Source organism: Shewanella baltica, from assembly GCF_900456975.1.
GTDB classification, from domain to species: domain Bacteria; phylum Pseudomonadota; class Gammaproteobacteria; order Enterobacterales; family Shewanellaceae; genus Shewanella; species Shewanella baltica.
In genome coordinates this window covers 2,651,923-2,709,593 of the sequence record NZ_UGYM01000002.1, presented here as the reverse complement: position 1 = coordinate 2,709,593, position 57,671 = coordinate 2,651,923, and the positions used below count along the sequence as shown (strand labels likewise).

The following is a 57,671-nucleotide window of genomic DNA, read 5'->3' as shown; positions in this document are numbered from 1 at the left end:
TAGTGCTTAATGTCACAGATAGTGAATCTGTTACACATTTATTCGCCTCGATCAAAGAAAAAGCCGGTGATGTTGATATTCTAGTCAACAACGCGGGTATAACCCGTGATAATCTGCTGATGCGGATGAAAGATGATGAATGGCAGGATATTATCGACACTAACCTGACATCGTTATTTAGACTATCAAAACCTGTGATGCGTACCATGATGAAAAAGCGCTTTGGCCGAATCATCAATATCGGTTCAGTGGTAGGCACCATGGGGAATGCAGGTCAAGTTAACTACTCGGCAGCAAAGGCGGGTTTGATTGGATTTACAAAATCTCTTGCAAGAGAGGTTGCATCTCGTCAAATTACAGTTAATGCTATCGCTCCTGGATTTATCCAGACCGATATGACAGATGAGCTGACCGAAGAGCAGCAAAAAGCTATCATGTCACAGGTTCCGATGGAACGATTAGGGCAAGCGCAAGAAATTGCGAACGCAGTGCTCTTCTTGGCCTCGGACTCAGCCGCTTACATCACAGGCGAAACTTTGCATGTGAATGGCGGCATGTACATGGTTTAAGGGCGAATGGCAGGGATTTCTGTCGCAACTGAGTAGTGATCTGTATCAATTGATAGTGAAATTTCGTGGTTAGACCACGAAAACTAAGCTTGCATTGTCAGCCAAATCTAATAAACTACTCGCAATCTTACGCAAGTGCGTAATTTGAATAGGAAAGAAAACTAATGAGCAACATCGAAGAACGTGTAAAGAAAATCATTGTAGAGCAACTGGGCGTTAAAGAAGAAGACGTTAAGCCAGCGGCATCTTTCGTTGACGATCTGGGTGCAGATTCTCTGGACACTGTTGAGTTGGTTATGGCTCTGGAAGAAGAGTTTGATACCGAGATCCCTGATGAAGAAGCTGAAAAGATCACTACTGTTCAAGCAGCGATCGACTACGTTTCTAAGAATCAGTAATTCTGAATTCTTGAAGACAGGCGGCATTTTTGCCGCCTGTTTTTGTTTTACCCCCGTCAAATTCTGCCCCCGTGCCATTCAATCGTCTCTGGATCGTGTTTTAATTGTTATCCACGAGATGCTCGCCGCAGATTGGCGAATTTTTCTAAATAAACGTTATTTAAGAAATTGTCTAATGATAGAAAACCTTGTTTTATCTATCAGAACTAACAAATTTAGCATTTAAAGGTGACTGCCGTGTCTAAACGTCGTGTAGTGGTAACCGGTTTGGGGTTAGTAACTCCAGTGGGCAATACTGTCGATACTACTTGGAAGGCTTTGCTTTCTGGTAAGAGTGGTATTGCACCGATAACCAAATTTGATGCCAGTGAATTTACCACTCGTTTCAGTGGTTCAGTAAAAGATTTCGATGTTGAGCAATACGTAACGAAAAAAGACGCCCGTAAGATGGACCTCTTTATTCAATACGGTATGGCGGCTGGCATCCAAGCTATCCAAGACTCAGGTCTGGACATGAGTAAAGAAAACCCAGGTCGTGTCGGTACTGCTATTGGTGCGGGTATGGGCGGTATGTGGTTGATTGAACAAGGTCACAGCGCATTGATGAATGGTGGCCCGCGTAAGGTTTCTCCTTTCTTCGTACCTAGTACCATTATCAATATGATTTCAGGCCACTTGTCGATCATGTTTGGCATGAAAGGGCCCAACTTTGCCGTGACGACCGCTTGTACTACGGGTGTGCACAATATCGGTTTTGCAGCGCGTACCATTGCCTATGGCGATGCAGACGTGATGGTTGCGGGCGGTGCTGAGGATGTCACTTCTCCTTTAGGTGTGGCAGGTTTTGGTGCAGCAAAAGCATTATCGACACGCAATGACGATCCGACTGCGGCAAGTCGCCCATGGGATAAAGACCGTGATGGTTTTGTGATCGGTGATGGTGCGGGCGTGATGGTGATGGAAGAGTACGAACACGCTAAAGCGCGCGGTGCGACCATTTACGGCGAGTTAGTCGGTTTTGGTATGAGCGGTGATGCTTTCCACATGACATCGCCTCCAAGCGACGGTGCTGGCGCTGCTGCGGCTATGGTCAATGCCATTAATGACGCTAAGTTATCACTGGAGCAAATTGGCTATATCAACGCCCACGGTACGTCGACGCCTGCGGGTGATAAAGCAGAAGCGGCAGCGGTTAAGTCTGTATTTGGCGATCACGCCTATAAAGTACTGGTTAGCTCGACTAAATCGATGACGGGTCACCTCTTAGGTGCTGCAGGTGCAGTTGAAGCGATTTTCACCTTACTAGCACTGCGCGACCAAGCTGTTCCGCCAACCATCAATTTGGATAATCCAGATGAAGGTTGTGATTTAGACTTTGTCGCCCACACTGCCCGTGACGTGAAGATGGATTACGCTCTATGTAATTCTTTCGGCTTTGGTGGAACTAACGGTTCATTACTGTTTAAGAAAGTGTAAAACACGCATTGATAGTGTAAAAAAAACAGTGAAAAAATGCGCCTGAGGGCGCATTTTTTATGGATAAAATCCATTGAGATTGTGAATTGAGTAGCATTATCTCACGCCTTTATTGTGATAAAAATCACTTTCTAACTACCTGATATCCATGACGTTAACCTTTGTTCATCAAGCTTGTTTAATTCTATTGGCCACAGATAATGACAGATATATTTAATCTTGATGGAGTGTGTCATGTTAAACCCTGCGGTGATCCCGCTTGTCCCCCTCATCGGCGCATTAACGGCCAATCTGACCGAATTGATCCGCGGTGAATTTAAAGTCTGGCACCCTAACATGGACATAGGGATCAAGACTTTTACCTTAGCAATAGCCGCTTACGTGGTCGTCTGGTTTGCCTTATTGGTGACGGCGATTAATGTCGGTGGCGACAGCAATATGTCCTCGGGACTTGAAGTGCTCGGTGTCTTCATGCTTGGCTTAGGTGTGTACACTTTTGCGAAGGGCACTCGCTTTGTCAGCAGCGAGCTACAGCTATGGCTTTACCGCTTAGCTCTACCGAGTTTAGTGCTTTGCTGTGTGCTTATTAGTCACTTTGGTTAAATCGAATTTTTTGGCGAGGCCAATCGTAATTATCTTTACGCTATTGGGGATTTCTATCGTAAACTCAGCTTATTGCGCGAAGACATTGAGCCACAGTGGCTGAATAAGTTGAGGTTATATGGCTGGTATCGATAGACAAAGCACCCTGAGATTTTTGTCAGAGCCTGCGGATGTAAATTTTGGTGGTAAAGTTCACGGCGGTGCTGTGATGAAGTGGATCGATCTCGCGGCCTATGCCTGTGCAGCGGGTTGGAGTGGTAAATATTGTATTACTGCCTATGCGGGCGGGATCCGTTTTGTGCAACCCATTTTAGTGGGCAACATAGTCGAAGTCAGCGCTAAGGTGATTTATACGGGTAAAACTTCTATGCATATCGGTATTGATGTGCGCGCAGGCGATCCTAAGGTTTCCGAGCGTCATTTGACTACCCACTGTATTGTGATCATGGTGGCTGTTGACGAAAACGGCCAGCCAACGCCAGTGCCTGAGTGGGTACCACAGACGGAACATGATATTCATTTGCGGGATTCTGCACTGCGCTTGATGGAAATGCGTAAAAAGATTGGCGCCGAAATGGAAGCCCATGTGGTGAAATAGCCCCATAAATTACATCAACAAAGGCGCTTATGGCGCCTTTGTTGTCTCTGTCGAAAAGTGCGTTTGCCTGTGGGGCCGATTTCAACCTGACGCTATGCGGGATGAATGCTACACTGCCGCCATTATTTTTACTGCCCATTCCCCTAAATAAGCATCCGTAATTGACCCTATAGATTGAAACACTTACTGGCACTTTTTTAGTATTTGTTGTTGAGGTTTTAGCGGTAACATATTGGACAGATGAAATAAAACTCGATTCAGCTATTTCTAATTGATTCACCTTGTTGACTTATTTGAGGAGCACTTCATGGCGAAAGTCGCATTTATTGGTTTGGGCGTAATGGGATATCCCATGGCGAGACATTTACTGAACAAAGGCCATGAGGTCACTGTTTATAATCGCACTTTTGCTAAAGCACAAACTTGGGTCGACACCTATGGCGGACGTTGCTGCCCAACGCCAAAGGAAGCGGCAGAGGGTCAAGATATTGTGTTTACTTGTGTGGGCAATGATAACGATCTGCGTGAAGTGGTATTAGGGAGTGATGGCGTTATTCATGGCATGGAAAAGGGCGCAGTGTTAGTTGACCATACTACGGCTTCGGCCGATGTTGCCCGTGAGCTTCATCAAGTGTTAGCAGAAAAGGGCGTTGATTTCCTCGATGCGCCAGTGTCTGGCGGTCAAGCGGGCGCCGAAAATGGCGTGTTGACTGTGATGGTTGGCGGCGATGAAGCTGTGTTTGCCCGTGTTAAACCTGTGATTGAAGCCTTTGCCCGCTGCGCCGAGCGTTTAGGTGAGGTTGGTGCAGGTCAGTTAACTAAGATGGTGAACCAAATCTGTATCGCGGGTGTGGTGCAAGGTTTAGCTGAAGCATTACAGTTTGCGCGCAAGGCAGGACTCGATGGCGAGAAAGTCATTGAAGTGATTAGCAAAGGCGCGGCGCAAAGCTGGCAAATGGAAAATCGCTACAAGACGATGTGGGGCCAAAGCTATGATTTTGGTTTTGCCGTCGATTGGATGCGTAAAGATTTAGGCATCACCTTAGAAGAAGCTCGCCGCAATGGTTCACACTTGCCATTAACCGCGTTAGTCGATCAATTTTATTCAGAAGTGCAGGGCATGGGCGGTAACCGTTGGGATACGTCTAGCCTGTTAGCGCGCTTAGAAAAATCGGCGAAATAAGTTTTACCTTAAGTTTTATCGTTATAAAAAATTAGGTCTCGGAGTGATAAACACTCAGGTTTTGCACTGATAAAAATGCCCTGTCCCGATTGCGTTGGCAAATCGGACTGGGCATTTTTGTTTGTATAGTTTTTTGACTAGGATTTAGAACTAGATATTAAGCTCTCGATTTTAAGCTCCAGATTTTAAGAAATAAGATATTAAATCGTTAGGGTCTGTTGATCTTTGCTGTACAAATGGTGTTCAGCAATACATCGGCAGCCACATTAACATAAACGCCAGTGACACCATACTGGCGTAATTTCTTGCTAGCTTGTCATACCTTGTTGATATTGCTCGATAATGTTTAATTCTTCCAAAAGCATTCTCCACTAAATGTCGATACCGATATAAGCACCAATCGACTCTTTCTTGAGGTGTATTCTTATAGCGGCGCCTTGGAATAACAGATTTCCCGCCTTTATTTGCGATAAGTTCACGAAATGCATCGCTGTCATAACCTTTATCTGCAATGACGGTATCAACCTGCTTCAGGTGTTCAATTAAGCTGGGGGCGTGTGTAATATCGTGTTTTTGGCCTTCTGATAATTCGAAATAAATCGGTAATCCTCCGCTGTCGACGGCTAAGTGAATTTTGGTTGAATTACCGCCTCGACTTTTACCAATACTCTCATTATTTAGCGTCGCTGCACCTGCACTGTGCTGGTGAGCCCGCACTATCGAGCCATCAATAAAGACCCATTCTATATCAGCAAGGTTGGCTAAGGCCTTGAATAAATGTGCTAGAACGCCTTTCTTAGACCATAAATGAAACCGTCTAAAGACCGTGCTCCAATGACCGAACTCTTTAGGTAAATCTCGCCAAGGGATACCTGTTCTAAGCCGGTAAAGAATACCTTCGAATGTTTGTCTATGTTCAGGTTTGTCATAAACACGGCCTGTGCTTTTCATTAAATGAAATAGCTTTTCCCAGCGTGCATCGGTTAGCATAAGTCTTGGCATGGCTTGAGGTTATGGTTACTTTTGGCGAAGCAAATTATAACGTCTTGCCATGCTGTCTAAAAATCACTCTCGAAAGATCAACAGACCCTAGTCTTTCCAGCGAATATGAGTCACTAAATTGTGGGTTTCACCTGGGGCAAGCACGACTTTATCTTCTAAAACATTGGCCGCTTCTAGACAGACCATGGTCAGATAATCTTCTGGATTAAACCGGCCAAGGCGTTGTGACTTTTCAATCCATGGATTCCATAATACCGCTGATTGGCTGTTTTCACGGCTGACTTCGATTATCCCCTGCGGCGTATGCAATAATTGCACTGGGCCGAGATCGGTATAGACACGATCTGTCTCGCGATCAAACAGCACTTCATCCGTGGTTTGCGGATAAGGCCCCTCGGCAAATTCGATGTATTTTGAGCCACTAAAACCGCTGGCTTTGAGTTGGTGGATATCCTCAATCGGGAAATAGCTGTGCAGCGCTTGGGTCAGCGTCAAGATTTCATCGCCTAAGTTGGTATTCACAAGACTGATGCTCAGGGTGTCGCCTAGGGTGAATAACACGCTGACCTGAGTGTTATGCGGCCAATAAATTTTATCTTGCTCACTGATCTTTAAGCTAAAACGTAAATCCACTAACTGATTACGCATTTCTACCGATTCCAGCGCCCAAATGCGGGTACGGGCAAAACCGTGTTGGGGGAAGTTCGCTTCACTACTCATGCCAAACCAAGGCCAGCATACGGGCACACCGCCACGGATCCCATTACCGGGTTGATAATCGTCCGCCGATGAAACCCAAAGCAAAGGTGGTTTTCCTACGGGTTGAAAATAGTCTATTTGCGCGCCCTGCAAAAAAATTCTTGCCTGACATAACGCCGTATTCACTTCGACATAATCGAGCCCGTTGGCGTGCTTTTTAGTAGTGACAGAACCCATAGTAGCAATATCCTTAACTCTGCTGGCATATCAGAAAAACAGGCAGTTAGCTTACAAAGTTTTCCGCGATAACATAAGGCTTTGTTGCGATCAATTTACGGTTTCGCTGTTCGTTTGTGTAAACAAAAGTCTTTGCTGGCCGTTGGGGTGCTTTCTTTTTCGGCAAATTTAGCTAAAGTGGTCAGAGCACCAAAGTGGTCAGATCACTTAGTTGAGTTGCAGTCTAACAAGAAAAGGGAAGCGATTATGCCAGTCTATCAAGCGCCGCTGCGCGACTATCAATTTATCCTCAATGAAATGTTACATATTTATCAGCAAGATGCTCTCAAGGGGTTCGATGAAATCGATCCAGATCTTGTTGATGCGATCCTGCAAGGTATGGCTGACTTTAGTACTGAAGTCATGCTGCCGCTCAATAGTGTCGGCGATCTGCAAGGCTGTAAGTTGGTAGATGGCAAGGTGATTACCCCCGAAGGATTTGATAATGCCTATCAGCAGTTTGTTGATAATGGCTGGCCAACGCTGACCTGCGATCCTGAATATGGCGGCCAAGGTCTACCCGAAGTCGTGGGGATTTTTGCGACTGAGATACAAACGGCCACTAACATGGCTTTTGCTATGTACCCGGGGTTGACCCATGGCGCTTATGCTGCCATTCATGCCCACGGCAGTGATGCACTTAAGCAAAAATATTTGAGTAAATTAGTTAGCGGTGAATGGACTGGGACAATGAATTTGACCGAGTCTCACGCAGGTACTGACTTAGCCTTATTACGCACCAAAGCCGTGCCGGTCTCTGAAGGCGTTTTTGCTATTACCGGTGAAAAGATTTTTATCTCCTCAGGCGATCACCAACTCACCGACAACATAGTGCATCTCGTATTAGCCCGCTTGCCGGATGCGCCCGAAGGCGTGAAGGGAATATCTCTATTCGCCGTGCCTAAAGTATTAGTGAATAGCGACGGTAGCTTAGGCGCGCCGAACACTTTATATGCCAGCGGTCTTGAGCATAAGATGGGCATTCACGGTAACTCCACCTGTGTGATGGTGTTTGAAGCTGCATTGGGCGAGCTTGTTGGCGAGCCGCACCAAGGACTGCGCGCCATGTTTACTATGATGAACCAAGCGCGTTTAGGCGTTGGCGTGCAAGGGCTGGGTGTCTCTGAGATTGCCTATCAAAATGCGCTGGCCTATGCCAAAGACAGATTACAGAGCCGCGCCTTAAGCGGTGCCAAAGCACCCGAAAAAGCCGCCGATCCGATTTTGGTTCACGGCGATGTGCGCCGCATGTTGCTGTCGCAAAAAGCCTTTAATGAAGGCGCAAGAGCCTTAGTTGGACAACAAGCTTTGTGGCTCGATGAAGCTGAGCGCCATACCGATCCCGCCAAAGCAAAAGCGGCATCCCAGTTAGCGGCCCTGTTCACGCCCGTTGTGAAAGGCTTTATCACTAACCGTGGTTTTAATGCCTGTGTCGATGCGCAACAAGTATTTGGTGGACATGGTTATATTCATGAGTGGGGGATGGAGCAATTTGTGCGTGATAGCCGTATTGCGCTGATTTATGAAGGCACTAACGGCATTCAGGCGCTGGATTTAGTGGGGCGTAAGTTGCTTAGCGACCGCGGTGCGGCGATGCAGCAATGGTCGGCTTTAGTGACTGAGTTCATTAAGTCGCATAGTACGAATGCGTCGATGCAACCTTACGTGAGTGGCTTAATGGATTGTGCGGGTGATTTGCAAAAGGCCAGTGGTTATTTAGCGACCCATGCTGCGACCAATCCAGACATTATTGGCGCAGCCTCAATGGCTTATTTGGAGTTATTTGGGGTGACGGCACTGGCGTGGATGTGGGCCAGAAGTGCCGCGGTGGCATTAGCGGCGCTGGAGCAGGGCACTGAAGAAACCGCATTTTACCAAGCTAAATTGAAAACTGCCGATTTTTATATGGCTTACTGGGCTGTGCAAGGTCGCAGTCTGCGTAAGCAAATCGAGCAGGCGAGTGAAATGCTCACGCAATTGGATGAAGCTATCTTTTAAGCATTCACCTTATCGGCTGAGTTAAGTCCTTGCTTAAGAACAGCTCAAGAGCCGCCAAAAACCAGCGCACTGTCGCTGGTTTTTATTTTTGTATGGTTTAAATCTTTAACTTGTTTTCATTCTTCGGTTCCACGCCAATATTGAGCTCGATACTGTGAGTCTTTTGCTTATCCCACATTAAAACTTCTATCAAAGGTCCGTGCGACTGACGCTCTTTTCGTTTTAGTCATAACCAAACACAACAAGGGTTATGTGAGCTGACGCTAGCTATTTACCTAACAGATTTCACATTTATGTAAATTCAAATGATAATCGTTGTTATTCGTAAATCATTCTTTATAATGACGGCCAATTTGTTTGAATACATTTGTAAACCCTTTGGTTTATGCCATTTTTATGCGCTCGCGCTGGGGACATTCTGTGAAGACTCGTTTCGCCTACTCATTAATTGCACTTGCACTCGCTCAACATCAGTCGGCATTCGCCGCTGAAACCCAACTCGATAAAGAGGCTCCACAGCAGACCTTGTCTACAAGCTCACCCGTTGCAAGTCCTGCATCGACTGAGCCTGCAGCCTATGAGCAAGTTAAATTGGCTGCACCTGAGCGAATTGCCGTTCATGGCCGCGCGATGCAAATGTACGTCGATAAAGAAACAACGGTTGGCACTAAGACGGCGATTAATGTGATGGAATTGCCGCAGTCGGTGCAAGTGCTGACTGAGCAGTTAATTGTTGACCAAGCGGCGCGCAATATTACCGATTTATATCGCTCAATCGCGGGCGTGAGTGAGTTTAGTTATTCGGGCGTAACCTTTCGCGGTTTCCGTGACGATGCCAACGTCTTTTATGATGGGGTAAGGGGCGATCCCTATTCGGGGTTTTCTGTGCCGCAACTGTTTAATGTGCAGCGGGTTGAAGTGTTAAAAGGCCCTGCATCGGCACTCTATGGCGGCGGTGAACCCGGCGGCATGATCAACTATGTCACTAAAAAACCAACTTTTGTTGAGAGTAAAGAGCTGACATTGAGCACTGGCAGCGAGGATATGATGGGTGGCTCGCTGGATTTGACCGGCGGCTTAACCCAAAATCTCGCCTATCGCTTTGGCGCATATTATCAGCAGGAAGATAGCTTTCGCAATAATGCCGATAGCCAAAATGCCGAAGTGGCGGGTGGGTTACTCTACGAAATCAGTGATGATACTAAGCTCACCACGACCTTCGATGTTATTAAGCAGGATTTAGGCGGCAATCGGCTGCGCGGCGTGCCTGTCGATAATGACGGTAACTTCCTTGTTGCGCCATCCTATAATGCCAATGAGAAGAGTGACTTCCAGAAGATGGATGCACTGGTGCTGCAATCGATTCTCGATCATCAATTCACCGATAATTTCTCGGTCAAGACTCAGATCCGTTATCTGAATAATGATTCCACGCAGCAATATCATGAATCGAGAGGTTGGGCGACCTTAGATGCCAATAAAAAGCCCATTATGGGTGATGGCGCCATTAAGCGTGAATACCGAGTGCAAGCTCGTGCCAACGATGAAATCAGTTTAACCAATGATTTTGTTTATGCATTCGATGCCTTAGGTTTTGAACATGAGTTCTTGTTCGGCGGCGATTATCACTATGTTGAAACCGAATATAGCTACAAGTTGGCGACGGATAAAACAGGTGTTGGCAACCTGAATATTTTTGACCTTAATTATGGTGAAACTGACCCTAGTACTTACACGCTGCAAGACAAAGATACCGATGGCACCCGCGCTAATCGCTATGGCGTGTATGTGCAGGAACACTTGCACTTTAATGAACAGTGGTCATTGATTGCTGGTCTGCGTTTCAGCCAGTTTGATGACTATGATAAAAAGACCGGTTTTTCCTTCAGCGATAACGCGATAACGCCAAGAGCTGGGCTTAATTATCGTCCAATCGATTCAATGTCCTTTTATTTGAATTACTCAGAAAGCTTTAAACCTGCATCACTATCTAATCAAGAGAGTATTAAAATTCACGGATTTTTTGATCCTGAAACGGGTAAACAAGTTGAACTTGGGATGAAAAATGATTGGCTTGATGGCCAGTTTATGACCACGCTCGCGGTGTATCAAATTGAAAAACAAAATGTTGCTCAGTCAAATCCTTTATACACTGGTGATGACGAGAGTATTCCCGCAATGTTCAATATAGGGGAAGTGCGTAGCCAAGGGGTTGAATGGACGTTGGTGGGGGATTTAACCGATAACCTGACTGTCACGGCAAACTATGCCTATAACGAGACCGAAGTGGTTAAAGGGGTAACGAACGACAGTTTAACTAATACGTTTGATAGTAAGCACTTTGCCAATGCGCCGCGCCATCAAGCAGGGATATGGACCCGTTACGATATCAATGTACTCGATTCGGCGATTGCTTTTGGCATGGATTACGTGGGTGAACAGTTTAGCCTCGATGGCCAAACGGTGAAGCCCCATACCATTTTTGATATGAGCTGGACGACCCAGTGGGATCAAACTCAAGTTCGCTTAAATCTTAAAAATATCTTCGATAAAGAATATGCCGTCAGTGGTTTTAGCGAGCGTAATGGCCATTTCCCTGGTGAGCCGCGTAATATCACGCTTGAACTGAGTCATAAGTTTTAATGCATTGATGTGAAAATAGCTTGTTCGTTAAGGATGACGAACAAGCTAACCTGCCTAACCTTGCTCATCACCGCCTTTATTTCTGCCAGTATTTGCTGTCGTTATCATCACCGGCTAATGCTTGCACACTATCTCAATAGTATTTTCCTATTAAGATGATAGCTTCTATCCGTTATCCTTTCTCATCCAGCTTGTTTAGACTCGCCTTATATGAATTATTCGATAAGGTTTCCCTATGCACGCCGTCAGCCATTTAGCCTCCCAAGATGCTCAATTTAATGCTAGCCCACAGGTGGCCTTGATTGCAGAAGGAGGTGGTCAGCGCGGTATTTTCACCGCAGGCGTGCTTGATGCTTGGCTTGATGGCGGATTCGATCCCTTTGATTTATTTATTGGTACTTCTGCAGGCTCACAGAATCTCAGCAGTTTTTTGGCCCGTCAAAAGGGTTATGCCAAACGCTTGATCCGCGGTTTATCGCGGCATAAACGTTTCTATCGACTCGGTCGGGGGTTAGTCGGCGGCAATGTGGTCGATTTAGATTGGTATTTTGAGCAGACTAGACAAGGGATGTTCAAATTAGATCTTAATGCGGCGACGGCCTCACTCGGTCATCGGCAGTTACTGATCACCACTACCAATGCCAGTGATCGCAAGGGATATTTTTTAAGTCCAAGCAGTAAAAGCCAATGGCGCGAATTGCTTAAAGCCTCCAGCGCATTGCCATTTTTGTATAAACAAGGAGTAAAACTCACGCCTTGGCTGACTGATAAGGCCTGTAATAACGGTGCCTCTGATCACAGCGCAGCTATCGACAGTGATTTTTATCTCTACGGCGGCTTAGCAGCGCCTTTACCTGTGCGTGAGGCCTATCGTCGTGGTGCCCGTAAAATTGTGGTGATCCGCACTGTGAGTGAGGATTTTCAGGCGCAATCGGCTTGGGTGCATAAACTTAAATCTTGGATTTGTGTTTCTGGTTTTTGCCCGAAAACCATAGATTATTTAGTGCAGCACGAACAAGCCTATCAGGATGAATTGGATTTTATGGCTAATCCGCCAGAGGATGTGGAGATAGTGCAGATTTTTGCCGCTGAAAATTTGCAGAGTAAGTTATTGGGTAGCACCGATGCCGATTTACGCCATGATTACCATGCGGGCATGAGTGCCGGAAAGCTGTTTTTAACCCAAGATCCGATGGCATTGACGCAGATGAATGTTCATTTTCAAACTCAAGTGCAAACCAACGCTCACACTCAAACCCACATTCAAGCTCACTCTGAAATCAAGCCATTCAGTGCGCTGTCGGCCTAGTTTAATTCTAGAGTTAAGACACAATTTTGTGCACGAGTAAGCAATAAAAGTAAACTGCATCGAAATACAAAAGCCACCCTAGGGTGGCCTTTGTGGTTGGCTATCTTAACCTGTGCATCAATCTAGTTAATTAACTTATATGATTAATCTAGCTCATCAACGTTAGACCATTAATAACTTGATGTGTGTACTGAGCGCACTGCTCGGCCCGATGGGTCGATAATGCCGCGTAAGCTTTCGTCCCAAGCCAGTGCTTCTGGCGTTGAACAGGCGACGGATTTACCGCCTGGAACCGTTTCTGCAGCGCCGCTCAGTGGATAATGATCTTCAAAGAAGCAGCGATAGAAATAGGCTTCTTTGGTTTCTGGCGTGTTGTATGGGAAACGGAATTTCGCGTTTGCCAATTGTAAATCATCCACCCGCGCTGCCGCTTGTTCTTTCAAACCGTCAATCCAAGAGTAGCCTACGCCGTCACTGAATTGTTCCTTTTGACGCCATGCCACTTCTTTTGGCAATTTATGCTCAAAGGCTTGGCGTAGAATGTGTTTCTCGATACGACCATCCTTAGACATTTTCGCTTCAGGGTTGATGCGCATCGCCACATCCATAAACTCTTTATCGAGGAAGGGCACACGGGCTTCTAATCCCCAAGCGGCCATGGCTTTGTTGGCACGCAGACAATCGAACAGATGCAGCTTATCGAGTTTGCGGACTAATTCCTCGTGGAATGCCTGTGCGTTTGGCGCTTTATGGAAGTATAAATAGCCGCCAAATAGCTCGTCAGCACCTTCACCCGATAACACCATCTTAATGCCCATGGCTTTGATTTTACGTGCCATTAAATACATAGGTGTCGCGGCACGTATGGTGGTGACATCGTAGGTTTCTAAGTGATAAATCACTTCTTTAATCGCATCTAAGCCTTCTTGGAAGGTGAAATGGATCTCATGGTGAATCGTACCAATGGCATCTGCGACTTTTTTGGCGGCGATTAAATCTGGCGCACCTTCAAGGCCGACAGCAAAAGAATGCAACTGTGGCCACCAAGCGTTGGTTTCGCCATCGTCTTCAATGCGGCGTTTAGCAAAGGTTTGCGTCACGGCGGAAATGATCGATGAATCTAAGCCACCTGATAGCAACACACCATAGGGCACGTCTGACATTAATTGGCGTTTGACCGCTGCTTCTAATGCATCACGTAATTCTTCTTGGCTGGCTGGGTTATCTTTAACCGCATCATAGCTTTGCCAATCGCGGCTATAGTATTTAACGGCTTCACCATCTTTTGAATACAGATACTGGCCCGGTAAGAACTCTTCTACCGTTTTACACACTGGCATCAGCGCTTTCATTTCAGAGGCAACATAGAAGTTACCCGCAGCGTCACGGCCTGTGTATAGCGGGATGATACCCATGTGATCGCGGCCGATAAGGTATCTATCTTGGGCTTTGTCATATAACACAAAGGCGAAGATACCGTTTAATTTATCAAGGAAGTCAGTACCATATTCTTGATACAGCGCCAGAATGACTTCGCAGTCAGAGTTGGTTTGATAGCTGTACTTATCACCTAGCTGGGCTTTCAATTCTTTGTGGTTATAGATTTCGCCGTTGACCGCGAGGATCAAGCTGCCATCTTCGGTCAGCAGTGGCTGAGCACCGTGTTCAATGTCAACAATTGCTAAACGTTCGTGGGCAAGAATTGCCTTATCACTGGCATAAATACCTGACCAGTCAGGGCCACGGTGGCGCATTAGCTTAGACATTTCTAGCGCGACTTGGCGCAGTTCTTTGGCATCAGATTGGATATCTAAAATCGAAAAGATTGAACACATAGTACAACTCCCACACTGTCTGTCATTTGAGGATGTCTCAATTGAGGTTTAATGTGCCAGCAATTTAGGTATTTGCCAAACACTATTTTTGATGTTTTATCTGTTTATTGGTGTTTTTGTTGATTTAGATGTTTATGTTTAATGCTTTTATTTGAGAATAATTCATTTTATTTACGTTATTTTTGATGATTTGTTTTTATTGTCTGATTTGGCGTGAGGGGTTTTGGGGAATTCACAATGTGTTTTAAAAAAGTGTCGATGACAGAAAAACCGTTAAAAAAGACCATTAATAATGAGTTGGCTCGTTTAAGTGTTTTATTTTTAATCAATTAATGCGCCGAGTTTGACATCAACCAATGGCATAAGCCTATTCAGAATGGTGTGGCAGGATGGATATTTCGCGATAACTGCATTGTTTGTGAGCTGAAAACAAAAAAGCACGTGAATGGTTCACGTGCTTTTCAATCTTGTTTGGTGCTTTGGCTGGCGGAGGATGCGCTTTATTCAGCTGGTGCTGCGACTAGCGGGTGTCAATAAGAGACGACTAACTAAGTCGCCTCTCACAAGCTGTCACTGATACAAGCTGCTATTTTGCATCTGTCACAAGCGTCGTTTTGGCTGGGCGCAGGCTATTAAACTCTGTGCCTTGATAGTATCCCGGCCAATCTTTGCTGTTGCCCAATGTGCGCGTGACTTGGTAGTAGATTTGCAAATCTTGCAGCGCGCCGCTCAAATCCCAGTCTTCATGGTATTCATCGCAGACATTGTGATAACAGCCTTTCATTGTGGCTTGCATCTGGGTTTTATAAGCAGCCGTGGTCTCATCAACGGGGTCGCTACCGCCGCCGGCAAATACCGCTGGGACGCCCAGTTTGGCAAAGCTGAAATGATCTGAACGGAAGAAACCGCCCGAAGCGGGATTTTTTTCACCCATGGCGATGCGGTTTTGTTGTTTCGCCGCATCGATAAGGTAAGTTTCTAACTCAGACTTGCCTTTGCCGACGATAGTAAAGTCATTGGTTTTGCCGTAGATATTAGTGCTGTCGAGGTTTAACACTGCCACGGTTTTGTCGATAGGGTAAAGTGGATTGGCGGCGTAATAGCGCGAACCGAGTAAGCCCTGTTCTTCGCCTGTTGTGGCAATGAAGGTTACCGAGCGCGCTAAACCGTGGCCTTGTTTCTCATTATCGGCTAATTGTCTGGCGATTTCGAGAATGCCGGCAGTGCCTGAGGCATTGTCCATGGCACCGTTGTAAATCTGATCGCCTGCTTTCGTCTCGTCTTTACCTATGTGATCCCAATGGGCGGTGTAGAGGATTTGCTCGTCGGCTTGTGTGCTGCCGGGGAGCGTGGCGACTACGTTGTAGCTATTCGCGTATTCGGCTTTATTTTTAAAGGCGATACTGGCAGTTTGCTCAAGGGGGACATTGATTGGGCTGTCGGCGGCGCGCGCCATCAAGCTCGGCAGTGATAAACCCGCTTTATCAAACAGTTGGGTTGCTGCGTCCAATGTAAGCCAGCCTTCGACTTGGATGCGGCTATCTTGTTCGGCTTTACTCAGCACCAGATCTTGCTGTGGCCCAGTCCAGCTATTTTCTACCACAGACCAAGGATAAGAGGCGGGTTCAGTATCATGGATGATCAGCGCGCCAAGGGCGCCTTGACGGCTGGCCTCTTCAAACTTATAGCTCCAGCGGCCGTAATAGGTCATGGCTTTGCCATTGAACTTGCCCGAGTCAGGGCGGGCAAAGCCGGGATCGTTGACTAAGATCACCGCGATTTTGCCTTTCATGTCGAGATCTTGGTAATCATTCCAACCATATTCGGGGGCGTTCACTCCATAGCCGACGAAGACTAATGGTGCGTTCTCAATACTAATACCACCGTTATCGTGGCGACTGCTGAGCACCAGATCTTTTCGGTATTGAAAGGGTAATCCTGCCAGCGTGACTTTCTGCGCTTCATCTGCGGTATAGCTGACCATAGGCACAGGTTGCAAAAAGCTGCCTTGGTACGCGCCCTTGAGTCCCATCTCTGTAAAGGCTTTAGTCAAATAGTCCAAGGTGAGTTTTTCACCGTGAGTGGTCGGCGCACGACCTTCAAATTCATCGGATGACAGGGTTTTAATATCATTTCTAAAGCGCGCTTCATTAAACTGCACTGTTTTAAGTCCAGCCAAAGTACTGTTGCCATCGGATTGGGATGAATTCGGACTACAGGCACTGAGCATAGCCAGCGCACAGAGTGGATACAGACGTCGCATAGGTTAATCCTACTGTTGTTTTAATTAAGGAATTTTAGATTTCTGTTAATCAATCAGAAGCGAGACTTATCATGAAGCAAGCCGCAGCGAGCCACAAGGCTGAGCGGCAGGTGAATGTGTTACTTAATGTTGCTTTACCCTATGCAATACGCCTTTGGGCTAGGCGTGTTGCATAGGTCATATTTGAACGATTAGCAAAATGGGTGGTTAGACCTAAACCTAGGGGGGAGACAATTGTTTAAACCACATCAATATCACCGGCGCAGGCAAACACATGGTTCGGGCGGAACGGTTCTTTGTCGATATCTTCAAGTTTACTCACGCCACTGGTGACCAGAATGGTTTCAAGCCCAGCTTGGAAGCCCGCTAAAATATCGGTACGCATATTGTCGCCGATGATGACAGTGTCTTCCGAGTGGCCATCAATATGATTAAGCGCTGAACGAATAATCCAAGCACTCGGTTTACCCACGTAGAAAGGTTTTTTACCGGTAATACGCTCGATTGGCGAACATAGCGCGCCACAGGCTGGGCTGTAAGCAGGGCCGTGAGTGTCAGGGTTGGTGGCAATAAAGCGGGCGCCACCTGCCACAAAAGCTGCGGCTTTATGGATCATTTCCCAGTTGTAGGAGCGGGTTTCACCGACAATCACAAAGTCGGGGTTGATGTCGGTAATGGTAAAGCCTGCTTTGTAGAGTTCGTGGGTGAGGGCGCCTTCACCAATGACATAGGCTTTACTGCCTTCTTGGTGCTGTAAAAAGTCAGCGGTTGCCATGGCGGAGGTGTAAAAGCATTCTTCAGGAATATCAATACCGGCAGCGCTTAAACGGTTTTGCAGATCCTTACCCGTTTGTACGGGATAGTTAGTCAATATCACTAACGGATTGCCTTGCTCTAAAATGCGCTGGATAAATTTGTCGCTGCCGGGGATCAGTTTATTGTCGTGCAGTAGTACACCATCGATATCGCAGATAATATTTTTCATCTAATAGTCTCTTGTCATGCCGAGCAAAAATCACTTTTCGTTAAGTTATCTAATGCCACATTGCCCCAGAAAACAATGCTTTTGTGGAAAATAGTTAAAAAAATAGAGACCCTAAGGTCTCCATTTGTGATCTCGCTACCATTGCTTTTAAGCGGAACTAATCAGGCGCGTAACCGCTCGGGCCGATAAGATTGCCATCAAGATAGGCCTGGCCATTTTGCATGTTAAGACGGTGCTGACTAAACCATTTCACCACGAGTGGATAAATGGCATGTTCTTGCTCATGCACACGGGCGGCGAGCATATCAGCGGTATCTTCTTCATAAACAGGCACTTTGGCCTGTAAAATCACCGGACCTGCATCAAGCTCTGGCGTGACAAAATGCACGCTGGCACCATGTTCGCTGTCGTTAGCGTCAATGGCACGTTGATGGGTGTTTAAGCCAGTGTATTTCGGTAACAGTGACGGATGGATATTGATCATGCGACCTAGGTAATGATTCACGAAATCATCGGTTAAGATCCGCATAAATCCTGCCAACACGATTAAATCGGGTTGGTACTGTTCGATGACTGTCATTAAACGTGCATCGTATTCAGAGCGAGATTCACCTTGGTGAGCTATCACGCAGCTGGTATCAATTTCGCCATGATGGGCGCGCACTAGGCCATAGGCATCGGGTTTATTACTGATGACTCCGACAACTTCGGCCTGCAGATTATCGTCGCAACCATCGATAATCGCTTGCAGGTTACTGCCATTTCCGGAAATTAATACAACTACACGACAGCTCTGGGGCATTACAGGATCTCCACTTGCTCTTCATTGCCTTCACGATCTGCGATAGCACCGATCAGCCAAGCTTGTTCGCCTTCTGCAGCCAGTAATGCAAGTGCTGCATCCACTTTATCGGCTGGCAGCGCGACTAACATGCCGACGCCACAGTTGAAGGTGAGATACATTTCATATTCTGCAATATTGCCATTTTCCATTAACCAACTGAAAACAGCAGGCCATTGCCATGAATCGCCTTGGATAACCGCTTTTAAATTATCTGGTAGTACGCGTGGGATGTTTTCCCAGAAGCCGCCGCCAGTAATGTGTGCCATTGCATGTACGTCTGATGCTGCGATCAGTTTCAGCAATGATTTCACGTAAATTTTGGTTGGCTCAAGTAGATGTTCAATTAGCGGTTTGCCATTGAGATCTTGTTGAGGGTCTGCTTGGCTCACTTCTAATACTTTACGTACTAAAGAGTAACCATTTGAATGAGGGCCGCTCGAGGCTAATGCGATAAGCGCATCACCCGCTGCAACTTTGCTACCGTCAATGATGTCGGCTTTTTCAACTACGCCCACGCAGAAACCTGCTAGGTCGTAATCTTCACCTTCGTACATGCCTGGCATTTCAGCGGTTTCACCGCCGATTAACGCACAACCAGATTGGAAACAACCTTCGCCGATACCGTTGACAACAGACGTCGCGGTTTCAACATCCAGCTTGCCTGTCGCATAGTAATCGAGGAAAAACAGTGGCTCAGCACCTTGAACGATTAAATCGTTCACACACATAGCAACTAAGTCTATGCCGACTGTGTCATGTTTTTTATAGTCGATAGCTAAACGTAATTTAGTCCCAACACCGTCGGTGCCAGACACTAAAACTGGTTGCTTGTATTTAGTGGGGATTTCACACAGGGCGCCAAAACCACCTAAGTTGCCCATAACTTCTGGACGACGGGTACGTTTAACGGCTGCTTTAATGTTACTTACCAGTGCATTACCTGCATCAATATCAACGCCGGCATCTTTATAGCTCAGTGGGGTAGGTGTGCTCACGGAGGGATCCTCTCGGGTACATCGTTATTGGATTTTATGCGGCGGTATTCTACCAGCTTGTGCTAGGGGTCGAAAGTCATGATTTGGATTTATGCCCCTCGGCGGAGTATTTTTGGCCGAGTAAAACTGTATTTCAGTTTCTGAGGTCTTGAGATTGGTCACAAAATAGTAAATTAAGGTACGTATCTTAGTCGATTGGGAATTATTCTTGGGAGATAGCTCACGATTAGGCCTAATGGCAAAACTTTATGTTTTACCTAGTAAACAAATCAACTAGAATCTGAAAAATTTGCCTAAAATAATACGCCGAAAAATAAAGTAGGAGAGAAAAATGAAAGTTGTCGAGGTTAAACATCCTTTAGTGCGTCACAAAATCGGTTTAATGCGCGAAGGTGACATTAGCACTAAACGTTTCCGTGAGCTAGCCGCCGAAGTGGGCAGTTTATTAACCTATGAAGCTACCGCAGATTTCGAAACTGAAACGGTGACGATTGAAGGCTGGAACGGTCCGGTTGAAGTCGACCAAATCAAAGGTAAAAAAGTCACTGTTGTGCCGATTTTACGTGCGGGTTTGGGCATGATGGACGGTGTACTTGAGCATATCCCAAGTGCGCGTATTTCAGTTGTCGGCATTTACCGTGACGAAGAAACCCTTGAGCCTGTGCCTTACTTTGAAAAGCTCGCCAGCGACATGAACGAGCGTATCGCCTTAGTTGTCGACCCAATGCTCGCGACTGGTGGTTCTATGATTGCGACCGTAGACTTATTGAAGAAACGCGGTTGTACTTCAATCAAAGCCTTAGTGTTAGTGGCTGCACCTGAAGGGATCAAAGCGTTAGAAGCGGCGCATCCTGATATCGAGTTATATACCGCTGCTATCGACAAGTGCCTCAATGAGAAGGGCTATATCCTGCCAGGTCTTGGTGATGCGGGCGATAAAATCTTTGGTACTAAATAATCGTTCCTGTGCCTGTTAACATGTCTATTCATATAGCTTGTTAATATTTGGGCGCTCGATCTAAAAGGCCGAATTGCAATGCAATTCGGCCTTTTTATTGGGTGTGTTGTTCGGTGTTACAACACCATGGCCGCAATCCAGCCAAACACTAACAGTGGAATATTGTAGTGGATGAAGGTCGGGATCACGCTGTCACGAATGTGGTCGTGTTGACCATCGGCATTCAAACCCGCAGTAGGACCTAAGGTGGAATCCGATGCTGGCGAGCCTGCATCACCCAGCGCCGCAGCGGTGCCGACTAACGCGATTGTCGCCGCCACCGAAAAACCAAAACTTAACGCTAAAGGCACATAAATGGTCGCGATAATTGGAATGGTGGAGAAAGACGAGCCGATCCCCATAGTGATCAGTAGACCAACTAGCAGCATCAAAAAGGCGGCGAGGGCTTTATTATCCCCAATGATGTCGCTAAGCGAAGCCACAAGCGTGCCCACTTCACCGGTTTCTTTCACTACGGCGGCAAAACCTGCGGCAGAAATCATGATAAAGCCGATGTTGGCCATCATGCGCACGCCTTGATTGAAAATATCTTGGTCGGCGACATGCTTTAAGGCGCCCGAGAAACTGAAAATCATGAAGCCGACTAAGGCGCCAAAAATCATCGAATCGGTTTCAAGTTGCACCACTAAGGTGGCTAATATCGCCACTGCGGCAATGATAATATTGCGTTTGTTGAGGGTTTCTTCTGGCTCTGCAACCAATACTTTGGCCTCATCGTAGATCCGAGGTTTACGGTAACTGATAAACACAGCTGTCAGTAAACCAACTATCATGCCCGCCGCTGGAATTAACATGGCTGGTGGAATTTGCTCACGCACAGCCGCTAAGCCATTGCTGGTTAAGTTGGAAAGCAGAATGTCATTTAAGAAAATGCCACCAAATCCAATCGGTAAAATCATATAGGTTGTGACCAGACCAAAGGTCAAAACACAAGCGACTAAACGACGGTCGATGTTCAGTTTGGTCATCACATGTAACAGTGGTGGCACTAAAATCGGAATAAAGGCGATATGAATAGGTAAAATATTCTGCGAGGCCATCGACATGACAAGTAGCGATAACAGCAGTAACCAGCGAACCCAGTTAGTGTTGGTGGGATTAGGATCTTGCCCAAGACTACTGATGATGCTTCTTGAGATCAGCGTGGTTAAGCCTGAGTGCGAGAGTGCGACAGCAAAGGCACCTAATAATGCATAACTGAGCGCAATTTGCGCGCCGCCACCTAAGCCTGTATTAAAGGCATCTATGGTTTGGTGCAGATCCATTCCGCCCACAAGTCCCGCCACAAGGGCGCTCACGGTGAGGGCGATAACCACATTCACCCTAGCTAAACTGAGTGCCAACATTAAGCACACTGCAATAACGACTGCATTCATAGTCAATTTTCTTAATTCTTTAAGCCAAAGACGCTATTTTTGACTGCAAAGGCTGTCGATGTCCAGTTTGCCGAGGGCTTATCTGAAAAATATCTGAAAATGTGATCATGCTGGGTTTTGTCTGTTAGCCGAATGTGGATTGCTGCGCACACAGGATACGCAGATTGCTCTATCCTTAGTCAGGCAAAACGGAAATGCCCTTGAAAAATGTGATATTGGTCTTAAATAGGTTGTAAGGCACAGCACACGACTTATAATGCCTAAAGATTTGATTGGTAAGAACACCTTTTAATCAGTAAGGATTTAACTCGACCTAGGTTGAGGAGAGCATACTGGCGAAAGGGCATCTTGCCTTACACTTAGTTCAACTCATAGATGGAGATATAAAATGAGCGTATTAGTAGGCCGTCAGGCTCCTGATTTTACTGCTGCAGCTGTATTAGGTTCTGGCGAAATCGTTGATAGCTTCAACTTAACTGCTGCCATCAAAGGCAAACCAGCAGTCGTATTCTTCTATCCACTTGACTTCACTTTCGTTTGTCCATCAGAGTTGATCGCATTTGATCACCGCATGGAAGAGTTCACTAAGCGTGGCGTGGAAGTGATCGGTGTGTCTATCGATTCTCAGTTCACTCACAACGCATGGCGCAACACCCCAGTTGAAAAAGGCGGTATTGGCCAAGTTAAGTACACGTTAGTGGCTGACGTTAAACATGAAATCTGTAAAGCATACGATGTTGAGCATCCAGAAGCGGGTGTGGCTTTCCGTGGTTCATTCCTGATCGACAAAGAAGGCATGGTTCGCCACCAAGTTGTTAACGATCTGCCATTAGGCCGTAACGTTGATGAAATGCTACGTATGATCGACGCACTGCAATTCCACGAAGAGCACGGCGATGTATGTCCTGCTGGCTGGGAAAAAGGCGATAAAGGTATGAATGCAAGCACTGAAGGTGTTGCTGCTTACCTGTCTGAAAACGCAAGCTCACTGTAATTAGTATTTGCTAATCACAGTTGCCTGTTAAATGAAAAAAGCTGCCAATGGCAGCTTTTTTGTTTTCTATTTGTTTAAGATTTAGTGTGAACCGCTAAATTTATGCCTCAGTACCGCTTTGGGCATCCTGCTCATCCACGGCCAGTAACGGCCAGCCGCCTAATGATTTCCAACGATTCACTATGTGACAAAAAAGCTCTGCGGTACGTTCGGTATCATATAGCGCAGAATGGGCTTCTTTATTATCGAAGGGAATGCCCGCCATGATGCATGCTTTGGCAAGTACGGTATGACCAATGGCAAGTCCGGCGAGTGTAGCAGTATCGAAAGTAGCAAAAGGATGAAACGGCGAGCGTTTTAAGTCGCAACGTTCAATCGCCTTACTCACAAAACCATGATCAAAAGCGGCATTATGCGCCACTATGATACTGCGATGGCAGTCAGAGGCTTTTTGGGCTTTTTTCACCGCTTTAAAGATTTCTAAAAAGGCTTCTTTCTCGCTCACAGCTCCCCGTAACGGATTAGTGGGATCAATGCCGTTGAATGCTAACGCTTCGGGTTCTAAATTTGCGCCTTCAAAGGGCTCAATGTGGAAGTGTAGGGTTTTGTCGATTCCTATCACGCCTTCATTGTCCATTTTCAGTAGGGTGACGGCAATTTCTAGCAACGCATCGGTTTGAGAGTTGAAGCCCGCAGTTTCGACATCAATGACTACGGGAAAGTAGCCTCGAAATCGGTATTTCAATTTGTTCGCGTCGCAAATGTCACTCATAAAGTACTCTAGAAAATTCACAGGGCGCTATTATGCTAAATGTGTTGGGGTGTGTCATGCTTGATTGATGGTTTTATGAGCTAAAGGAACTAAATAGTTTGCCGATAAAGCCATGTAACCGATTAAACATGAGTAAAGGCTATGTGGCGAAAACTGATATTAGTATCAATTTTATGCGTTCCAGCAACTGCAACGGCAGAGTTGCGCCATTATGTCGCCTCTTTAAGTGATTCCCAATGGCGAGTGAGCGAGAATTCTCCCATCGTTTGTCGCCTCGAGCACGATATCCCTTCCTACGGTAAAGCGATTTTTACCAGCGAAGCGGGTAAGCAGCAAAATATGAATTTTACCTTAGACATGTGGGTAAAACCGGATCAAGTCACGCAAGCTAAGTTAATTAGTCGCGCGCCGCAGTGGCGGCCGGGAGTGGTCTCAAAAGAGATCACCTCACTGCATTATCAAAAGTACTTTAATGGTGAGGTGCCTAAACGTGCCGCTTGGTCTATGTTGGCTGAGTTGAGTCGCGGGATGGAACCGACGTTTTACTATGCTGATTGGTATAACGAGTCAAATAAGATTGCTGTGGGTTTGTCATCGGTTAACTTTGGCCGTAAATACAGCGAGTTCAAAGCTTGTTTAGCGCACCTGTTGCCCTATAGCTTTGAAGATATCGCATTTACTGTGTTGAATTATGATGAAGGCGGAACCGATTTAACTCGTTTCTCCCAGCAGCAACTGTCACGGGTTCAAGAATACTTAGCCTATGATCCTTTGGTGGAGTTAGTGCTGGTGGATGCGTATACCGACAGTTACGGTGGCCGTTCAGTTAACCAAAAAGTCTCGGATAAACGGGCGGAGTCGGTAAAAGATTTCTTTGTTGCCAGCGGTATTCCGCAAGATCGTATCGTTACTGTAGGGCATGGTGAGCGCCGTCATGTGGCTTCTAATGATGATATGGACGAAAGGGCACGTAACCGCCGCGTTGTGATACGGATCAGTAAGCCTTTATAGTGCTAAGTTTACGCAGTGTTTAACCTGTGCCACATCAATATAGTTAAGCCGCCCAATCCAATGCCAAGTCACTGACTTGGCATTGTCATTTATAGATGCGGAGGTGGTTATTTTTGGATAGCTTGGCAGTATTTCGCTCAACCTCAACCTCAACCTCAACCTCAACCTCAACCTTTGCAGTATCAGCGAGCTTTAAATGGGATTATGAGTTTTTCTTATTTGTGATGTTCGCGAGCAGGTAATCGTTAAGCCGCAAATAAAACTAAAGTGAGGCTAGGGCATAAATAGTGATAGCGGCATAAAGCCTGATATCGTCGTAAGTAGGATGGTGTTTGAAATGGATAAAAAAAAGCCCGCTTAAACTAAGCGGGCCGCAAAAATAATGCATTTGCAATCAACAAATTGAAGGAAGGAAGTCAAGCATAAGAACCAGGGAAGAAACTGAAGTGTTGGGAACACACCAGTTTAAAAGTTCTTTGTTTTCGATATCTGCAAGCAGGTATCTCCTGAAAACAAGCACATTCTATGGTTAACTCGGCGGTAAAACAAACGAGAAAAATTGCCCATAAACATTAGTAATTCTAATGATTGTAAAGGTGATCTATATCACTTAAGTCACTATTTACCTTGATTAATAACTTATAAATCACTATTAGTGCATAATAATACACTTCAATAAGCTTATCCTTGCTGCCATTTTGTTAAATCTGCGATACAACCTAAAAATCTGCTTATTAAGTTACGGGATTGCCATGATTTTTTTTGCTTGTATAGTACTTGCTGAAAAGGCCCTAAGCCCTAAACCACAAGAAGGACGATAACAAGATGGCATTAAGATTTCGCCTTGCAAAGCAAGGTTTGTTAGTGGCCACATTGGGAATGGCACTCGGTGCCTGCCAAAGTGGCAATACACCTGAACAAAATTCGACTGAGCAGGCAAGCGCAAATAAATTGGTTTACCCAGTGACTCAAAAAGATGATCTCGTCGAAACCATTCACGGTGTTGCCGTGGCGGACCCTTACCGCCATTTAGAGGCCAATACGCCAGAAACGGAAGCTTGGGTAAAAGAACAACAAGCCTTCGGTCAAGCCTATTTAGCCAAGATCCCCAATAAACAAGCTGTGGTCGATCGCATCACTGAGCTGTGGAATTACGAAAAAGTCTCCGCCCCATTTGAGAATGGCGACAATCAATTTTACTACCGTAATGATGGCCTGCAGGCGCAATCTGTTTTGTATGTCAAAGGGTTAGATGGCGTTGAAAAGCCAGTTCTCGATCCAAACAAACTGTCAGCGGATGGCACTGTGGCGCTATCAGGTGTTGCAGTGAGTAATGACGGTAAAATTTTAGCCTATGGTGTGTCAAATTCGGGCTCAGATTGGCAGCAATGGCAGTTTGTTGATATCGCAACCGGTAAGAAACTTGCCGATGAATTGAAATGGATTAAATTTTCTAGCGCAGTGTGGGATAAAGAAAACCAAGGTGTGTTTTATGCTCGCTATGATGCCCCTGCGGGTGGAGATGTCTTAGCCGACGTCAATTTCAATCAAAAAGTGTATTACCATAAATTAGGTACAGATCAGCGCCAAGATTTATTGATTTACGAGCGCCCACAGAATAAAGATTGGGGCTTTGGCATAGAGGTATCCGAGAAAGGCGAATACTTATTACTGTCGATTTCTCAAGGTACGGATAAGCGTAATCGTTTCTTCTATAAATCCTTATTTGAGCCTAAATCACAAGTGGTGGAATTGATCCTCAACTTAGAAGCTGAATATGAGTTTCTCGGTAATGATGGTTCAGTGTTTTATTTCAAAACCGACTTAGATGCGCCTAACGGTAAAGTAATTGCGATTGATACCCGCAATAGCGATAAATCCCAATGGCAAACCATTATTCCAGAGTCTACAGATCCGATAAATAACGTCGCCATAATTAATGACCATTTAGTGGTGAGTTATTTACACGATGTATTAGGTCAATTATCGATTTACAGCATGGGTGGGCAGAAGCGCCAAGACGTGGCATTACCTGGTCAAGGCAATGTGGCTGGGCCTTTTGGTAAAGCAAGCAAAGACTATTTCTATTATGTGTTTAATAGCTATATTCAACCTGAAACCACCTATAAGTTTGACTTTAAAACCGCTGAATCAAGCGTAATTGCCAAACCTAAGGTGTCGTTTAATCCCGATGACTATGTTTCTGAGCAAGTGTTTTATCGCAGCAAAGATGGCACGCGTGTGCCTATGATGCTGTCCTATAAAAAAGGCTTAGTGAAGAACGGTCAAAACCCAACATTACTGTATGCCTATGGTGGCTTTGCCATTTCGATGACACCACGCTTTAGTCCGGCCAACATTGCTTGGTTAGATATGGGCGGTATTTACGCTGTGCCGAGTTTACGTGGCGGCGCTGAATACGGCGAAAGCTGGCATCAAGCGGGGATGTTCGATAAAAAGCAAAATGTGTTTGATGACTATTTTGCCGCCGCGGAATATCTAGTGAGTGAAAAATACACTAATAGCACTAAGTTAGGTGCCTATGGCCGCAGTAACGGTGGTCTGTTGATGGGCGCTGCGGTGACTCAACGTCCTGAACTCTTTGCTGCCGTATTACCTGCGGTGGGCGTACTGGATATGCTGCGCTTCCATAAGTTCACTATCGGTTGGGCTTGGACGAGTGAATATGGCAGTGCCGATAAAGCAGAACAATTCCCGGCGCTACTGGCTTATTCGCCTTATCACAATGTGAAAGCGCAAACTTACCCAGCGACTATGGTGATGACTGCCGATCATGATGATCGCGTCGTGCCATTACACAGTTTCAAGTTCGCAGCCATGTTGCAGGATAAGCAGCAGGGCACTGAACCTGTGATTATGCGTATCGAGTCCAATGCGGGTCACGGAGCCGGTAAACCGACGGCGATGAAGATTGATGAATTTGCCGATATCTACAGTTTCTTGTGGCAGAGTTTTGGCTTAACACTGCCACAAACTATCGCAAAATAACTAACTATGTTAATAAAATGGGGTCCTTTGACCCCATTGTCTTTTACAATTGCCCCTATTCATCTGAAACCCGCGCTATTCCTATCTATATCTTCGTCGGGTCATTCACAAGTCTTGTTTCCCTAGGTATAGTAAGCGTCAATTTTTCAACCAAAATTTGCTTATTTTCAAATGATGTTTCATTGGCCTATTTCAGTCTATTACGAAGACACCGACGCTGGCGGCGTTGTCTATCATTCGAACTATCTCAACTTTTTTGAGCGGGCGAGAACCGAGTGGCTAAAAGCCCTTGGCGTGAGTCAGACTGCGCTTTTAGCCGACGATACCGCCTTTGTGGTAAAGCGTGCGGAATTAGATTTTCGCAAAGCGGCACGTTTTGAACAGAACCTTATTGTTGAAACTAAGGTCATAGAGTTGAAAAAGGCCTCGTTGATCTTTCATCAACGCTTGGTCGATAAACAGGGAGACTGTTATTGTGAAGGCACAGTGCTGGTTGTTTGTGTTGCGCTGTCACGAATGCGTCCCCGAGCTATTCCCTTAAATATTGTGCAGGAGTTTGACAGTGCAAGCTGATATGTCGATTGTTGGGTTATTTTTACAAGCCAGTTTATTAGTGAAATTTGTTATGTTCACCTTACTTTGCTTGTCAGTGATGTCTTGGACGGTGATTTTACAACGCCGTAGCTTACTGACATCCGCAAAAAGTAAATCGGCGAAGTTTGAAGACAAATTTTGGTCAGGCGTTGATTTAAACCGTTTATATAAAGAATTATCGACTCGTCCTGATAATAGCGGTTTAGAGTCATTATTTGTGACTGGCTTTAAAGAATATTCACGCCTGAATAAATTAAATAGCAAAGTGCCCGATGCCGTGATGGACGGTACATCACGTGCTATGCGTGTGACACTTTCTCGCGAAATGGAAAAGTTAGAAGCTAACTTACCCTTATTAGCGACCATTGGTTCGACTAGCCCTTATATCGGTTTATTTGGTACGGTATGGGGGATTATGAATTCATTTATCGCCATTGGTTCGATGGAAAACGCGACCTTAGCTATGGTTGCCCCCGGTATTGCTGAAGCCTTGATTGCAACGGCTATGGGTCTATTTGCTGCGATCCCTGCGGTTATTGCGTACAACCGTTTCTCGACTCAAGTCGATAAATTAGAAATGGCCTACGCAAACTTTATGGAAGAGTTCTCCAGCATTTTGCATCGCCAGGCATACAGTGAGAAGGAAGGGGCATAATGCAACCAGCTTATCAGCGCAAACGTCGTCGCCCCGTTGCCGAAATCAACGTGGTGCCCTATATCGACGTGATGCTCGTGCTGTTAATTATTTTTATGGTAACAGCGCCCATAGTCACCCAAGGGGTAAAAGTGGAGCTGCCTCAAGGGGCCGCGGAAGTTTTACCTGCTGACAGTAAGCCACCTGTGGTGGCTTCGATTGACGGTGACGGTGATTATTATCTGAATAAAGGCGGTTCAACTAACGTACCTATGGACTTGGAAGAACTGGCGACGGAAGTTGCTGCGCTTATGGTGACAGAGCCTGAGCGTCCAGTGGTGGTTAAGGCCGATAGAAATATTCCTTACGATAAAGTGATTCAGTTGATGGTGACCTTGCAAGGTGCTGGCGTGCCATCAGTCGGTTTGATGACGGATTCACCCAAGGAGAAATAGGTGGCAGATAAGTCAGATGTAACATTACCTCTGTCAATTTCAGCGGGTATTCATATTGGCGTGATAATTATTCTGGCGTTGGGGATCGATTTCTCTCACAAACCTGAGCCTATGCAACAAGTTAGTGCGCCAGCGGTTAAAGCTGTGATGGTTGATCAGCAAAAAGTCGCTAATCAAGTTGAGAAACTTAAGCAAGAAAAGCGTGATGCCGAGCGCCGTGAGCAAGAACGTCAAGCCGAGCTTGAGCGCAAAGCGCAAGAAGCGAAGCAAGCGCGCGAACGTGAACAAGCTCAGATTAAACAGTTAGAGCAAGAACGTAAGCAGCAAGAAATTGAAACCCAAAAGGCCAATGAAGCGACCAAGCTAGCCCAAGTGAAACAGCAGCAGGAAAAGGAAAAGGCAGTTAAAGCCGAAGCCGACCGTAAGCTGAAAGAGCAGGAGCGTAAAGTCGCTGAAGATGCCGCGCAAAAAGCAGCAGAAAAACGCAAAGTGGAAGAAGCCGCAGCAGCGAAAGCGGAAAGTGACCGTAAGCTGAAGGAGGCGGAAGCTAAGGCCAAAGCTGAAAAAGCCAAGGCTGATGCAGAAGCGAAAGCCGAAGCTAAGGCCAAAGCAGATGCTAAAGCCAAAGCGGACGCTAAGGCCAAAGCCGACGCTGAAGCCAAAGCCCGCGCCCAGCAGGAGCAAGAAATGGCCGATGCATTAGCGGCGGAGCAGGCGGCGTTGTCGCAAACCATGAATAAGCAGATGCAGAGTGAAGTGGGTAAGTATCAGGCAATGATTAAATCGACTATCCAACGTAATTTGGTAGTGGATGAATCTATGCGTGGCAAGACTTGTACTGTCTCTGTACGATTAGCAAATGATGGTTTTGTGATCAGCAGTCAAACTAAAGGCGGTGATCCTAACGTTTGTCGTGCAGCAAAAGCAGCGATTTTGAAGGCGGGTAAATTGCCAGTGTCTCCGGACCCTGCAGTTTATAACTTGATGAAAGAAATTAACTTAATCGTTGAACCAACGTTTTAATTAAAGGAGTCCCATGAGAATATTGGCAAAATGGTTAGCATTGGCAGTTCTGCTATGCACCACCCCCGCAAAAGCGGCATTGGATATTGTGATCACAGAAGGTGTTGACGCTGCGCGTCCCATCGCTGTGATGCCTTTTGTTTGGCAAGGTCCTGGCGCCGCACCGCAAGCGATTGCGGATGTAGTGATGTCGGACTTAGTGCGTAGCGGTACGTTTAAACCTTTAGACGAGCTTGGACTACCTCAGCGCAATATTGGCACTGTGGCACAGTTTCAAGCTAATTCTTGGTCAAGTGTTGGCGCCGAAGCGTTAGTGCTAGGTACCGTTAAACCTTATGGTACTGATCAATATCTGGTGAGCTTTGATTTAATCGATTTAGTCAAAGCCCAAAACCAAGCGTTGAAAGGCCCAGTTAGTGCAACAGAATTTTTGATGGACAGCCGTCAAACTGTGATTTCAGCGGCGCAATTTCGCCAATATGGACACAGGATCAGCGATATCGTCTATGAAAAGTTAACCGGTATTCGCGGCGCATTCTTAACGCGGATCTCCTATGTTGTGGTCAATCATACTCAAAAAGCTCCATATCAATTGATGGTTGCTGATTATGATGGCGTCAATGAACAAATGTTACTGCGCTCGCCAGAGCCGTTGATGTCACCGACTTGGTCACCCGATGGTCGTCGTTTAGCGTATGTTAGCTTTGAAAACAAAAAAGCTGAGATCTTCGTGCAAGACCTTTATACCCAAGTGCGCACTAAAGTGAGCTCTTTCCCTGGTATTAACGGTGCGCCGGCGTTCTCACCCGATGGAAAATCTTTGGCGATCACTTTATCTAAAGACGGTCAGCCTGAAATTTACATCATAGATATTGCGACCAAAGCCATTAAGCGTATTACCAATCACTATGCTATCGATACTGAGCCATCATGGTATCCTGATGGAAAGTCGTTGATTTTTACATCAGAGCGCGGTGGTAGACCACAGATTTATCGCGTAGAGTTGAGCTCAGGTAAAGTGAGTCGTGAAACCTTTGAAGGTGAATGGAACCTCGGTGGTTCAATTACCCCTGATGGTCGCAGTATGATTTTTGTTAATCGCACGAACGGTAAATTTAATATTGCGCGTATGGATTTAAGTACGCGTTTTATGCAGGTGCTGACATCGACACGTTTGGATGAATCTCCAAGTGTGGCCCCTAATGGTACTATGGTGATCTATGGCACCACATACCAAGGCAAGCAAGTATTAGCAGCTGTTTCTACGGATGGACGTTTTAAAGCAAGATTACCGGCAGGTCAAGGTGAGGTGAAATCACCTTCTTGGTCACCGTTTCTCTAATGTTATACCTTGATTTAATCACATTTAATTTTATAAGGAACACGTAATGGATCTGAATAAGTTGTTAAAAGCTATGTTGGTAGCACTTCCAATTATGGCTCTTAGTGCATGTAGCTCAACTTCAGAATCAGAAACTGATGCAATGGGCTCAACAAACGGTTCAGGTAGTGAACTGAATGGTGGTGGCATTCAAACTGGTGGTGTAGGCGCAATGTTGTCTGCTGAAGAGCAACAACGCCAGCAGTTAGAAGACTTAAGAAAGCAACACATCATTTACTTCGACTTTGACCGCAGTGAAGTTCAAACTGATTTCGCCGCAATATTAGAAGCCCATGGCACTTACTTAGTTGAGCACCCAAGCGTGCGCGTACTGATTGAAGGTCATGCGGATGAGCGTGGCACGCCTGAGTACAACATCGCACTGGGCGAACGTCGTGCTAAAGCCGTTGCTAAATACCTACAAGGTATGGGCGTACAGCCAAGCCAAATGAGCGTAGTCAGCTATGGCGAAGAAAAACCACTTGATTTTTCTCGCACTGATGAAGGTTTTGGCAAAAACCGTCGTGCAGTTTTAGTTTACTAAGATTGAATCTCGGAGAGTAACACAATGAAACGTGCCGTCTTAATTACGGCAATGTTCCTTGGTGTAGGTGCTGCAGTTGCAGCACCTGCTCCTGTGGAAGATATTGCTGGTGGTTCGGGTGATGACAGACTTGCTCGCATAGAACGTATTGTAAAATCAAGACAACAAAGCGAGCTCGATATGCAGCGCCGTCTTGATACACTGCAGCAGGAAGTGCTCGATTTACGTGGTTTAACCGAACAACAGAATTATCAGATTGAGCAGATGCAACAGCGTCAGCGTCAGTTATATGATGAACTTGCTAATTTATCCTCAAAGGCATCTGCCGCTCCTGCAGCCGCAGCCGCGACATCCACACCTTCTGTAGCCTCGACGAATGCGGCTTCAAGTAGTTTAAGTGAAACTGCAAGCTATGAGAGTGCCGTTAACTTAGTCTTGAAAGAGCGTAAGTATGACGACGCTATTCCTGCCTTCCGTGCTTTTATCAAACAATACCCAGATTCTGTGTATGCCGCTAATGCTAACTATTGGTTAGGGCAGCTATTATTTAATAAGAGCGAATTTGCAGAAGCCAAACAAGCCTTCAAAACTGTGGTTGACCGTTTTAGTGATTCCAATAAACGGGGTGACAGTTTAGTGAAGCTTGGCATGATCGCCGAGAAAACCGGTGACAAGGCTGGGGCGACGCAATACTACCAACAAGTCGTCAAAGATTACGCAAACAGCGCAGCAGCGCGCATTGCACAGCAGCAACTGGCTGCAATTAAAGCGTAATTAACTAAAAAACATACTCTTAGTCTGTTTTTCATGCAAACGACAAAAAATTGGGAATTTGCGCTTGCATGAGAAGATGAAAAAGGTATTATAGGCGCCCTCAGAGCGGCGAGGTCGTTCGGGGCGTAAAATACCAGTAAATGGGTCGTTAGCTCAGTCGGTAGAGCAGTTGGCTTTTAACCAATTGGTCGAAGGTTCGAATCCTTCACGACCCACCACTTACTCTAATAAATAGAATAAGTTAGTGGTATTTAACGAGATAGTAAGTAGTAAAATTGGTCGTTAGCTCAGTCGCTTTTTTATAAAGCTAGGGCAGTTGGCTTTTAACCAATCAGTCGAATGGTTCTAATCCTCCACGACACTCCACTTTACTGAAAGTGCATAAATCAGCGCAACACCAGATGGGTCGTTAGCTCAGTCGGTAGAGCAGTTGGCTTTTAACCAATTGGTCGAAGGTTCGAATCCTTCACGACCCACCACTTTACTGAAAGTGCATAAATCAGCGCAAAACCTAGATGGGTCGTTAGCTCAGTCGCTTTTTTATAAAGCTAGGGCAGTTGGCTTTTAACCAATCAGTCGAATGGTTCTAATCCTTCATGACACACCACTTTACTGAAAGTGCATAAATCAGTGCAACATCAGATGGGTCGTTAGCTCAGTCGGTAGAGCAGTTGGCTTTTAACCAATTGGTCGAAGGTTCGAATCCTTCACGACCCACCACTTATTATCAGCATAATAAATGCAATTAATAAGTGAACAGTTTTATCGCAATACCTAGATGGGTCGTTAGCTCAGTCGGTAGAGCAGTTGGCTTTTAACCAATTGGTCGAAGGTTCGAATCCTTCACGACCCACCATTTATTATTCGCATTATAAATGCCAAAAATAAGTGAACAGTTTTATAGCAATATCTAGGTGGGTCGTTAGCTCAGCCGCTTTTTTTATAAAGCTAGGGCAGTTGGCTTTTAACCAATCAGTCGAATGGTTCTAATCCTTCACGAAACACCACTTTACTGAAAGTGCATAATTCAGCGCAACACCAGATGGGTCGTTAGCTCAGTCGGTAGAGCAGTTGGCTTTTAACCAATTGGTCGAAGGTTCGAATCCTTCACGACCCACCACTTTACTGAAAGTGCATAAATCAGCGCAACACCAGATGGGTCGTTAGCTCAGTCGGTAGAGCAGTTGGCTTTTAACCAATTGGTCGAAGGTTCGAATCCTTCACGACCCACCACTTTACTGAAAGTGCATAAATCAGCGCAATACCTAGATGGGTCGTTAGCTCAGTCGGTAGAGCAGTTGGCTTTTAACCAATTGGTCGAAGGTTCGAATCCTTCACGACCCACCACTTATTACCCCGCTTTATATCTCTCAAGTTACCCACTAAATTTACTAAGTTAAACTTCAATTCCCAGTACTAGATTTAATACCTTCGTTTTACTTATTTCGTTTCAAATATTTTCCTAACATATTATTTATCATGATATTTTCTACTTTTGTCTCATAGACCTATTGCCAATGTTTCTCACTTGTTAATTTGTCCATATTGGTTGCGGATAAATAATAACAATTGGGGAAAGACAAAAAATGAAACAAGCAAAACTAAGCTTGATGGGTAGTGCAATATTATTGGCATTAGCAAGTTCGGCCAATGCGGCATCACTAAAAGATACGGATGTTGAGTTTGGCGGTTATATCAAAGCTGACATTATGTTCAGTGATTACGGCAATGGCGCACCGGATTCGGGGGATCTCTCTAGGCAGTTTTATGTTCCTGGCACTATTTATGGAAAAGAGGGTAATGGCAATCAAGTCGTGGATTTTCAAGCTCGCGAAACGCGTTTTAATTTCAAAGCGACGACTGATGTTGATGGTCATAAACTTTCTGGCTTTATTGAACTCGATTTTATGACCCACACTGATGGTAATGAACGTACTTCCAACAGCTATTCACCTCGTATTCGCCATGCATTTGTCTCCTATGACAATTGGACCGTAGGTCAAACGTGGACAACCTTCCAAAATGCTGCTGCGTTACCTGAGAATCTCGATTTTGTTGGTGCTGCCGACGGAACTCCGTTCGCACGCCAAACGCTATTGCGCTATACCCAAGGTAATTTCCAATTCGCGATCGAAAATCCTGAAACCACAGTCACGCCAAATCAAGGCGGTGCCCGCATTACCAGTGGTAGCGGGGTAATTCCCGATGTTATCGCGCGGTATAACCTCAAAACGGATGGCGGCGCGGCGTTCTCCTTTGCGGGTATTGCCCGTCAGTTGAATTTAGAAACTAAGATAGGTGCGACGCAGATTGATAGCTCAGCCCTAGGATATGGCGCGAGTGTGGCGGGCATTATTCCGGTCGGCAAAGATGATCTTCGCTTCACGGCCACCTATGGTGAAGGCCTAGGTCGTTATATGGCACTCAATTACATTAATGCGGGCGTGCTAGATGCTAACGGTGATATCGAGTCGATTCGTACTTTCGGTGGGTTTGTGTCTTACCGTCATTGGTGGAATGAGCAGTGGCGCAGCAGTGTAACCTTGTCAGGCATGCAAGCGGATAACGATGTGGCTTTAACCGGTTCAGGCGTGAATAAGGATGCTTATTCAGGCTATATCAACTTACTTTACTCGCCAAGCAAACCGCTGACCTTTGGGGTCGAGTATATGTATGCCAAGAACAGTAAAGAAAATGGCGATGATGGTGATTTGAGCCGCATCATGTTCTCGGCTAAGTATGTGCTCTAATCTTACTTGCTTGCGATAAAAACTAAAAAGGAGACCTAAGGTCTCCTTTTGCATTAAGCGGGTCACATATGTGCGGTGCTTAATCTAACAGATTGTTTTCGCGAACATATTGTTCGAAATCTGTGCAGCCACCGACGTGTTTCTCGTCGACGAAAATCTGCGGTACTGTTTCAACTGGCTTACCAACAGTTTTCTCTAAATCTGCTTTAGAGATGCCTTCTGCGTGGATATCGACATATCTGAACTTAAAGTCATCACGTTTTTCAACGAGTTGCTCAGATAATTGCACAGCACGAACGCAATAAGGACAGCCTGGACGGCCAAAAATAACAACGAACATAATAGCTCCTTAGGATTACTTTAGTCGTTTTATACCATAGGCCTAAGTGAATTGATAATGTCAGCCGAGTTTATTTTCAGTTTGATAGCGGCCTTGATAATCAAAATAGCTTTCGAGCAGATCCCAGCCTTTTTTATGTTTCTTCAGTAGCAAGAGATCGGGCATGCGGAATTTATCCGCGTCGCTGATTAACTCTGTCACCTTTGTGTACTTTTTCGGTTTTAATCCCGGCGTTCGGCTATGGGGAAAGATGAATAAGGCATATAGGGCTCGCCACTGTGCCGGCGTTTGCAATTTAAAGCGGCGATTAAATTCATTGCCGTCGATATCGAGGTATTGCACTTTCAGATTGCCGTCATCGTCGATGAGCGTCATATGTTGGCAGCGGAACAAATGATGGTGCTGCTGGCTGAGCACTTGGCGAAGGCGTTTATCGGGATCGATGAGAGTCGATTGGCAGTGCTGGCAAATGCGTGCGGCAATATCATTCTCTTCACCGCAATCAGGGCAAGATTTAGATCTAAATCGAAAGTCGCACTGTAGCTTTTTACCATGCTGTTCGACAATGCCCTGACAACGGCGACCAAAGTGTTCGATGATGTCGCCATCGTCGTCCGTGAGTCCCCAGAATATATTAGCAAAATCGCACACAGGGCAATGCACTTGCACGGGTACCGATTTACTGTTGGGTTTAGCTTGGCCGACCTCGGGGAAATACAAGTCATAACCATTGGCAGCATAGTCGATGATAAGACAATCTTTTTTGCCTTCAGCGATTCGCAACCCACGGCCGATCATTTGTTGAAATAGACTGACTGAGGCGGTTGGGCGCAAAATCGCAATCAAATCCACATGGGGCGCGTCGAAGCCTGTCGTCAACACTGCCACGTTGACTAAAAACTTGAGCTCTTGGGCTTTAAAACGTTCGATTGTCGCGTCACGTTCATTGTCGTGCGTTTGTGCCGTGATTATGGCGCTCTGTGCAGTGTGAACTTGGTTGAGTAGGCCAAAAATTTCATTGGCGTGACGCACCGTTGCCGCGAAGATGATAATGCCTCTTCTATGTTGGCTCAGTTCAATGAGCTGTTTCACTATCGCGGTAGTCGCGCGGCCGTAATGCCCCAGTAAATCGTTAACCTCGGCTTCAGCATACTCGCCATTCTCATTGGCTTTCAGTTGGCTGAAATCGTACTGGGCACTGAGGCCATCAAACAGGGTTGGCGCTGTGAGGTAACCTTGTTTAATGAGTGGCCTGATGGGCAGCTCGAACACACAATGTTCGAACACGGCGTGTTCGGGCGAACCCACTTTGCCGTGATAGTGTTGCTGGTAAATCCAGCCAGTGCCAAGGCGATAGGGCGTAGCGGTGAGTCCGAGTAATCTTAGTTGGGGATTTTTCGTGCGTAAATGAGTGAGCACTTGCTGATACTGGCTGGTTTTCTCAAGGCTGACTCTGTGGCATTCATCAATAATCACTAACGAGAACGGCTGATCGAACAGGGTTAACCCCCGCGCCGCCGATTGAATGCTGGCGACGACGGTTTTCCCCTCAGTGGCTTTTTGATTCAACCCCGCCGCATAAATACTGGCTTGTGCCGTGAGTAGGCCGACTTTCTCGGCATTTTGCGCGACTAATTCTTTCACGTGGGTGAGTACTAAGACTCTGCCTTTTGCGATGCGCGCCAGTTCGGCGATCACTATGCTTTTGCCGGCGCCTGTGGGCAATACGAGTACGGCGGAAGCTTGGCTTTGCCTAAAATGGGCGATGGCGGCATTAACCGCTTGCTGTTGATAGTCTCTGAGTTTGACTGACACGCTGATAAAAAATCTATGCTGAATAAAAGTGAGGCTGCAAGCTTAACATAACAGGTAAAAAAAATGCCCCTGGTTGGAGGGGCAAGCTAGAGAAAGGAGCAATCACACACACTCTCTCAATAGGGTTCACTTTTAACCTGAGGTTTAAAAAGGGAGGTTCAGGTTACGCTTAGCCTATTGGGCATAGACTAAGCGTTGTGGACGTTGTTCGTAACTCGGATATTACTCAGTACGATTCAAGCGTGATTCAATCAAGGTCTCGATCACAGCTGGATCGGCCAAGGTTGATGCATCCCCTAAGTTGGTCACTTCGTTAGCGGCAATCTTACGCAGGAAGCGGCGCATGATCTTGCCCGAACGTGTCTTAGGTAAGCCCGTTGCCCATTGGATAAGATCTGGGGTTGCCAGCGCACCAATTTCTTTACGAACCCATTGACGTAGCTCTTGACGTAGCTCTTCGGTTTCTTCAGTACCGCGGGTTAGCGTGACATACGCATAAATACCTTGGCCTTTAATATCGTGTGGGTAGCCAACTACTGCCGCTTCTGCGACCAGTTCGTGTGATACCAGCGCACTTTCGACCTCTGCCGTACCTAATCTGTGGCCGGATACGTTGATTACGTCATCGACGCGGCCTGTGATCCAGTAGTAACCATCCTCATCGCGGCGGGCACCGTCACCGGTAAAATACATGCCACGGAAGGTTTTAAAATAGGTCAGTACGAATCGTTCGTGGTCGCCATATACAGTTCGCATTTGGCCCGGCCAAGAGTCGAGTAACACTAAGTTACCTTCGTTCTCCCCCTCTAAAATATTACCCATGTTATCGACTAAGGCGGGTTGAACGCCAAAGAACGGACGGGTCGCTGAGCCAGGTTTAGTATCGGTCGCACCAGGCAGTGGCGTAATCAAAATACCGCCGGTTTCAGTTTGCCACCAAGTATCGACGATAGGGCAATGTTCATGACCTATGACCTCATGGTACCAACGCCATGCTTCTGGGTTGATGGGTTCGCCTACCGAGCCCATGATCCTCAAGCTGCTACCATCGAACTTATCGAAGTGTTGCTTACCTTCGGCCATCAGCGCGCGAATTAAGGTTGGTGCCGTGTAAAGAATACTCACTTTATGGCGGTCAATCATTTCGCCTAAACGGGCAGGGCTTGGATGATTAGGAACGCCTTCATGGATAAGCACCGTCGCACCATTGGCAAGTGGGCCGTAAACCATGTAAGAGTGGCCAGTGATCCAACCCACATCGGCGGTACACCAGTACACTTCGCCCGCTTTGTAGTCGAACACATACTCATGGGTCATAGACGCATAAACCATGTAGCCGCCAGTGGTGTGCAATACGCCCTTGGGATTACCGGTTGAACCTGAGGTATACAGCAGGAATAACGGCGCTTCGGCGTCCATTTCCTCTGGTTGGCAGTACTCAGATGCGGTTTCCATCAATGAGTGCCACCACACATCACGGCCTTCTACCCAATCCACTTTGCCACCCGTGCGTTTAAGCACGATGACTTTTTCAACGGTAGTGACATCAGGATTTTTTAAGGCATCATCGATGTTGCGTTTCAATGGAATAGCACGGCCACCGCGCATACCTTCATCGGAGGTAATAATGACTTTTGATTTGCCATCAATCACGCGAGAGGCGATAGAATCCGGTGAGAAACCACCGAAGACCACAGAGTGCACAGCGCCGATACGGGCACAGGCAAGCATAGCCACTGCGGCTTCTGGCACCATAGGCATGTAAATTGTGACTATGTCACCGCGGCGCACGCCTTGGCTGCGTAATGCGTTAGCGAATTTACACACCTCTGCATGTAATTCACCGTAGGTAATTTTGCGTTGTTCGCTGGCGTTGTCGCCTTCCCAAATAATCGCCACGCGATCACTGTGCTCGGCTAAGTGACGATCTAAACAGTTGGCAGAAGCATTCAGGGTGCCGTCGTAAAACCAGTTGATCGATAAGTTATGATCATCAAAAGAGGTTTTTTTAATTTTGGTATAGGGTTTTATCCAATCAATACGCTTGCCGTGTTCTCTCCAGAAACCTTCGGGATTGACAATCGACTCTTGGTACATTGTTTTATATTTATCGTTGTTTACAAGTGCATTGGCAGCGATATTGCCGGAGACTTTGTAGAGAGACTGCGAGCTCATAGGGCTTCCCTTTTGAAAAATTGCGTGGACTGAGTATGGTATGCAAGGGGGCGGCAACTCCATTAGACCTTGGTCTAGTTTTAAATTTTCCTTTATATTTAGTCTGTTGCATTAAAAATCCGGCTAGATTTTAGACAGGTTTTATCGCACAATAATCAGAAAAAAGAGCAAAGTATGAATTTAACCTTAGTCGTCGCCGTTATTGCCGTCTGTTATGTCTCGCTTTTATTCCTATTAGCGTGGGGGGCGGAGCGTTGGTTTAGCCGGATCACCAAAAAGCTACAGGTCGGTATTTATGGCCTGAGCTTAGCGGTCTACTGCTCTTCGTGGAGTTTTTTAGGCACAGTCGGCCAATCGGCTAAGGATCTCTGGTCTTTTTTACCGATTTTTATCGGCCCCATTCTGATTTTCACCTTAGGTTTTGGCATGTTACGCAAGATGGTATTAGTGTCTAAGGCACAAAATATCACCTCAGTGGCCGACTTTATTGCCGCCCGATACGGCAAATCCCAAACCTTAGCCGCCTTAGTCACCTTAATCGCCTTGTTTGGCATCATGCCCTATATCGCCCTGCAGCTTAAGGCGATGGTGTTCAGCCTTAACCTGTTTCAACCCGCAGACGATCCCCTCGATGGCGTGACTATCCCGTTACTGATCACGTCTTTGTTAGCCATATTTGCCATTTTATTTGGTACCCGTAAGCTCGATGCCACCGAGCATAATCCCGGCATGATGCTCGCGATTGCCTTTGAGTCTCTGGTGAAGATCGCCGCATTTTTATTGGTCGGCGTAGTCATTAGTTTTGGGGTGTTCGATGGTTTTGGGGATATTTGGCAGCAGGCGAATGCGCAGTCGCTGATCAATTATCCCAATCCCCGTATCGAAGCCCTAATGCCTGAGTTACTTGTCGGAATGGCGGCGTTTTTGTGTATGCCAAGGCAGTTCCATGTGATGGTGGTGGAATGCGCCGATGAGTCTGTATTGTCGAAAGGACGTTGGCTATTTCCCATCTATTTAGCGCTTTTTGGTTTATTCGTTGGGCCGCTCGCCTTGGCGGGGAAGATCATCCTCGGCGATTCAGTGTCGGCCGATACCTATGTGATTAATTTGCCACTCGCTTTAGACCAACCTTTGCTGGCGGTGATTGCACTGCTGGGCACACTTTCGGCGGCAACCGGCATGGTGATAGTGGCGGTGGTGACCATTAGTGTGATGGTCAGTAACGAATGGCTAGTGCCTGTGATGCTGCGTACGGGCCATATCCGTGAGAAAAACTTCAGTCAGTTCTCGCAGCTACTACTCAATGCCCGCCGTTTGGCGATCGTGATCATTCTTGGCTTAGGTTATGGCAGTTATCTGGCCTTAGCCGACAGTGATTCCTTATCCCATCTCGGCATGTTGTCCTTCGGGGCTTTTGCTCAGTTAGCGCCCGCCTTAGTGGGCGGACTCTATTGGAAACACGGCAATCGTGCTGGGGTATTTTTAGGGCTCGGCGTGGGCTTTACGCTGTGGTTTTACATCATGTTGCAGGGCATGACTGATGTGCAAAGTTCATCGGTGTTCTTGTCTGGCGTCGCGAGCGAGAAAGGCCTGCTAGATGCGATAACGCCCAATGTGCGTGATGCGCTGACGGCACTTTTTGCCAATATCGCCTGTTATATTTTGGGGTCGATTTGGTTTAGGGCGGGTGTTGCTGAGCGTATTCAGGCCAGTGCTTTTGTGAGCCCTGGCAAGTTGAAAAACAGCGCCAATAAGAAAAATGGTCCGATTTCACAGCAGGATTTGCTTATTCTCGCCAGTCGATTTGTCAGCCCAACACGCGCCTATGAAAGCTTTAGCCGTTTTTCAATTGATGCCGTAAAAAGTGATAGTTGGCATAAAGCGGCGCCGCCAGAGCTGATTTTCCACACGGAACGTTTATTGGCGGGCGTACTCGGCGCCTCAAGCGCAGCGCTGGTGATGGATTCTGTGCTGCAAGGGCGTGATTTGGCGCTGGATGAAGTGTTCAGTTTAGTGGATGAAGCGTCATCGAAAATTATGCTCAGCCAAGACATGCTGCGCGGCGCGATTGAGCACGCCTATGAAGGCATGAGCGTGATAGATAACGATCTCAACCTAGTAGCTTGGAATTATAAATATGTGGAGCTGTATCAATATCCCGATGGATTCTTGCAGCAGGGCATGCCCATCAGCGAAGTCATCCGTTTTAATGCGGCGCGGGGTTATTGTGGTGAAGGTGAAATCGAACAGCAGGTTGAACAGCGGGTGCAGCACATGCGTAATGGCACGCCGCACACTTCTGAGCGCCATCGCTGGGACGGTAAAGTGATTAAAATTCAAGGTAATCCCATGCCAGATGGTGGCTTTGTGATGACCTTTACCGATATTACTCAGTATCGCGAGCAGGAGCGCGCACTGCTCGAGGCCAATGAAACCTTAGAAAGCCGCGTTAATGAGCGAACCTATGAATTAGCCATGTTGAATAGCGAGTTACTCGAGGCTAAGGCGCAGGAAGAAATCGCCAACGCCTCTAAGAGTCGCTTCTTAGCTGCTGTTGGCCATGATTTAATGCAGCCGCTGAATGCCGCGCGGTTGTTTACCGCATCTTTATCTCAGTATCCCAATTTAGATCGCGAGGCCAGAACCACCTTATCCCATGTGAATAGCTCGCTTAAGATCGCCGGCGAGTTGCTCACCGATCTGCTGGATATTTCTAAACTCGATTCTGGCATGGTAGATGTTAATCGGCGTGATTTTGCGATTTCAGAACTGATCAACGGCTTATCCGTAGAGTTTGAGGCGATGGCAGCGGACAACCAAATCCGTTTTAAGATGATCCCATGCAGTGCGACTGTTAATTCTGATCCTTCGCTATTACGTCGAGTCCTACAAAACTTTTTAACCAATGCCTACCGTTACGCCCGTGGTGGCAGAGTCTTGTTTGGTTGTCGCCATCGGGGTCATTACCTTGAGATCCAAGTATTAGACACGGGATGTGGTATCGATGAAAAAGAAACCCAAGAGATTTTCAAAGAATTCAAACGGCTGAATAATCCTAAGAGCAACAATGTCAGCGGATTAGGCTTAGGTTTAGCAATTGCCGATCGCATCAGTAAAGTGCTGGAACACGGTATTCAAGTGTCGTCCCATTTAGGGCGCGGCTCGGTATTCTCTATTTGTGTGCCGCTTGGGGAGACAGTGCGTCAGCCGCAAGTGAAGGCGTTGCCATCGCTGCTGCAGCCGTTATCGGGTATCAAAGTGTTGTGTATCGACAACGAAGAGGCGATTCTGGCGGGTTTAGAAAGTCTATTGAGTCGTTGGCAATGTGAGGTTATTTGCGCCAAAGATTTATCCGATGCACGCATTAAGCTGGGACTGAAAGGCGTCGCGCCCGATATTGTCCTCGCCGATTATCACTTAGATGATGGCCAAAATGGCGTCGATGCGATGGACGGTATTCGTGCCCTGTATGGCAAAGACTTGCCCGGCATTTTGATCACCGCCAATACCCGTAAAGAGCTGGTGGAAGATGTGCAACGCCGCGGCTATCACTATATGGCGAAAATGATAAAACCTGCAGCGCTGCGCGCATTGATTTCCAGCTTAGTAAAATAAGCTTTACCCACAAGCTTATCAGCCACGGTTAGCCGTGGCTGATAAGTTGTGGCTCGGCACTGGCGGATGTTGCACTAATGCCTGCCGCAATTTGCTTCATCGCACTGGTGAGTTTGCTTAATTGCGCCGGGCTAATCACATAGGGCGGCATGATATAGATAAGGTTAGCGAAGGGGCGAACCCACACCCCTAAATCAACAAATTGTTGCTGTAGCTCTGCGGTATTGACGGGATCATGCATCTCTAACACCCCGACAGCGCCGAGCACTCGCACGTCTTTTACGCTCGGTAAATCAATCGCATCCTTAAGTTCTAAGCGCATTTGCTGCTCGATAGCGGCGACTTGCGTTTGCCATTCATTGCGATTGATTAAGTCTAAGCTCGCACACGCCGCTGCGCAGGCCAGCGGGTTACCCATAAAGGTCGGCCCATGCATAAACACGCCAGCGGGAGATTGGCTTATTCCTTGGGCGACTTTATCGGTACACAGCGTTGCCGCTAGGCTGATATAACCACCCGTGAGCGCTTTACCTAAACATAAGATATCTGGAGTGATATTGGCGTGTTCATAGGCAAATAGCTTACCTGTACGGCCAAAGCCAGTGGCGATTTCATCTAAAATCAACAACACATCAAATTCATCGCACAGGGCGCGAATACCCGCTAAATAATCCGCGCTGTAAAAACGCATCCCGCCAGCACCTTGCATGATCGGCTCTATGATCACAGCGGCAATATCATGGTGATTTGCACTTAAAAAGCTGCGCATAGCGGTTAAATCATCGGTTTGTAAGGTTTCGCCAAAGGCGGTTTGTGGCGCGGGCACAAAGGATTGTTTCGTAAGCGCATCGCCAAACATAGTGTGCATGCCACCTTCGGGATCGCACACGCTCATAGCGGCAAAGGTATCGCCGTGGTAACCCTTCTTAACGGTAAGAATACGTTGTTTTTGCGGCCGTTCTTCATGTGCGCCTTGCTCTTGTGAGTTCTGACCTTGCCAACTCTTACCTTGCAAACTTTGACCTTGCCAATATTGCAACGCCATTTTGATCGCCACTTCGACTGAGATAGAGCCAGAGTCGCATAAAAAGACTTTCGTCAGCGGCTCGCAGGTCATAGCGATAAGTTTTTTGCACAGTTCAATGGCGGGTTCATGGGTGATGCCGCCAAACATCACATGGCTCAGCTGATGCAGTTGTTTTTCCATCGCGGTTAATATCTCGGGATGCGCATAACCGTGCACACAGGCCCACCATGAGCTAGTGCCATCGACCAGCTTGCGGCCATCGACGAGTTCGAGCTCGCAGCCCTTCGCACTATGTACACCAAAAACAGGAAGAGAACGGGTCATTGAGGTGTAAGGATGCCAAATATGGGCGCTATCAAAATCAAAATCGAGTAAATTGCGCATAAATGCTCACTAAGTTGGTGGTAAAATAGCCATTAGTAAACTGGATTCACTGGTTGGCGTTGACAGTTTAAGGGCTGAGGTTATCCTAGCCAAGATAAAAGACAGAATAAAAAGGGTGTTCAATGTCGCAGTTGCAAGTTCGTCATGATTGGAAGCGGGAAGAAATCGAAGCCTTATTTGCGCTGCCGATGAATGATTTGTTATTTAAAGCCCACAGCATTCACCGTGAAGTGTACGATCCCAATGAAGTGCAAATTAGCCGCTTGTTATCGATTAAAACCGGTGCTTGCCCTGAGGATTGTAAATACTGCCCGCAGAGCGCCCGTTATGACACAGGTCTGGAAAAAGAGCGTTTGCTGGCAATGGAAACTGTGCTGACCGAAGCTCGCAGCGCTAAAGCCGCGGGGGCTTCTCGTTTCTGTATGGGCGCCGCTTGGCGTAACCCAAAAGAAAAAGACATGCCGTACCTTAAGCAAATGGTACAAGAAGTCAAAGCGTTAGGCATGGAAACCTGTATGACGCTCGGCATGCTTTCTGAAGATCAAGCGAACGATTTAGCCGGCGCAGGCTTAGATTATTACAACCATAATTTAGATACCTCGCCTGAATACTACGGCGATGTGATCACCACTCGTACCTATCAAAATCGTTTAGATACACTGACAAATGTGCGCGCCTCAGGCATGAAAGTCTGCTCTGGCGGGATTGTCGGCATGGGTGAAAAGGCGACGGATCGTGCAGGCTTACTGCAACAGCTGGCCAATTTACCACAGCATCCTGATTCTGTGCCTATCAACATGTTAGTCAAAGTGGCGGGTACGCCATTTGAGAAACTTGACGATCTCGATCCACTCGAGTTTGTGCGTACTATTGCCGTGGCACGTATTTTAATGCCACTTTCGCGCGTGCGTTTATCGGCGGGCCGCGAAAATATGAGTGATGAACTGCAGGCCATGTGTTTCTTTGCTGGCGCGAACTCGATTTTCTACGGTTGCAAATTGCTGACCACGCCAAACCCAGAAGAAAGCGATGATATGGGGCTATTCCGACGTTTAGGTTTACGTCCAGAGCAGGGCGCAGCGGCAAAACTGGAAGAAGAAAGTGCAGTATTAGCCAAAGCGGCGGCCTATCAAGATAAGTCATCGGCACAATTCTATGACGCGGGTGCTTTGTAAGAATACTGAGTTCATGTCATCTGACGCACATCGTTGAATAACATGTCAATCCTGTTGGTCGTAGTCTCTTTTGACTGCGGCCGATAGGTTGATTCAATGTGCTCCATTTCTAAGGCAACCGTCTTAAATCGAACACTCATGGGGCAACTATTGTTGAAACCATTGTTGAAACAGTCATATTTGAGTCAGTCATATTTGAGTCAGTCATGCTTGAGGCTACATCGATGAGTTCTCTGCTTGAGACTAAAATTGCCGCCCGTCAGCACGCTTTGCGTGAGCAAGGATTACTGCGACAACGTAAAGTGCTGAGTGTCGATCGTCCCCTTAATACCAACGCATCGACTTCGAGCCCACGCTTTGTGTTCGAAGGTCGCGCCTATGTCAATTTCAGCAGTAATGATTATTTAGGTTTATCCCGCGTACCTGAGCTCGCTGATGCCTTGCACCTTGGCGCGCAAACCTACGGTGTGGGTAGCGGCGCATCGCCCTTAGTGACAGGTTACAGTGACGCACATTTGGCGCTGGAGCGTGAGCTTTGCGACTTAACGGGACATGAAGCTGCATTGTTATTTTGCTCGGGCTTTAGTGCTAATACGGCGCTGATGAAAACCCTGTTTGATCAACACGATATTGTGGTTGCCGATAAGCTAGTGCACGCCTCCATTATCGATGGTTTGCAAGATAGTGGCGCGCAGCTGAAGCGCTTTTTACACAATTCCTTAGAAAGCGCTGAGCGGTTACTCGCTCGAAATCAAACATCGGCGTTAATCACTGAAAGCGTGTTTAGCATGGACGGAGACTGCGCACCGATTGCTGAGTTATCGGCGCTTTGTCGCCAACATCATGCTTGGTTGGTTGTCGATGATGCCCATGGTTTTGCGGTGCTCGATGGTTATCACAATGCAGAGGCCGCCAAGCTTATCGATGTGCAAGTGGTGACCTTTGGTAAAGCCTTAGGTTGCCAAGGCGCGGCCGTGTTGGGGAGTCAGGCGCTGATCGATTTTTTGGTCAGTAACGCCCGCGCATATATTTACTCGACTGCTTTATCGCCCGCCAATGCGGCGCTAGCCTTAGCCGCGACTCAGTACAGCACAGCACATCCCGAGTTACAGCAAAAACTGCTTGAGAATATTGCGCTATTCAAACAGTTATGCCGTGAGGCTAATGTGCCCCTTTTAGGTTCAGATACCGCGATTCAGCCGCTGATCATTGGGGATGCGCGGCAAACATTGCAAGTAGCCGAGGAGTTAAGGGCAGCAGGGATTTGGGTTGGCGCAATTCGCCCGCCGACCGTGCCTGTAGGCTCTGCGCGTTTACGTATTACCTTAACGGCTGCTCACGCCGCCGAAGATATTGCGGCGTGTGTTGCGCAATTAGCTCAAGTGCTCAGTCGCGTCGTTGTGCCGCTTGTGACTGAACGACAAGCTGCGGATAATCACAGATAAATGTACGCTATAGAACGCGTTATTCTATTGAATTTTAAGTTTTTATGGTTGAGTGTTAACTGCAATGCCAAGCCCGATTAAATCCAGCAAGCCTAAATCTTGCGAGTCAACAGCTCACGAGTTGAATGTGAGCGAATCTGCTGTAATGCAAATTTTTGAAAAACAAGCGATTGAAAAACTAGCTGTCGGAAAAAGAGCAATTGACAAAGAATCCAATGTTCACGGTGCTCAGATTGCTGAACGATTCTCCGCAGCGGCCCATAGTTATCAAGACCATAATCAGTTACAGCGTCTGAGCGCCGCCAGTTTACTCAGTGAGTTTACCGCCAAAGGTCATCTGTTAGATATTGGCGCAGGCCCTGGGACCGATTTTTCGGCGTATCACTCTGAACATCAATCAGGTTGTCACTCTGAGCATGGTTCGATGCAAAATCCACCGAAAACTGTGTTTGCCGTGGATATCGCCCTTGGCATGCTACACAAACTAAAACAAACTTATCCCGATTATCACGGCGTTTGTGCCGATGCCGAGTGTTTACCCTTTGTCGATGGTTGCATCGATGTGATTTATTCGAATCTGGCTTTGCAGTGGTGTGCGAATTTTCCCGCCGCGGTAGCCGAAATGGCACGGGTGCTCAAGTCGAATGGCGAGTGTCATTTGAGCTTAGTGGCGCAGGGGAGTTTGAATCAATTGGCCGAATTAGGCTTAAGAGTGAATGACTTTTCGACGCTAGAGGCGCTAAAAGCGGCATTTAAACTCGATACATGGCAGTTCTTAGAGGTGCAGCTCATTCCTATGACAGTGCATTTTGATACTCTCAAAGCATTGCTCTATTCCATCAAAGGGGTGGGTGCCTCGGTGCAATCGGCCAGTGCAACCCATTCAGCCAATTCAATCAGTTTAGACAATTCAATCAGTTTAGATAGTTCAACGATTCAGTCAGCAGGAGAGGTTGCTGGCGCAATCGCCGCTTCAGAACCTGCTCTGCGATTGCGTGGTCGCCAAGATTGGCAGGCAATGCAGGCCAAAGCCGAATCCTTACGTGTACCCCAAGGTTTGCCGTTAACCTACCAGATAGTGCAGATACGTGCTCGGCGCGGGATGTAAAAGTTTCACACTATGTTTTAGCGACAACAATATTCATGCACACATACTTAGCATTGATTAGCGATAGGGACTTTGATTTGTGGACTTGTGGATTTAAAGGTCTACAGGTTTGCGTTTTAGCTTTATGGAGAGTGCACTTCACAAAAGTGCACTCAATAGCGACAGATAAGGATCTAATATGTTTTTTGTAACAGGTACAGATACCGACAGTGGTAAAACCTTAGTCTCATCGGCGCTGTTAACCGCGGTGAACCGTTTGGGCGCGATAGCCAGTGCTGACTCGGCTGTGAGTATTTTAGCGTCTAACACGCTGTCGACCTTAGGTGTTAAGCCCATTGCCTCTGGCTGCGCACAAACCTCCGAAGGCTTGCGTAATGCCGATGCACTGCAGTTGATGACTTCATCGTCGCTGAAACTTACTTATCCTGTCATTAATCCTTTTACCTTTGAACCTGCGATTGCGCCGCATATTGCTGCCGCCCAAGTGGGCGTGAGCTTAGCACCTGAAGCCATTATCGAAAGTTTGGATTTAGCGGCATTTGCTCAAGCGGATTTTTGTCTGATTGAGGGCGCGGGTGGCTGGCGTTTGCCCTTAGGCGAGGGCCGATATTTATCGGAAGTGGTACAGAGATTAGAACTGCCAGTGATACTCGTGGTGGGCATGAAGCTCGGTTGCTTAAATCACGCACTGCTCACTCAAGAGGCAATACTGGCCGATGGACTTAAGATTGCTGGTTGGGTCGCTAACTGTGTCGACCCTAATATGAGTATGTTTGAGGAAAACTTGGCGAGTCTTAAAGCTATGATGTCAGCGCCTTTCCTCGGCTGTGTGCCTTTTCTTGATGATCCCAGTGCTGAAAATGCCGCCGATTACCTTGATACTTCACCGCTTTTTCAAAGCACAGAGGCTAATGCATAGGCAGTGCCTAACTAATGTTTAGCCGCTGAGCGGCTTAATGAGCGGTACTGCTAATGTCTTTAGACAAAAAATAAGCCTCACATTACGTTGAGGCTTATTTATATCAAGGCTACTGATTAATGCTCGCAAATGAGTGACTACACATTAAAGCTAAGCGTTGCTATCAGCGATTGATCTGTTGCTTCAATGCCGTTGAGGCTTTAAAGCTGGGCTGATTGTAACCGTCGATTTCAATAGCCTCGCCCGTTTGTGGATTACGGCCCGTTTTTGCGACATGGTATCTGAGTTCAAAGGTGCCAAATTGCGGCAGGAAAATTTTCTCGCCTTCGCTTAAGGCGACGTGGATCTGTTGCAATATCTGCTCAACCACAGGTTTAGTGCTCGCTTGCGATGCATTGAGCTCGGCGGCAATACGTTGGATAAGTTGTGCTTTGTTCATAGAAACCTCTGAAGTCAGCTTAGGTTCAATCGAAGGGGAGTTATAACAAGCTCGCCTTAAGATTGAAAGTCATAGCTAGCTTAGCGCGGTTGATTGGTGTTTTATTGACAGACTTGTGATGCTTATGGTGGCTGAGTGTTGCTAAAGTGAGCAGCAGTTTGTCAGTATTGAGTGGCCTAAAGGCTGAGTTAAAAGGCTTAAGCGCAAGGCGTGTTGCGCTTAAGTCATGAGTCACACTATTTAACAGCTGGCTGATGAGAAGCCAGCTGTTAAAAGCTCGGCTATGAAAAGAGCGTTTCTTCCAAGGTACGGCCTTTCAGCAGCATCTTGTATTGCCACTTATGTTGGTTGAAGAGGGCAAATAGGCGCATTTCAATATCACTGCTCTGTGCTTTTTCTTCATCCGTTGCGAGCTTAATAATAAACACCTTGCTCTGTTTTGAGCTGACGTTCACCACGCCCGCCAGTTTCGTCACTTCCGCTTGCAGCAAATCACTGTCACAGCTTTGCATGGTTAACGTCAGGTAATCACTGTCGGTCGATGCATGCATAGACACGGCTTGGCTTAATTGTCCCTTGTCTAAATACAACACCTGATCGCACAGCTTTTCGAGCTCATCGAGATTATGCGAGCTGATCATAAAAGTTGTGGTGGGCGATAAGGCTTTGACCAGTTCGCGGACTTTTTTCGCGTTGGCAGGATCGAGCCCCGCGGTCGGCTCATCCAATAGTACCAACTCTGGCGAGCCAATCAGCGCCTGTGCAATCGATACGCGTTTACTCATACCGTGGCTGAGGCTTGGTGGTTTTTGCTCGGCGACATCCGCCAAATCGACTAAGGTCAATACGCGAATGGCCTCTTGTCTGGCTTGTTCTACGCCCATGCCCTGCAGACGCGCAAAAAAGCTTAACTGGCTAACAATGGTCAAATTGGGATCGAGCACCGCATCCTGAGGTAAAGCGGCAATTTTGCCTAAAAGTTTAGGGCTATTAGGTGCTTCACCGAGCAGGGTTATTGTCCCTGCACTTGGCGACAAATAGCCGCATAACAGGCTAAAAAGCGTGGTTTTACCCGCGCCGTTTGGACCGACAAGGGCGATGGGCGCACCCACTTCTAGGCTGAAGTTAACATCATTCAGCGCCTTTTTGCTGCCGTAAAGTTGCGACAGCCCTTGGCATTGGATCAAACTCATAGCGAGCTCCTTTGCATATAAATTCTGCCGAGCAAGAGGGCCGCAGCGGTTTGGATCAATGGAATTGGTGCATAAGCTAAGCTGTTGAGTCCATTTGTATTGAGCATGTCCGACAGCTGGGCTCCGGGTAATACCCATTGCAGCTGTGCCAATACGCTAGATTGGCTGCCTAACACCATGATGGCGATGGAAATCACTGTCCATAAAATGGTCGCAAACACCATAGCTTGGCGTGCCGTGCGCGCATACAGGGACAATAAGGTCATCACTGCCGTATAGGGCAAGATCACTATGATGAGGTTAAGGCCAACTAAGGCGCCAGAGCTTAACGCCGGCAAAAAGAGCTGGCTGTCACGGCTGAGCGCGAGGGCGACAGTGGCGATAATCGTTAATAGGATCAGCAAGCCTTGGATCAGGATTTGGCCGAGAAAACGCCCGAACAATAAGCTGTCACGGCTAGTGCGTATGGTTAAAAAACGCAGCGTGCCACGGGTTTTATCGGAGGAGAACTGATCGGCGGCGATCAAAATGCTGAACATAGGAAATAAGTACAGCGCAAAGCACCAAAACACCGCCATTTCGGCCACGGGCCACTCAAAGAGCACATTGAGGGTATTGGCACCAAATAAGCTGTCGATGACATCTTTCACATTTGGCTGTAATAACATCGCCGATGCGCTTTGGATGGGATAAAGCAGGAGTACGCCCCACACTAAACCAAAGGCGACCAAGGCGATGATCCCTCGGGTATTAAATAAAAATTTGCGCAGTTCAAACATGGCGATGATAAGCATGTTGTTGAAACTGCTGGGTGGATTATTGGTCATGTGCTGTCTCTATTATTCTTGGCGCTATGATTCTGGGGCAGTTAAGTTTCTCACCCTTGGGTAGACAGTGAATTAGTCCATAAGTGCCATTTTGCCAAAATGGCACTGTATTCAATCGGTTTTCGGCATCCTATTGATGCCCTCAAACATATGCTCAAAGCATCCTGCTATAACATACAGACTAGGTTCCAGCATTAAAAGCGAGTTAAACAACGCTTTGATTAGCTTAAAAAGACGATTAGCTTAATGAGGCAATTAACTCATCAAGCTTTTGCGTCAGTTCAGCCACTTGTTGCTCAAGCTCGGTCACTCTTTTGGTTAATTCAAGCGGCTCAGCATCCAAAGACACAGCGACATGGGCGACGGTATGGCTCGCACTTTCGGGCTGCGCAGTTTCGAGTTGCGATGAGGCGGCAGAGAATAGTTCCACATAACGGGATTCACGGCGACCGGCTTCTCTGGGCAACTGTTTTAAGAAAGGCTTTTCGCGGTTCATCAATTGACGGATGCAATCTTCCACTTCGATCACGTCTTTAAACTCGTGTAGGCGGTTACTGCGGGTGCGCAATTCTCCCGGCGTTTGTGGGCCACGTAATAGCAACAAACAGACGATGGCGAGTGCGGCGGGGGACAGTTGAAGTTCGCTGAATTCGGTATTGCAGAATCTGTGCTTGTATTTAACGACGCGGCTGCCGAATCCCGACTGTTCGCTGATCAAACGTTTCCGATTAAGGGAATCAACGGCGATTTGCACTTGGGTTTCGCTGAGTTCGAGTACCGGCTCGCGGCTGGTTTTTTGATTGCAGGCTAAGGTCAAAGAGTTTAGCGAGAGTGGATATTGCTCAGGGGTGGTGATTTCTTTCTCAAGCAGGCATCCGATGACTCTGGCTTCGTGTAACGTGAGTTCCATATAAGCTCCAAAGAAAAAAGCATGGCTTTGTTTATAACAGAGCCATGCTTAATATCCTAGGAGTTGTCAGTCAAACTCTGCCTTAGTGGCGGTAAACTGTACAACTTTAACGCTAAGTCCTGAATAGAGTTGATTATTCTGCGGTTTCAGTTAAACGCAGACCATCATTATCTATGCTCAGTTGCCCATTCTTAAATAAACCACCTATGGCTTTTTTGAAGGCCTTTTTGCTCATACCAAGCTGATCGTAAATGATTTCAGCATCGGTTTTATCGGTTAGGGCTAAGAAGCCGCCAGCCTGTTTGAGTTTGATCAGGATAATGTGGGCGTGCTTATCTAACTCTTGTTTACTGCCTTGTTGCAGCACAAGATCGATTTTGCCATCGCGGCGCACTTGTTTGATGAAACCTTTGAGTCTTTGGCCGAAACGCAGTTTTTGGAACACTTCGTTTTCGTAAATCACGCCCCAATGGGCATGATTAATAATGGCTTTGTAGCCTAAATCTGTGGTGCCGCCGATATATAAATCGACCTGCTCACCCACTGTGTACTCTGGCTCTGTCTTATCGAGGAACTTATCGATTTTTGAAGAGGCCATGATGCGTTCATCGGCGCGGTTAGCGTGTACATAAACCAGATAAGAGCGACCTTCTTCGATAGGCTTATGTTGCTCACCGAAGGGCAGTAATAAGTCTTTATCTAAGCCCCAGTCTAAAAAGGCGCCATAAGGACCGGTTGCAACGGCTTTTAAATAGGCAAATTCGCCTACCTGTGCCAATGGACGGCGCGTGGTGGCAATCACGATATCTTCAGAATCTAGATACAGAAACACGTCAAGTAGATCACCGACTTGGCAGTCTTTGGGGGTGACTTTGTTTGGCAGCAGTACTTGCCCTAATTCGTGGGCGTTTAAATACACGCCAAAGCTGACTTGTTTTACAACCTCAAGTTTGCAGGTTTTACCTATCTGTACCATGGATCTCTCTGTGCATAATTAAATGTGATTCGGCTGCGATTATACACTTCGGTGCTGAAACTGCAGCATTATTGTCTTTGGGTTTTATCTTAGTGGCGACTTAGCCATTAATCATCGCCGCTTTTACCTCGGATTGTGGCTAGAGCTGTGACTAGAAATGCGGCTAGCAATATGACTAGGACTGAACCCATGTTGGTAAGTAGGATTGTATCTAGGATTGGGTCTAAGTTTGAGGCGGCATTTGCGCCTCGGTTTACGGCTTATTGATGCTGAATTTTGCACTGTGATATTGAGCGCTCGGCTTTAGTCAATGGCAGCACATGGACGGGGCGAAAGTGACACACAAAATTCAGGGGTATTTATAGGGATAAATGTCAAAAAAGTTACAAAGGCTATTAAAAAATATTGAACAGACGAGTACGGCGTTAATGCGCTAACTGGCTGATATCATTAAGCTTAATCCTAATGCAAGGTGAGTGATTGTTAAGCGGGTGTTTATTATATTTTAATGCAAAATATTAAATGAGATTCTTGCTTGCATTCTGTGACATTGCGCGGTTTAATTGCGCCGTCCAACGACTTCGCTCGTTAGAGACATTACAAATATTACGTGAGTAGTAAAGGTTTTATGGTTCAGCAGTCATTAACCGTGTAATTGACAACATATCGAATTACATGGGGTTAAGAGGGTTTTTATTAGCTAATGCACAAGCATCCATTTTTTGCACTTTGCCTAAAAGTGTCACAATGCCAACGCTCGATTGTCGTGCCATACGATGATACTGGCCTTAAGCATCTCACGTTGATCCGCATCAATTCTGGCCGCGAAGAAGCCAATAGTCCCCTGTTAAAATAATCTTGCCTAGAGATAAGCTGGTTTGGCGTTTTCGCTAGTTCGGTGTTATCGGTTTTCGTTTTCTACTTGTGTTATCGGTTTCTGAAGGTCTTAACTTCTTTCGAACGTCTTTAAGCTGCTTATTAGCTTGATGTTTTAAGGATGCGACTCAGGACTTCATTCGGCTTTTTGGCGGTATTAACGCCCTTTAGCCTCAAGATAGATACAAGTGGGGCAAGTAAAGATAGCTTTACTGGGGTAAGGGAATCAGCTTTGCCGTCAATATGATACGATGTAGTGCGCTAAGATGAGTTGTCTCTTGCGCTATTAATGAAAATCGCGGCAATGTCACTTACACTAGCGTGACGTTGCGGCATTAAGTAGAAGGTAAATCCACCTTCGTGTATGTCAGGTAAGGTGTCCCTTTGCCTGGGTTTGTCGAACGGGCGGTTGTGCTATTTAGTCATAACCGTTTAACCCATTTTTTAATAGACGGGCTAAATAATAATGAATGATTGGTCTATTGATGATGCTCGTGCTGGGTACAATGTTACTCACTGGAGCCAAGGTTTTTATGGGATCAGCGATCACGGTGAGGTGACAGTGTCACCGGATCCAAAAAATCCTGATTACAAGATTGGCTTAAATGAGCTAGCCAAAGACATGGTTAAAGCGGGCGTCGCTTTACCTGTACTAGTTCGTTTTCCGCAGATCCTGCACCACAGAGTGAACAGTTTGTGCCAAGCATTCGACCAAGCGATACAGAAATACGAGTATCAGGCGGACTATTTGCTGGTTTACCCCATTAAAGTAAACCAACAGCAAACTGTGGTGGAAGAGATCCTGGCGAGTCAGGCATCAAAAGAAGTACCACAACTGGGTTTAGAAGCAGGCAGTAAGCCTGAGCTGATGGCTGTGTTAGCCATGGCGCAAAAAGCCAGTTCAGTCATTGTATGTAATGGTTATAAAGATAATGAATATATCCGTTTAGCATTGATTGGTGAAAAGTTAGGCCACAAGGTTTACATCGTTTTAGAAAAACTGTCTGAATTGAAAATGGTGTTAGCGGAATCTAAACGTCTTGGTGTAACACCGCGTTTAGGTCTGCGTGCGCGTTTAGCGTTCCAAGGCAAAGGCAAATGGCAGGCGAGCGGCGGCGAGAAGTCTAAGTTCGGTCTATCTGCTGCGCAAATTTTGCTGGTTGTTGAACAACTTAAGCAAAACGATATGCTGGATTCGCTGCAATTGCTGCATTTTCACTTAGGTTCGCAAATCGCTAACATTCGTGATATTCGCCAAGGTGTGAGTGAAGCGGGTCGTTTCTATTGTGAATTACGTGCATTAGGCGCAAGCGTTAACTGCTTCGACGTCGGTGGTGGTTTAGCGGTGGATTACGATGGCACACGTAGCCAAAGTAATAACTCGATGAACTACGGCCTGACCGAATACGCCAACAATATCGTTAATGTATTGACCGACATCTGTAATGAATACGAGCAGCCTATGCCACGTATTATTTCAGAGTCTGGCCGTTACTTAACCGCGCACCATGCTGTGCTTATCACCGATGTTATCGGTACTGAAGCTTATCAGCCTGAAGATATTCAACCGCCTGCGGAAGAGTCACCACAGTTATTGCATAACATGTGGCATTCATGGTCTGAGCTTAGTGGTCGCGCCGATCAACGTGCTTTGATTGAGATTTATCACGATAGCCAAAGTGACTTACAAGAAGCGCATTCGCTATTTGCTTTAGGTCAATTGAGCTTGGCAGAACGTGCGTGGGCTGAACAAGCTAACCTACGTGTTTGCCATGAAGTGCAAGGACTATTGAGTGCGAAGAACCGTTATCACAGACCTATCATTGATGAACTCAATGAAAAGTTAGCTGATAAGTTCTTTGTTAACTTCTCATTATTCCAGTCATTACCCGATGCTTGGGGTATTGACCAAGTGTTCCCAGTATTGCCGTTATCGGGTTTAGATAAAGCCCCTGAGCGCCGTGCCGTCATGCTCGATATTACCTGTGACTCTGACGGTATTGTCGATCAATACGTTGATGGTCAAGGGATTGAAACCACATTGCCAGTACCAGCCTGGAGTGCGGATAGCCCGTACCTGATTGGTTTCTTCCTTGTGGGCGCATACCAAGAAATCTTGGGTGATATGCATAACCTGTTTGGTGATACTAACTCTGCAGTTGTTCGCATCGAAGATAACGGTGTGACGAACATTGAATCGGTATTAGCGGGTGATACTGTCGCTGACGTATTGCGTTACGTTAACTTAGATGCAGTGGCCTTTATGCGCACTTACGAAGAGTTAGTGAATCTGCATATTGCCGAAGATGAACGCGCACAAATTCTAGAAGAATTGCAAGTCGGCCTGAAAGGCTACACTTACTTGGAAGATTTTTCTTAAGATATTTTTCTTAAGATTTAGTGTGTTAAAATAAATCAGCCTAAGGTAACTTAGGC

At 46.5% G+C, this 57,671-nt stretch carries 46 protein-coding genes and 8 tRNA genes (1 of these 54 running past the window's edge); 36 read left to right on the top strand and 18 right to left on the bottom strand.

Annotated features, from left to right (window positions below):
• From fabG to DYH48_RS12175, 6 genes are all read left to right on the top strand, one after another.
• Positions 1-569 carry the 3' portion of a 3-oxoacyl-ACP reductase FabG gene (fabG, locus tag DYH48_RS12200; RefSeq protein ID WP_006081230.1) on the top strand. It extends 178 nt beyond the left edge of the window, so the window shows 569 of its 747 coding nt (coding positions 179-747); the start codon falls outside the window, past its left edge; its stop codon occupies positions 567-569.
• A gap of 164 nt (positions 570-733) precedes the next feature.
• Positions 734-967, top strand: coding sequence for an acyl carrier protein (gene acpP / locus DYH48_RS12195; protein WP_006081231.1), 234 nt, complete (start codon positions 734-736; stop codon positions 965-967).
• A gap of 237 nt (positions 968-1,204) precedes the next feature.
• Positions 1,205-2,443 carry a beta-ketoacyl-ACP synthase II gene (gene fabF / locus DYH48_RS12190; protein WP_006087466.1) on the top strand — a complete coding sequence of 413 codons (1,239 nt, stop codon included), beginning with the start codon at positions 1,205-1,207 and terminating at the stop codon, positions 2,441-2,443.
• 234 nt (positions 2,444-2,677) lie between these two features.
• The gene (locus DYH48_RS12185) at positions 2,678-3,046 is read left to right on the top strand and encodes a hypothetical protein (RefSeq protein ID WP_115334901.1); all 369 of its coding nucleotides are present in this window, start codon (positions 2,678-2,680) and stop codon (positions 3,044-3,046) included.
• Positions 3,047-3,164: 118 nt separating this feature from the next.
• On the top strand, positions 3,165-3,644 hold the full coding sequence (locus tag DYH48_RS12180) for an acyl-CoA thioesterase (RefSeq protein ID WP_106650221.1): 480 nt from the start codon (positions 3,165-3,167) through the stop codon (positions 3,642-3,644).
• Positions 3,645-3,918: 274 nt separating this feature from the next.
• Entirely contained in the window at positions 3,919-4,827 is a 909-nt protein-coding gene (locus DYH48_RS12175) for an NAD(P)-dependent oxidoreductase (RefSeq protein WP_256613142.1), read from the top strand.
• Positions 4,828-5,070: 243 nt separating this feature from the next.
• On the opposite strand, the gene DYH48_RS12170 is transcribed toward DYH48_RS12175, so the two are convergent.
• Together DYH48_RS12170 and DYH48_RS12165 are read right to left on the bottom strand one after the other, a co-directional pair.
• On the bottom strand, positions 5,071-5,829 hold the full coding sequence (locus tag DYH48_RS12170; protein ID WP_087486575.1) for an IS5-like element ISSod6 family transposase: 759 nt from the start codon (positions 5,827-5,829) through the stop codon (positions 5,071-5,073).
• Between the two features lie 87 nt (positions 5,830-5,916).
• Positions 5,917-6,765, bottom strand: coding sequence for a D-hexose-6-phosphate mutarotase (locus DYH48_RS12165; protein ID WP_115334899.1), 849 nt, complete (start codon positions 6,763-6,765; stop codon positions 5,917-5,919).
• Positions 6,766-7,011: 246 nt separating this feature from the next.
• Here DYH48_RS12165 and DYH48_RS12160 point away from each other — a divergent pair, with 246 nt between their 5' ends.
• The 3 genes from DYH48_RS12160 to DYH48_RS12150 all read left to right on the top strand — a co-directional run bounded on the left by DYH48_RS12160 (position 7,012) and on the right by DYH48_RS12150 (position 12,754).
• Positions 7,012-8,802, top strand: a complete 1,791-nt coding sequence (locus DYH48_RS12160) for an acyl-CoA dehydrogenase C-terminal domain-containing protein (protein WP_115334898.1) — start codon at positions 7,012-7,014, stop codon at positions 8,800-8,802.
• Positions 8,803-9,198: 396 nt separating this feature from the next.
• Positions 9,199-11,445, top strand: coding sequence for a TonB-dependent siderophore receptor (locus DYH48_RS12155; RefSeq protein ID WP_115334897.1), 2,247 nt, complete (start codon positions 9,199-9,201; stop codon positions 11,443-11,445).
• Positions 11,446-11,680: 235 nt separating this feature from the next.
• Entirely contained in the window at positions 11,681-12,754 is a 1,074-nt protein-coding gene (locus DYH48_RS12150; RefSeq protein ID WP_115334896.1) for a patatin-like phospholipase family protein, read from the top strand.
• Between the two features lie 170 nt (positions 12,755-12,924).
• Here the strand turns inward: DYH48_RS12150 and asnB are convergent, their stop codons facing one another.
• From asnB to purM, 5 genes are all read right to left on the bottom strand, one after another.
• Complete coding sequence (gene asnB / locus DYH48_RS12145) at positions 12,925-14,589, bottom strand: asparagine synthase B (RefSeq protein WP_115334895.1); 1,665 nt, start codon at positions 14,587-14,589, stop codon at positions 12,925-12,927.
• 586 nt (positions 14,590-15,175) lie between these two features.
• A complete protein-coding gene (locus DYH48_RS12140; RefSeq protein WP_115334894.1) occupies positions 15,176-16,852 on the bottom strand; it encodes a M28 family metallopeptidase in 1,677 nt (558 codons plus the stop codon).
• A gap of 238 nt (positions 16,853-17,090) precedes the next feature.
• Positions 17,091-17,837 carry an HAD-IIA family hydrolase gene (locus DYH48_RS12135; protein ID WP_115334893.1) on the bottom strand — a complete coding sequence of 249 codons (747 nt, stop codon included), beginning with the start codon at positions 17,835-17,837 and terminating at the stop codon, positions 17,091-17,093.
• A gap of 157 nt (positions 17,838-17,994) precedes the next feature.
• On the bottom strand, positions 17,995-18,639 hold the full coding sequence (gene purN / locus DYH48_RS12130) for a phosphoribosylglycinamide formyltransferase (RefSeq protein WP_012088897.1): 645 nt from the start codon (positions 18,637-18,639) through the stop codon (positions 17,995-17,997).
• Positions 18,639-19,676 carry a phosphoribosylformylglycinamidine cyclo-ligase gene (gene purM, locus DYH48_RS12125; protein ID WP_115334892.1) on the bottom strand — a complete coding sequence of 346 codons (1,038 nt, stop codon included), beginning with the start codon at positions 19,674-19,676 and terminating at the stop codon, positions 18,639-18,641. Before purM ends, purN begins: the two co-directional genes overlap by 1 nt.
• A gap of 331 nt (positions 19,677-20,007) precedes the next feature.
• On the opposite strand from purM, the gene upp reads away from it, so the two are divergent.
• Positions 20,008-20,634 (top strand): uracil phosphoribosyltransferase, encoded by a 627-nt coding sequence (upp, locus tag DYH48_RS12120; RefSeq protein WP_006081245.1) that lies wholly within the window; start codon positions 20,008-20,010, stop codon positions 20,632-20,634.
• 116 nt (positions 20,635-20,750) lie between these two features.
• Here the strand turns inward: upp and DYH48_RS12115 are convergent, their stop codons facing one another.
• Positions 20,751-22,070, bottom strand: a complete 1,320-nt coding sequence (locus tag DYH48_RS12115) for a Na+/H+ antiporter family protein (RefSeq protein ID WP_006081246.1) — start codon at positions 22,068-22,070, stop codon at positions 20,751-20,753.
• A gap of 388 nt (positions 22,071-22,458) precedes the next feature.
• Here DYH48_RS12115 and DYH48_RS12110 point away from each other — a divergent pair, with 388 nt between their 5' ends.
• Positions 22,459-23,064 carry a peroxiredoxin C gene (locus DYH48_RS12110; RefSeq protein WP_006081247.1) on the top strand — a complete coding sequence of 202 codons (606 nt, stop codon included), beginning with the start codon at positions 22,459-22,461 and terminating at the stop codon, positions 23,062-23,064.
• Positions 23,065-23,164: 100 nt separating this feature from the next.
• Here DYH48_RS12110 and rnt read toward each other — a convergent pair whose 3' ends face one another.
• Positions 23,165-23,836 carry a ribonuclease T gene (rnt, locus tag DYH48_RS12105; protein WP_006081248.1) on the bottom strand — a complete coding sequence of 224 codons (672 nt, stop codon included), beginning with the start codon at positions 23,834-23,836 and terminating at the stop codon, positions 23,165-23,167.
• A 141-nt stretch (positions 23,837-23,977) separates the two neighbouring features.
• On the opposite strand from rnt, the gene motY reads away from it, so the two are divergent.
• The 18 genes from motY (at position 23,978) to DYH48_RS12010 (ending at position 36,011) form a co-directional block, all read left to right on the top strand.
• The gene (gene motY / locus DYH48_RS12100; protein WP_063883092.1) at positions 23,978-24,847 is read left to right on the top strand and encodes a flagellar protein MotY; all 870 of its coding nucleotides are present in this window, start codon (positions 23,978-23,980) and stop codon (positions 24,845-24,847) included.
• A gap of 825 nt (positions 24,848-25,672) precedes the next feature.
• On the top strand, positions 25,673-27,856 hold the full coding sequence (locus tag DYH48_RS12095; protein ID WP_115334891.1) for a prolyl oligopeptidase family serine peptidase: 2,184 nt from the start codon (positions 25,673-25,675) through the stop codon (positions 27,854-27,856).
• Positions 27,857-28,027: 171 nt separating this feature from the next.
• Entirely contained in the window at positions 28,028-28,429 is a 402-nt protein-coding gene (gene ybgC, locus DYH48_RS12090) for a tol-pal system-associated acyl-CoA thioesterase (protein ID WP_006081251.1), read from the top strand.
• On the top strand, positions 28,419-29,105 hold the full coding sequence (gene tolQ, locus DYH48_RS12085) for a protein TolQ (protein WP_006081252.1): 687 nt from the start codon (positions 28,419-28,421) through the stop codon (positions 29,103-29,105). Before ybgC ends, tolQ begins: the two co-directional genes overlap by 11 nt.
• Positions 29,105-29,539, top strand: a complete 435-nt coding sequence (tolR, locus tag DYH48_RS12080) for a protein TolR (protein WP_006081253.1) — start codon at positions 29,105-29,107, stop codon at positions 29,537-29,539. Before tolQ ends, tolR begins: the two co-directional genes overlap by 1 nt.
• Complete coding sequence (gene tolA, locus DYH48_RS12075; protein WP_115334890.1) at positions 29,540-30,562, top strand: cell envelope integrity protein TolA; 1,023 nt, start codon at positions 29,540-29,542, stop codon at positions 30,560-30,562.
• Positions 30,563-30,575: 13 nt separating this feature from the next.
• Entirely contained in the window at positions 30,576-31,904 is a 1,329-nt protein-coding gene (gene tolB, locus DYH48_RS12070) for a Tol-Pal system beta propeller repeat protein TolB (protein WP_006087449.1), read from the top strand.
• Between the two features lie 46 nt (positions 31,905-31,950).
• On the top strand, positions 31,951-32,487 hold the full coding sequence (pal, locus tag DYH48_RS12065; RefSeq protein ID WP_006081256.1) for a peptidoglycan-associated lipoprotein Pal: 537 nt from the start codon (positions 31,951-31,953) through the stop codon (positions 32,485-32,487).
• A 24-nt stretch (positions 32,488-32,511) separates the two neighbouring features.
• Positions 32,512-33,261 carry a tol-pal system protein YbgF gene (ybgF, locus tag DYH48_RS12060; RefSeq protein WP_115334889.1) on the top strand — a complete coding sequence of 250 codons (750 nt, stop codon included), beginning with the start codon at positions 32,512-32,514 and terminating at the stop codon, positions 33,259-33,261.
• A 142-nt stretch (positions 33,262-33,403) separates the two neighbouring features.
• Positions 33,404-33,479: transfer RNA gene (locus DYH48_RS12055), tRNA-Lys, on the top strand.
• 185 nt (positions 33,480-33,664) lie between these two features.
• A tRNA-Lys gene (locus DYH48_RS12050) sits at positions 33,665-33,740 on the top strand.
• 38 nt (positions 33,741-33,778) lie between these two features.
• Positions 33,779-33,868 (top strand) — tRNA-Lys (locus DYH48_RS12045).
• A gap of 37 nt (positions 33,869-33,905) precedes the next feature.
• Positions 33,906-33,981 (top strand) — tRNA-Lys (locus DYH48_RS12040).
• A gap of 60 nt (positions 33,982-34,041) precedes the next feature.
• A tRNA-Lys gene (locus tag DYH48_RS12035) sits at positions 34,042-34,117 on the top strand.
• A 188-nt stretch (positions 34,118-34,305) separates the two neighbouring features.
• Positions 34,306-34,381: transfer RNA gene (locus DYH48_RS12025), tRNA-Lys, on the top strand.
• A gap of 37 nt (positions 34,382-34,418) precedes the next feature.
• Positions 34,419-34,494 (top strand) — tRNA-Lys (locus DYH48_RS12020).
• 38 nt (positions 34,495-34,532) lie between these two features.
• Positions 34,533-34,608: transfer RNA gene (locus DYH48_RS12015), tRNA-Lys, on the top strand.
• A 239-nt stretch (positions 34,609-34,847) separates the two neighbouring features.
• Entirely contained in the window at positions 34,848-36,011 is a 1,164-nt protein-coding gene (locus tag DYH48_RS12010) for a DcaP family trimeric outer membrane transporter (protein ID WP_012196908.1), read from the top strand.
• A gap of 79 nt (positions 36,012-36,090) precedes the next feature.
• Here DYH48_RS12010 and DYH48_RS12005 read toward each other — a convergent pair whose 3' ends face one another.
• The 3 genes from DYH48_RS12005 to acs all read right to left on the bottom strand — a co-directional run bounded on the left by DYH48_RS12005 (position 36,091) and on the right by acs (position 40,341).
• Positions 36,091-36,351: a GrxA family glutaredoxin gene (locus DYH48_RS12005; protein WP_006081259.1), complete on the bottom strand. Its 261-nt coding sequence runs from the start codon at positions 36,349-36,351 to the stop codon at positions 36,091-36,093.
• Between the two features lie 60 nt (positions 36,352-36,411).
• Positions 36,412-38,166, bottom strand: coding sequence for a DNA repair helicase RadD (gene radD / locus DYH48_RS12000; RefSeq protein ID WP_115334888.1), 1,755 nt, complete (start codon positions 38,164-38,166; stop codon positions 36,412-36,414).
• A 222-nt stretch (positions 38,167-38,388) separates the two neighbouring features.
• Positions 38,389-40,341: an acetate--CoA ligase gene (gene acs, locus DYH48_RS11995; protein WP_012587884.1), complete on the bottom strand. Its 1,953-nt coding sequence runs from the start codon at positions 40,339-40,341 to the stop codon at positions 38,389-38,391.
• 174 nt (positions 40,342-40,515) lie between these two features.
• Between acs and DYH48_RS11990 the strand changes: the two genes are divergently transcribed.
• Positions 40,516-43,956 (top strand): hybrid sensor histidine kinase/response regulator, encoded by a 3,441-nt coding sequence (locus DYH48_RS11990; protein WP_115334887.1) that lies wholly within the window; start codon positions 40,516-40,518, stop codon positions 43,954-43,956.
• Positions 43,957-43,984: 28 nt separating this feature from the next.
• On the opposite strand, the gene bioA is transcribed toward DYH48_RS11990, so the two are convergent.
• Positions 43,985-45,367, bottom strand: a complete 1,383-nt coding sequence (bioA, locus tag DYH48_RS11985) for an adenosylmethionine--8-amino-7-oxononanoate transaminase (RefSeq protein WP_063883563.1) — start codon at positions 45,365-45,367, stop codon at positions 43,985-43,987.
• Between the two features lie 122 nt (positions 45,368-45,489).
• Here bioA and bioB point away from each other — a divergent pair, with 122 nt between their 5' ends.
• From bioB to bioD, 4 genes are all read left to right on the top strand, one after another.
• Positions 45,490-46,542: a biotin synthase BioB gene (bioB, locus tag DYH48_RS11980; RefSeq protein WP_107404760.1), complete on the top strand. Its 1,053-nt coding sequence runs from the start codon at positions 45,490-45,492 to the stop codon at positions 46,540-46,542.
• A gap of 224 nt (positions 46,543-46,766) precedes the next feature.
• Positions 46,767-47,987, top strand: coding sequence for an aminotransferase class I/II-fold pyridoxal phosphate-dependent enzyme (locus DYH48_RS11975; protein WP_115334886.1), 1,221 nt, complete (start codon positions 46,767-46,769; stop codon positions 47,985-47,987).
• 64 nt (positions 47,988-48,051) lie between these two features.
• Positions 48,052-49,095 carry a methyltransferase domain-containing protein gene (locus tag DYH48_RS11970; protein ID WP_115334885.1) on the top strand — a complete coding sequence of 348 codons (1,044 nt, stop codon included), beginning with the start codon at positions 48,052-48,054 and terminating at the stop codon, positions 49,093-49,095.
• A gap of 178 nt (positions 49,096-49,273) precedes the next feature.
• Positions 49,274-50,014, top strand: coding sequence for a dethiobiotin synthase (gene bioD / locus DYH48_RS11965; protein ID WP_107404757.1), 741 nt, complete (start codon positions 49,274-49,276; stop codon positions 50,012-50,014).
• A 163-nt stretch (positions 50,015-50,177) separates the two neighbouring features.
• On the opposite strand, the gene DYH48_RS11960 is transcribed toward bioD, so the two are convergent.
• From DYH48_RS11960 to DYH48_RS11940, 5 genes are all read right to left on the bottom strand, one after another.
• Positions 50,178-50,453 (bottom strand): HU family DNA-binding protein, encoded by a 276-nt coding sequence (locus DYH48_RS11960; RefSeq protein ID WP_006086318.1) that lies wholly within the window; start codon positions 50,451-50,453, stop codon positions 50,178-50,180.
• A 281-nt stretch (positions 50,454-50,734) separates the two neighbouring features.
• Complete coding sequence (locus DYH48_RS11955) at positions 50,735-51,646, bottom strand: ABC transporter ATP-binding protein (RefSeq protein WP_115334884.1); 912 nt, start codon at positions 51,644-51,646, stop codon at positions 50,735-50,737.
• On the bottom strand, positions 51,643-52,473 hold the full coding sequence (locus DYH48_RS11950; RefSeq protein WP_011846562.1) for an ABC transporter permease subunit: 831 nt from the start codon (positions 52,471-52,473) through the stop codon (positions 51,643-51,645). The genes DYH48_RS11955 and DYH48_RS11950 overlap by 4 nt, the downstream gene beginning before the upstream one ends.
• 238 nt (positions 52,474-52,711) lie before the next feature.
• The gene (locus DYH48_RS11945) at positions 52,712-53,383 is read right to left on the bottom strand and encodes a YceH family protein (RefSeq protein WP_006086321.1); all 672 of its coding nucleotides are present in this window, start codon (positions 53,381-53,383) and stop codon (positions 52,712-52,714) included.
• Between the two features lie 133 nt (positions 53,384-53,516).
• Positions 53,517-54,359 (bottom strand): CvfB family protein, encoded by an 843-nt coding sequence (locus DYH48_RS11940; protein WP_006086322.1) that lies wholly within the window; start codon positions 54,357-54,359, stop codon positions 53,517-53,519.
• Positions 54,360-55,062: 703 nt separating this feature from the next.
• Between DYH48_RS11940 and DYH48_RS11935 the strand changes: the two genes are divergently transcribed.
• On the top strand, positions 55,063-55,215 hold the full coding sequence (locus tag DYH48_RS11935; RefSeq protein ID WP_011846564.1) for a hypothetical protein: 153 nt from the start codon (positions 55,063-55,065) through the stop codon (positions 55,213-55,215).
• A gap of 486 nt (positions 55,216-55,701) precedes the next feature.
• A complete protein-coding gene (gene speA, locus DYH48_RS11930; protein WP_006081274.1) occupies positions 55,702-57,615 on the top strand; it encodes a biosynthetic arginine decarboxylase in 1,914 nt (637 codons plus the stop codon).
• Positions 57,616-57,671: the final 56 nt, after the last annotated feature.

Excerpts from the sequence above, each read along its gene's own strand:
- DYH48_RS11975 (WP_115334886.1), top strand. The coding sequence starts at position 46,767 with ATGAGTTCTCTGCTTGAGACTAAAATTGCCGCCCGTCAGCACGCTTTG.
- DYH48_RS11970 (WP_115334885.1), top strand. The coding sequence starts at position 48,052 with ATGCCAAGCCCGATTAAATCCAGCAAGCCTAAATCTTGCGAGTCAACA.
- DYH48_RS12140 (WP_115334894.1), bottom strand. The coding sequence starts at position 16,852 with ATGCGACGTCTGTATCCACTCTGTGCGCTGGCTATGCTCAGTGCCTGT.
- DYH48_RS12150 (WP_115334896.1), top strand. The coding sequence starts at position 11,681 with ATGCACGCCGTCAGCCATTTAGCCTCCCAAGATGCTCAATTTAATGCT.
- purN (WP_012088897.1), bottom strand. The coding sequence starts at position 18,639 with ATGCCCCAGAGCTGTCGTGTAGTTGTATTAATTTCCGGAAATGGCAGT.
- DYH48_RS12185 (WP_115334901.1), top strand. The coding sequence starts at position 2,678 with ATGTTAAACCCTGCGGTGATCCCGCTTGTCCCCCTCATCGGCGCATTA.
- DYH48_RS12005 (WP_006081259.1), bottom strand. The coding sequence starts at position 36,351 with ATGTTCGTTGTTATTTTTGGCCGTCCAGGCTGTCCTTATTGCGTTCGT.
- ybgC (WP_006081251.1), top strand. The coding sequence starts at position 28,028 with ATGATGTTTCATTGGCCTATTTCAGTCTATTACGAAGACACCGACGCT.
- tolB (WP_006087449.1), top strand. The coding sequence starts at position 30,576 with ATGAGAATATTGGCAAAATGGTTAGCATTGGCAGTTCTGCTATGCACC.
- DYH48_RS11945 (WP_006086321.1), bottom strand. The coding sequence starts at position 53,383 with ATGGAACTCACGTTACACGAAGCCAGAGTCATCGGATGCCTGCTTGAG.
- DYH48_RS11950 (WP_011846562.1), bottom strand. The coding sequence starts at position 52,473 with ATGACCAATAATCCACCCAGCAGTTTCAACAACATGCTTATCATCGCC.
- rnt (WP_006081248.1), bottom strand. The coding sequence starts at position 23,836 with ATGAGTGACATTTGCGACGCGAACAAATTGAAATACCGATTTCGAGGC.
- acs (WP_012587884.1), bottom strand. The coding sequence starts at position 40,341 with ATGAGCTCGCAGTCTCTCTACAAAGTCTCCGGCAATATCGCTGCCAAT.
- DYH48_RS11960 (WP_006086318.1), bottom strand. The coding sequence starts at position 50,453 with ATGAACAAAGCACAACTTATCCAACGTATTGCCGCCGAGCTCAATGCA.
- bioB (WP_107404760.1), top strand. The coding sequence starts at position 45,490 with ATGTCGCAGTTGCAAGTTCGTCATGATTGGAAGCGGGAAGAAATCGAA.
- tolR (WP_006081253.1), top strand. The coding sequence starts at position 29,105 with ATGCAACCAGCTTATCAGCGCAAACGTCGTCGCCCCGTTGCCGAAATC.
- ybgF (WP_115334889.1), top strand. The coding sequence starts at position 32,512 with ATGAAACGTGCCGTCTTAATTACGGCAATGTTCCTTGGTGTAGGTGCT.
- DYH48_RS12115 (WP_006081246.1), bottom strand. The coding sequence starts at position 22,070 with ATGAATGCAGTCGTTATTGCAGTGTGCTTAATGTTGGCACTCAGTTTA.
- bioD (WP_107404757.1), top strand. The coding sequence starts at position 49,274 with ATGTTTTTTGTAACAGGTACAGATACCGACAGTGGTAAAACCTTAGTC.
- DYH48_RS12160 (WP_115334898.1), top strand. The coding sequence starts at position 7,012 with ATGCCAGTCTATCAAGCGCCGCTGCGCGACTATCAATTTATCCTCAAT.
- speA (WP_006081274.1), top strand. The coding sequence starts at position 55,702 with ATGAATGATTGGTCTATTGATGATGCTCGTGCTGGGTACAATGTTACT.
- motY (WP_063883092.1), top strand. The coding sequence starts at position 23,978 with ATGTGGCGAAAACTGATATTAGTATCAATTTTATGCGTTCCAGCAACT.
- DYH48_RS12095 (WP_115334891.1), top strand. The coding sequence starts at position 25,673 with ATGGCATTAAGATTTCGCCTTGCAAAGCAAGGTTTGTTAGTGGCCACA.
- DYH48_RS11940 (WP_006086322.1), bottom strand. The coding sequence starts at position 54,359 with ATGGTACAGATAGGTAAAACCTGCAAACTTGAGGTTGTAAAACAAGTC.
- DYH48_RS11935 (WP_011846564.1), top strand. The coding sequence starts at position 55,063 with ATGCACAAGCATCCATTTTTTGCACTTTGCCTAAAAGTGTCACAATGC.
- acpP (WP_006081231.1), top strand. The coding sequence starts at position 734 with ATGAGCAACATCGAAGAACGTGTAAAGAAAATCATTGTAGAGCAACTG.
- DYH48_RS12165 (WP_115334899.1), bottom strand. The coding sequence starts at position 6,765 with ATGGGTTCTGTCACTACTAAAAAGCACGCCAACGGGCTCGATTATGTC.
- DYH48_RS12010 (WP_012196908.1), top strand. The coding sequence starts at position 34,848 with ATGAAACAAGCAAAACTAAGCTTGATGGGTAGTGCAATATTATTGGCA.
- DYH48_RS11990 (WP_115334887.1), top strand. The coding sequence starts at position 40,516 with ATGAATTTAACCTTAGTCGTCGCCGTTATTGCCGTCTGTTATGTCTCG.
- bioA (WP_063883563.1), bottom strand. The coding sequence starts at position 45,367 with ATGCGCAATTTACTCGATTTTGATTTTGATAGCGCCCATATTTGGCAT.
- asnB (WP_115334895.1), bottom strand. The coding sequence starts at position 14,589 with ATGTGTTCAATCTTTTCGATTTTAGATATCCAATCTGATGCCAAAGAA.
- upp (WP_006081245.1), top strand. The coding sequence starts at position 20,008 with ATGAAAGTTGTCGAGGTTAAACATCCTTTAGTGCGTCACAAAATCGGT.
- DYH48_RS12135 (WP_115334893.1), bottom strand. The coding sequence starts at position 17,837 with ATGAAAAATATTATCTGCGATATCGATGGTGTACTACTGCACGACAAT.
- DYH48_RS12180 (WP_106650221.1), top strand. The coding sequence starts at position 3,165 with ATGGCTGGTATCGATAGACAAAGCACCCTGAGATTTTTGTCAGAGCCT.
- pal (WP_006081256.1), top strand. The coding sequence starts at position 31,951 with ATGGATCTGAATAAGTTGTTAAAAGCTATGTTGGTAGCACTTCCAATT.
- DYH48_RS11955 (WP_115334884.1), bottom strand. The coding sequence starts at position 51,646 with ATGAGTTTGATCCAATGCCAAGGGCTGTCGCAACTTTACGGCAGCAAA.
- DYH48_RS12155 (WP_115334897.1), top strand. The coding sequence starts at position 9,199 with ATGCGCTCGCGCTGGGGACATTCTGTGAAGACTCGTTTCGCCTACTCA.
- DYH48_RS12110 (WP_006081247.1), top strand. The coding sequence starts at position 22,459 with ATGAGCGTATTAGTAGGCCGTCAGGCTCCTGATTTTACTGCTGCAGCT.
- DYH48_RS12170 (WP_087486575.1), bottom strand. The coding sequence starts at position 5,829 with ATGCCAAGACTTATGCTAACCGATGCACGCTGGGAAAAGCTATTTCAT.